Origin of the sequence: Rhizobium sp. Root708, from assembly GCF_001429725.1 — a bacterium.
Lineage (GTDB): Bacteria > Pseudomonadota > Alphaproteobacteria > Rhizobiales > Rhizobiaceae > Rhizobium.
Map to the genome: position 1 here is coordinate 112,934 of NZ_LMHV01000004.1, position 56,140 is coordinate 169,073.

The 56,140-nt window shown below is 61.2% G+C and carries 52 protein-coding genes, 1 other RNA gene and 1 pseudogene (2 of these 54 cut by a window edge); 29 read left to right on the forward strand and 25 right to left on the reverse strand.

Translation table 11 applies throughout. The features are described from left to right. The 4 genes from pncA to ASE04_RS04630 form a co-directional block, all read right to left on the reverse strand. On the reverse strand, positions 1-325 hold the 5' portion of the coding sequence (gene pncA / locus ASE04_RS04615) for a bifunctional nicotinamidase/pyrazinamidase (RefSeq protein ID WP_056812725.1). It extends 302 nt beyond the left edge of the window; the window shows 325 of its 627 coding nt (coding positions 1-325); it begins with the start codon at positions 323-325; its stop codon lies beyond the left edge, outside the window. Positions 326-425: 100 nt separating this feature from the next. Then, positions 426-1,700, reverse strand: coding sequence for a sugar MFS transporter (locus ASE04_RS04620; protein ID WP_056813145.1), 1,275 nt, complete (start codon positions 1,698-1,700; stop codon positions 426-428). Positions 1,701-2,049: 349 nt separating this feature from the next. Then, complete coding sequence (locus tag ASE04_RS04625) at positions 2,050-2,544, reverse strand: hypothetical protein (protein WP_056813148.1); 495 nt, start codon at positions 2,542-2,544, stop codon at positions 2,050-2,052. A 352-nt stretch (positions 2,545-2,896) separates the two neighbouring features. Then, entirely contained in the window at positions 2,897-3,733 is an 837-nt protein-coding gene (locus ASE04_RS04630) for a siderophore-interacting protein (RefSeq protein ID WP_056812729.1), read from the reverse strand. 313 nt (positions 3,734-4,046) lie between these two features. On the opposite strand from ASE04_RS04630, the gene ASE04_RS04635 reads away from it, so the two are divergent. Beyond that, positions 4,047-4,451, forward strand: a complete 405-nt coding sequence (locus ASE04_RS04635) for a DUF488 domain-containing protein (protein ID WP_244490334.1) — start codon at positions 4,047-4,049, stop codon at positions 4,449-4,451. 88 nt (positions 4,452-4,539) lie between these two features. Beyond that, positions 4,540-4,887 carry a hypothetical protein gene (locus ASE04_RS04640; RefSeq protein ID WP_056813154.1) on the forward strand — a complete coding sequence of 116 codons (348 nt, stop codon included), beginning with the start codon at positions 4,540-4,542 and terminating at the stop codon, positions 4,885-4,887. Positions 4,888-5,166: 279 nt separating this feature from the next. Here ASE04_RS04640 and ASE04_RS04645 read toward each other — a convergent pair whose 3' ends face one another. Continuing rightward, complete coding sequence (locus ASE04_RS04645) at positions 5,167-7,662, reverse strand: ATP-dependent helicase (protein WP_056812732.1); 2,496 nt, start codon at positions 7,660-7,662, stop codon at positions 5,167-5,169. Between the two features lie 332 nt (positions 7,663-7,994). On the opposite strand from ASE04_RS04645, the gene ASE04_RS04650 reads away from it, so the two are divergent. From ASE04_RS04650 to ASE04_RS04665, 4 genes are all read left to right on the forward strand, one after another. Further along, on the forward strand, positions 7,995-9,161 hold the full coding sequence (locus ASE04_RS04650; RefSeq protein ID WP_056812734.1) for an efflux RND transporter periplasmic adaptor subunit: 1,167 nt from the start codon (positions 7,995-7,997) through the stop codon (positions 9,159-9,161). Beyond that, on the forward strand, positions 9,158-12,313 hold the full coding sequence (locus ASE04_RS04655; RefSeq protein ID WP_056812737.1) for an efflux RND transporter permease subunit: 3,156 nt from the start codon (positions 9,158-9,160) through the stop codon (positions 12,311-12,313). The genes ASE04_RS04650 and ASE04_RS04655 overlap by 4 nt, the downstream gene beginning before the upstream one ends. Before the next feature lie 240 nt (positions 12,314-12,553). Continuing rightward, positions 12,554-13,549 (forward strand): flagellin N-terminal helical domain-containing protein, encoded by a 996-nt coding sequence (locus tag ASE04_RS04660; protein ID WP_056812740.1) that lies wholly within the window; start codon positions 12,554-12,556, stop codon positions 13,547-13,549. A 187-nt stretch (positions 13,550-13,736) separates the two neighbouring features. Continuing rightward, positions 13,737-14,402 (forward strand): OmpA family protein, encoded by a 666-nt coding sequence (locus ASE04_RS04665; protein WP_056813157.1) that lies wholly within the window; start codon positions 13,737-13,739, stop codon positions 14,400-14,402. Between the two features lie 46 nt (positions 14,403-14,448). On the opposite strand, the gene ASE04_RS04670 is transcribed toward ASE04_RS04665, so the two are convergent. After that, entirely contained in the window at positions 14,449-14,856 is a 408-nt protein-coding gene (locus ASE04_RS04670) for a DUF2000 family protein (RefSeq protein WP_056812743.1), read from the reverse strand. A gap of 29 nt (positions 14,857-14,885) precedes the next feature. On the opposite strand from ASE04_RS04670, the gene ASE04_RS04675 reads away from it, so the two are divergent. Next, complete coding sequence (locus tag ASE04_RS04675) at positions 14,886-15,773, forward strand: AraC family transcriptional regulator (protein WP_056812746.1); 888 nt, start codon at positions 14,886-14,888, stop codon at positions 15,771-15,773. On the opposite strand, the gene ASE04_RS04680 is transcribed toward ASE04_RS04675, so the two are convergent. Continuing rightward, entirely contained in the window at positions 15,733-16,827 is a 1,095-nt protein-coding gene (locus ASE04_RS04680; RefSeq protein ID WP_056812749.1) for an AbrB family transcriptional regulator, read from the reverse strand. The two genes, ASE04_RS04675 and ASE04_RS04680, sit on opposite strands and share 41 nt — an antisense overlap. A 294-nt stretch (positions 16,828-17,121) precedes the next feature. Here ASE04_RS04680 and ASE04_RS04685 point away from each other — a divergent pair, with 294 nt between their 5' ends. Together ASE04_RS04685 and ASE04_RS04690 are read left to right on the forward strand one after the other, a co-directional pair. Beyond that, positions 17,122-18,534: an FAD-binding oxidoreductase gene (locus ASE04_RS04685; protein WP_056812752.1), complete on the forward strand. Its 1,413-nt coding sequence runs from the start codon at positions 17,122-17,124 to the stop codon at positions 18,532-18,534. 201 nt (positions 18,535-18,735) lie between these two features. Beyond that, a complete protein-coding gene (locus tag ASE04_RS04690; RefSeq protein ID WP_056812755.1) occupies positions 18,736-22,485 on the forward strand; it encodes an AsmA family protein in 3,750 nt (1,249 codons plus the stop codon). Between the two features lie 97 nt (positions 22,486-22,582). Here the strand turns inward: ASE04_RS04690 and ASE04_RS04695 are convergent, their stop codons facing one another. The 4 genes from ASE04_RS04695 to ssrA all read right to left on the reverse strand — a co-directional run bounded on the left by ASE04_RS04695 (position 22,583) and on the right by ssrA (position 24,164). Beyond that, positions 22,583-22,828 carry a ribbon-helix-helix domain-containing protein gene (locus ASE04_RS04695; protein WP_056812757.1) on the reverse strand — a complete coding sequence of 82 codons (246 nt, stop codon included), beginning with the start codon at positions 22,826-22,828 and terminating at the stop codon, positions 22,583-22,585. Positions 22,829-22,919: 91 nt separating this feature from the next. Next, on the reverse strand, positions 22,920-23,114 hold the full coding sequence (locus tag ASE04_RS04700; protein WP_056812760.1) for a DUF4169 family protein: 195 nt from the start codon (positions 23,112-23,114) through the stop codon (positions 22,920-22,922). A 46-nt stretch (positions 23,115-23,160) separates the two neighbouring features. Continuing rightward, positions 23,161-23,670 carry an SspB family protein gene (locus tag ASE04_RS04705; protein WP_056812763.1) on the reverse strand — a complete coding sequence of 170 codons (510 nt, stop codon included), beginning with the start codon at positions 23,668-23,670 and terminating at the stop codon, positions 23,161-23,163. 120 nt (positions 23,671-23,790) lie between these two features. Then, positions 23,791-24,164: a transfer-messenger RNA gene (gene ssrA / locus ASE04_RS29840) on the reverse strand. Positions 24,165-24,307: 143 nt separating this feature from the next. Here ssrA and ASE04_RS04710 point away from each other — a divergent pair. The 5 genes from ASE04_RS04710 to ASE04_RS04730 all read left to right on the forward strand — a co-directional run bounded on the left by ASE04_RS04710 (position 24,308) and on the right by ASE04_RS04730 (position 29,598). Then, entirely contained in the window at positions 24,308-25,102 is a 795-nt protein-coding gene (locus ASE04_RS04710; protein ID WP_056812766.1) for a thymidylate synthase, read from the forward strand. 12 nt (positions 25,103-25,114) lie between these two features. Further along, the gene (locus ASE04_RS04715) at positions 25,115-25,627 is read left to right on the forward strand and encodes a dihydrofolate reductase (protein WP_056812768.1); all 513 of its coding nucleotides are present in this window, start codon (positions 25,115-25,117) and stop codon (positions 25,625-25,627) included. A gap of 153 nt (positions 25,628-25,780) precedes the next feature. Next, positions 25,781-26,866, forward strand: coding sequence for an FtsH protease activity modulator HflK (hflK, locus tag ASE04_RS04720; RefSeq protein ID WP_056812771.1), 1,086 nt, complete (start codon positions 25,781-25,783; stop codon positions 26,864-26,866). A gap of 3 nt (positions 26,867-26,869) precedes the next feature. Next, positions 26,870-27,796 (forward strand): protease modulator HflC, encoded by a 927-nt coding sequence (gene hflC / locus ASE04_RS04725; RefSeq protein WP_056812775.1) that lies wholly within the window; start codon positions 26,870-26,872, stop codon positions 27,794-27,796. A gap of 209 nt (positions 27,797-28,005) precedes the next feature. Further along, on the forward strand, positions 28,006-29,598 hold the full coding sequence (locus ASE04_RS04730) for a Do family serine endopeptidase (RefSeq protein WP_056812779.1): 1,593 nt from the start codon (positions 28,006-28,008) through the stop codon (positions 29,596-29,598). A gap of 30 nt (positions 29,599-29,628) precedes the next feature. Here ASE04_RS04730 and serB read toward each other — a convergent pair whose 3' ends face one another. Next, entirely contained in the window at positions 29,629-30,519 is an 891-nt protein-coding gene (gene serB / locus ASE04_RS04735) for a phosphoserine phosphatase SerB (RefSeq protein ID WP_056812782.1), read from the reverse strand. On the opposite strand from serB, the gene miaA reads away from it, so the two are divergent. After that, positions 30,518-31,411 (forward strand): tRNA (adenosine(37)-N6)-dimethylallyltransferase MiaA, encoded by an 894-nt coding sequence (gene miaA / locus ASE04_RS04740; RefSeq protein ID WP_200960684.1) that lies wholly within the window; start codon positions 30,518-30,520, stop codon positions 31,409-31,411. The two genes, serB and miaA, sit on opposite strands and share 2 nt — an antisense overlap. A gap of 7 nt (positions 31,412-31,418) precedes the next feature. On the opposite strand, the gene ASE04_RS04745 is transcribed toward miaA, so the two are convergent. After that, positions 31,419-33,488, reverse strand: a complete 2,070-nt coding sequence (locus ASE04_RS04745) for an ATP-binding protein (protein WP_156408708.1) — start codon at positions 33,486-33,488, stop codon at positions 31,419-31,421. Positions 33,489-33,837: 349 nt separating this feature from the next. Here ASE04_RS04745 and ASE04_RS04750 point away from each other — a divergent pair, with 349 nt between their 5' ends. Then, positions 33,838-35,631, forward strand: a complete 1,794-nt coding sequence (locus tag ASE04_RS04750) for an acetolactate synthase 3 large subunit (RefSeq protein ID WP_056812791.1) — start codon at positions 33,838-33,840, stop codon at positions 35,629-35,631. 24 nt (positions 35,632-35,655) lie between these two features. Beyond that, complete coding sequence (gene ilvN, locus ASE04_RS04755) at positions 35,656-36,228, forward strand: acetolactate synthase small subunit (RefSeq protein ID WP_056812794.1); 573 nt, start codon at positions 35,656-35,658, stop codon at positions 36,226-36,228. 89 nt (positions 36,229-36,317) lie between these two features. Here the strand turns inward: ilvN and ASE04_RS04760 are convergent, their stop codons facing one another. Then, positions 36,318-36,653 carry a winged helix-turn-helix transcriptional regulator gene (locus ASE04_RS04760; protein WP_056812798.1) on the reverse strand — a complete coding sequence of 112 codons (336 nt, stop codon included), beginning with the start codon at positions 36,651-36,653 and terminating at the stop codon, positions 36,318-36,320. Positions 36,654-36,782: 129 nt separating this feature from the next. Here ASE04_RS04760 and gstA point away from each other — a divergent pair, with 129 nt between their 5' ends. Then, entirely contained in the window at positions 36,783-37,418 is a 636-nt protein-coding gene (gene gstA / locus ASE04_RS04765) for a glutathione transferase GstA (protein ID WP_056812802.1), read from the forward strand. Positions 37,419-37,440: 22 nt separating this feature from the next. On the opposite strand, the gene ASE04_RS04770 is transcribed toward gstA, so the two are convergent. Further along, positions 37,441-38,289: an aldo/keto reductase gene (locus ASE04_RS04770; protein ID WP_056813160.1), complete on the reverse strand. Its 849-nt coding sequence runs from the start codon at positions 38,287-38,289 to the stop codon at positions 37,441-37,443. 136 nt (positions 38,290-38,425) lie between these two features. Between ASE04_RS04770 and ASE04_RS04775 the strand changes: the two are divergent. The 4 genes and pseudogenes from ASE04_RS04775 (at position 38,426) to ASE04_RS04790 (ending at position 40,778) form a co-directional block, all read left to right on the forward strand. Then, a pseudogene (locus ASE04_RS04775) lies at positions 38,426-39,019 on the forward strand (LysE family translocator). An 85-nt stretch (positions 39,020-39,104) separates the two neighbouring features. Next, the gene (gene nthA, locus ASE04_RS04780; protein WP_200960678.1) at positions 39,105-39,764 is read left to right on the forward strand and encodes a nitrile hydratase subunit alpha; all 660 of its coding nucleotides are present in this window, start codon (positions 39,105-39,107) and stop codon (positions 39,762-39,764) included. Then, complete coding sequence (gene nthB, locus ASE04_RS04785; protein WP_056812807.1) at positions 39,761-40,420, forward strand: nitrile hydratase subunit beta; 660 nt, start codon at positions 39,761-39,763, stop codon at positions 40,418-40,420. The genes nthA and nthB overlap by 4 nt, the downstream gene beginning before the upstream one ends. Next, positions 40,407-40,778 carry a nitrile hydratase accessory protein gene (locus ASE04_RS04790; RefSeq protein WP_056812810.1) on the forward strand — a complete coding sequence of 124 codons (372 nt, stop codon included), beginning with the start codon at positions 40,407-40,409 and terminating at the stop codon, positions 40,776-40,778. Before nthB ends, ASE04_RS04790 begins: the two co-directional genes overlap by 14 nt. A 3-nt stretch (positions 40,779-40,781) precedes the next feature. Here ASE04_RS04790 and ASE04_RS04795 read toward each other — a convergent pair whose 3' ends face one another. Genes ASE04_RS04795 through ASE04_RS04805 form a run of 3 tightly spaced genes read right to left on the reverse strand, consistent with a single transcriptional unit; the run spans position 40,782 to position 42,463 of the window. After that, positions 40,782-41,564, reverse strand: coding sequence for an anti-sigma factor family protein (locus tag ASE04_RS04795; RefSeq protein ID WP_056812815.1), 783 nt, complete (start codon positions 41,562-41,564; stop codon positions 40,782-40,784). After that, on the reverse strand, positions 41,561-42,076 hold the full coding sequence (locus ASE04_RS04800) for an RNA polymerase sigma factor (protein WP_056812819.1): 516 nt from the start codon (positions 42,074-42,076) through the stop codon (positions 41,561-41,563). Before ASE04_RS04800 ends, ASE04_RS04795 begins: the two co-directional genes overlap by 4 nt. 9 nt (positions 42,077-42,085) lie before the next feature. Further along, positions 42,086-42,463, reverse strand: coding sequence for a COG4315 family predicted lipoprotein (locus ASE04_RS04805; protein ID WP_056812822.1), 378 nt, complete (start codon positions 42,461-42,463; stop codon positions 42,086-42,088). 137 nt (positions 42,464-42,600) lie between these two features. Between ASE04_RS04805 and ASE04_RS04810 the strand changes: the two genes are divergently transcribed. After that, positions 42,601-43,728 carry an ATP-dependent DNA helicase gene (locus tag ASE04_RS04810; RefSeq protein ID WP_056812825.1) on the forward strand — a complete coding sequence of 376 codons (1,128 nt, stop codon included), beginning with the start codon at positions 42,601-42,603 and terminating at the stop codon, positions 43,726-43,728. A gap of 26 nt (positions 43,729-43,754) precedes the next feature. Here ASE04_RS04810 and ASE04_RS04815 read toward each other — a convergent pair whose 3' ends face one another. After that, positions 43,755-44,444 carry a MerR family transcriptional regulator gene (locus ASE04_RS04815; protein ID WP_056812828.1) on the reverse strand — a complete coding sequence of 230 codons (690 nt, stop codon included), beginning with the start codon at positions 44,442-44,444 and terminating at the stop codon, positions 43,755-43,757. 432 nt (positions 44,445-44,876) lie between these two features. Between ASE04_RS04815 and ASE04_RS04820 the strand changes: the two genes are divergently transcribed. After that, positions 44,877-45,629: a pyridoxine 5'-phosphate synthase gene (locus ASE04_RS04820; RefSeq protein ID WP_056812830.1), complete on the forward strand. Its 753-nt coding sequence runs from the start codon at positions 44,877-44,879 to the stop codon at positions 45,627-45,629. A gap of 46 nt (positions 45,630-45,675) precedes the next feature. Here the strand turns inward: ASE04_RS04820 and ASE04_RS04825 are convergent, their stop codons facing one another. Continuing rightward, complete coding sequence (locus tag ASE04_RS04825; RefSeq protein ID WP_056812833.1) at positions 45,676-46,563, reverse strand: SDR family oxidoreductase; 888 nt, start codon at positions 46,561-46,563, stop codon at positions 45,676-45,678. A 118-nt stretch (positions 46,564-46,681) separates the two neighbouring features. Here ASE04_RS04825 and ASE04_RS04830 point away from each other — a divergent pair, with 118 nt between their 5' ends. Continuing rightward, entirely contained in the window at positions 46,682-47,101 is a 420-nt protein-coding gene (locus ASE04_RS04830) for a winged helix-turn-helix transcriptional regulator (protein WP_056812837.1), read from the forward strand. Here ASE04_RS04830 and ASE04_RS04835 read toward each other — a convergent pair. The 4 genes from ASE04_RS04835 to ASE04_RS04850 all read right to left on the reverse strand — a co-directional run bounded on the left by ASE04_RS04835 (position 47,098) and on the right by ASE04_RS04850 (position 50,733). Beyond that, a complete protein-coding gene (locus ASE04_RS04835) occupies positions 47,098-48,312 on the reverse strand; it encodes an MFS transporter (protein WP_056813163.1) in 1,215 nt (404 codons plus the stop codon). The two genes, ASE04_RS04830 and ASE04_RS04835, sit on opposite strands and share 4 nt — an antisense overlap. 64 nt (positions 48,313-48,376) lie before the next feature. Next, positions 48,377-48,994, reverse strand: a complete 618-nt coding sequence (locus ASE04_RS04840; RefSeq protein ID WP_056812840.1) for a TetR/AcrR family transcriptional regulator — start codon at positions 48,992-48,994, stop codon at positions 48,377-48,379. A 61-nt stretch (positions 48,995-49,055) separates the two neighbouring features. Continuing rightward, complete coding sequence (locus ASE04_RS04845) at positions 49,056-49,970, reverse strand: bifunctional helix-turn-helix transcriptional regulator/GNAT family N-acetyltransferase (RefSeq protein WP_056812843.1); 915 nt, start codon at positions 49,968-49,970, stop codon at positions 49,056-49,058. A gap of 70 nt (positions 49,971-50,040) precedes the next feature. Next, positions 50,041-50,733, reverse strand: a complete 693-nt coding sequence (locus tag ASE04_RS04850) for an aspartate/glutamate racemase family protein (protein ID WP_056812846.1) — start codon at positions 50,731-50,733, stop codon at positions 50,041-50,043. A 236-nt stretch (positions 50,734-50,969) separates the two neighbouring features. Here ASE04_RS04850 and ASE04_RS04855 point away from each other — a divergent pair, with 236 nt between their 5' ends. Further along, complete coding sequence (locus ASE04_RS04855) at positions 50,970-52,235, forward strand: NAD(P)/FAD-dependent oxidoreductase (protein ID WP_056813166.1); 1,266 nt, start codon at positions 50,970-50,972, stop codon at positions 52,233-52,235. A 41-nt stretch (positions 52,236-52,276) separates the two neighbouring features. Here ASE04_RS04855 and ASE04_RS04860 read toward each other — a convergent pair whose 3' ends face one another. After that, positions 52,277-53,323, reverse strand: a complete 1,047-nt coding sequence (locus tag ASE04_RS04860; protein ID WP_056812849.1) for an NAD(P)-dependent alcohol dehydrogenase — start codon at positions 53,321-53,323, stop codon at positions 52,277-52,279. A 190-nt stretch (positions 53,324-53,513) separates the two neighbouring features. On the opposite strand from ASE04_RS04860, the gene ASE04_RS04865 reads away from it, so the two are divergent. The 3 genes from ASE04_RS04865 to ilvC all read left to right on the forward strand — a co-directional run. Continuing rightward, positions 53,514-54,416, forward strand: coding sequence for an AraC family transcriptional regulator (locus tag ASE04_RS04865; RefSeq protein WP_056812852.1), 903 nt, complete (start codon positions 53,514-53,516; stop codon positions 54,414-54,416). A gap of 146 nt (positions 54,417-54,562) precedes the next feature. After that, the gene (locus ASE04_RS04870; RefSeq protein ID WP_056812855.1) at positions 54,563-55,213 is read left to right on the forward strand and encodes a TetR/AcrR family transcriptional regulator; all 651 of its coding nucleotides are present in this window, start codon (positions 54,563-54,565) and stop codon (positions 55,211-55,213) included. A 47-nt stretch (positions 55,214-55,260) separates the two neighbouring features. Beyond that, positions 55,261-56,140, forward strand: partial view of a ketol-acid reductoisomerase gene (gene ilvC / locus ASE04_RS04875; RefSeq protein ID WP_056812860.1) — the 5' portion only. The gene runs 140 nt beyond the window's last position; 880 of the gene's 1,020 nt are visible here — the first part of the coding sequence; it begins with the start codon at positions 55,261-55,263; the stop codon falls past the right edge of the window.

Sequence of the window (56,140 nt, forward strand, 5' to 3'; positions counted from 1 at the left end):
CCTTCTGGATGATAAGGTCGATCGCATCGATGTTGAGGTGGGGATGCAGTTCGGCATCCTCGGTGCCCTGGACGCAATGGTCCGGCCACATCATCTGCGGCTTGCCGGAGAGCGTGCCCAGCTCGAACGGTTCCTTATCGGGGTGGGACGACGCGAAGCTGCCGTGGTCCTCGGGGTGCCAGTCCTGCGAGGCGACGATGAAGTCGTATTTGCCGCTTTCGATCAGGCGGTTTGCGACCGGCACGACCTCGTGGCCCTCAAGGACCGGAAGGTTACCGCCGGGGCAAAAACCGTTCTGAATATCGACAAGCAGCAATGCCTTCATCGAAACATCTCCCTTTGTTGCAGCGCAAGATGCCAAGGCTGAGGGAAACACGCAAGAGGCGAGAGGGCCTCGCGAATTGACGCGAGGCCCAATCAGGCGATCACGCCGGGCGATGGCCCTTCAGGCCGTAGTAGGCGATATAGGCGTAGCAGATGATGGGCATCAGGAACGCCAGATGGATGCCAATCGTATCGGCCAGCCCGCCCTGGACGAGCGGCAGGATGGCGCCGCCGACGATTGCAAGGCAGAGGATGCCGGAGCCCTGGCTGGTGTACTTGCCGAGACCATAGAGCGCGAGGCTGAAGATCGTCGGAAACATGATCGAGTTGAAGAGACCGATTGCCAGTACCGACCACATGGCAACATGGCCGCCGGAGAATACGGTCAACAGCAGCAGGGCAATGACGGCCACAGCGTTGAATGCGAGGGCCTTGCCGTCGTTGATGTACCGCATGGCGACCGCTCCGACGAACCGGCCGATCATCGCGCCGCCCCAGAAATAGGAAACGTGATGGGCGGCTTCGGCTTCGGAGAAGCCGGCGATATCAGGCTGGCTCATGAAGTTCACGAGGAAGCTGCCGATGCTGACTTCGGCACCGACATAGAGAAAGATACCAACGGCACCGAGGACGAGATGGCGATACTGCCAGGCCGATCCGCCACCGCTTATCGGCTCGATCTCATCGCTGCCCTCGACCTGCGGCAACTTCAGTGCCGCGAAGAGTGCTCCGAGCAGCAGGAAGGCGACCGCCAGCAGCATGTACGGGAACTTCACCGCGCTTGCTTCGGCGATCTTGATGGCATCAAGCTGTTCGGGCGTTGCGCCTGCTACGGCTGCCGTCGTCGCCGACAGGATCAGCAGGGCGCCGAACATCGGTGCTAGTGTCGTCCCGAGGGAGTTGAAGGCCTGCGTCAGCGTCAGGCGGCTTGCTGCCGTGTCGGGCGGGCCGAGCACGGTAACGTAAGGGTTGGCCGCGACCTGAAGCAGCGTGATGCCGGTCGCAAGAACGAAGAGAGCGCCGAGGAAGAGCGGGTAGGCGCGATAGCTGGCCGCCGGAATGAAAAGCGCGCAGCCGATGGCCGCGATCACCAAACCGATGACGATGCCCTGCTTGTAGCCGATGCGCTTGACGAGTGCGCCTGCGGGCAGCGAGGCGATGAAGTAGGCGCCGAAGAAGCAGAACTGGATCAGCATAGACTGCGTGTAATTCAGCTGAAAGACATTCTTCAGATGGGGGACGAGAATGTCGTTAAGGCAGGTGATGAAACCCCACATGAAAAAGAGCGACGTCAGCGCGGTGAGGGCAAAGCGATAGTTTGGCGACGTTGAAGAGTCTGATGAAGTCGGGCTCGTCGTCGCGGCTTGATTGGTGATGATACCAGCCACTTTAGGATACCTCTTTTTATTGTTGGCGCCGGGTATTTCCCTTTGGAAGCCGTCTTTCGAACGGGCCGGCGGCGGCTCGGCGGGCGCCCTGGGAGAAGGCGTGCAGCAAGCCACTCCCGCCATATAAGGCGGTTAAGAGGGTTTCGATAGTATTCAAACGATTTTTATTGTGCCTTGCGGCAACATTTTTCGCAGATGCGAATTCAATGACGGTCTGCGACCATTTCTATGCCGCTGGGTGATCAGGCGTAGTGTGGGAGCCTGCGGCGAAAACGCACCGCCTCTCTCCATTGCTCCGATCATTTTCGGCTCCCCCGGCGGAGCCGTCAAAGATCGGTCAGGCCGTCTGAACGTCGCTGCTGCCGGTATCGGCTGCCGCGGAGGTGCCGTAGGTGTTTTGATAGGCGCGCAGTGCCGTCTGCATGTCGTCAAGCACTTCGGAGAGGATCGGATCGTCGGAACCGGAGGCGCTGGATGCGATGCTTGACGTATCGGCCGAGAGGATCTCGTCGGTCGTCAGCTTGCCGTCGCCGTTGGCGTCCAGAGAGGCAAGAATGCCTTTGGAATCGTCATCCGAGGAGCTGCTGTCATCGTCGCTGGCGCTCGACTGCTGCATCTGCAGCATGATCGAAAGGATATCGCCAGCGATCTTCTGCGTAACACTTGCACCGTCATCGGTGCTCGTGGATGTCGAAGCTTTGGTCGATGAGGTGGATGTCGAATTGGCGGCGGCAAGCTCGTCTGCGGAAATGATGCCGTCGCCGTTTTTATCGAGGCTGGAAAGAGAGCTGTATTGGGAAACGCCGCTCCCGATAGAAGAAACACTGGTCACTTGAACCTCCTTTGCAAGGTCATCGTGAAACCCGCCTTTCATGGGCGGACACAAAGGGGGCTAGGGCGATTTTCGCTCTCCGTCAAAGCGGGAATGTCATGATGAATTTTCGCCGATTGACGCGTCGGGGCGAAGCAGGTTAACCTCTCGTCAAGGCTTTCCATCCTCTTGATTTATTTTATCTTATTCGCCGGTGATTTGCGCCTGGCGAGGAGGAATGGCCTTCGCGCGGATGGCGATCGTGCTGCTGTTTCCTGTTTTTGCGCGGTGTGACGGTGGTGGTTCGCCTGCGGCATTTTGTCGATCCCGCAAGGCGAGGTGATACCACCGCCGCGCGGGATCGACTGTCGACTCAGTCGCCGTGGGTTTCGTGGAAGTCCGCCTGGCCTTTTTTCCAATAGCCGGCGGCTTTGATCCAGGCCTTCGGATGGTTGCGTTCCTCGACCATGATCGCACGAAGCCGTTTGGCGACGAGCGTTTCGCAGGCGATGAAGACATAACCGTCGCCGGCGGGCAGTGCGAGCTCGCGCAGCGCCTCGTCGAGCCGGGTCGTGGTGCCCGCAGGCTCGCTGCCGCGATGCAGCCAGATCGTCGTCAGTTCAGCCTTGCCTGTCAGGGCCTGCTCTTCCTCGGGGCCGGAGACTTCGACCACCACCAGCGCCTTGGCGGTTGCCGGCAGTTCTTCCAGCCTGCGACCGATTGCCGGCAGCGCCGTCTCGTCGCCGGCAAGCAGGTACCAATCGAAATCGGTGGCGACGACGAAGGAGCCGCGAGGGCCGCCGATGCCGAGCTTGTCGCCGGGCTTGGCGTTGAGCGCCCATTCCGTCGCGGGACCCGCATCGTGGAGGGCGAAATCGAGGTCGAGTTCCTGGCTGGCGGCATCATAACGCCGGGGCGTGTAGTCGCGCATCGACGGGCGTTTGGCGGGATCGATCAGCAGTTTTCCATCCGGGCCGACTTCCGGGAATGCCGGCTCCTCGCCGGGTGCCGGCACGAGAATCTTGATGTGGTCGTCATAGCCGAGGCTGACGAAGCCTTCGAGATCGGCGCCGGAGAGAGTTACGCGCAGCATTTGCGGGGTGACGTTCCGGACGCGGCTGACTGTCAGCAGGCGGCGCTTGAGTTCATGACGAACGCGCTCGATGCGGTGGCGCTTTTCGGTGGTGTCGGGGGCGGTGTTTTCTGTCATCCTTCGTTCCTTGTATCGGAACCGAGGTGCGTGAGACGCAGGCATACCGCGCCGCTCGCATCCCGGTAGGGGGTTCGATCAGCGCGTTGATTGACGTTAACGCTTACGTGCGGAGCCTGGAAGGGTCGCAGATGATGGGATCGTGTTTAGCCGCAGATCGCCGGAGTGGCAAGCTTGAAAACATGATTTTTAAATGAAGGTTTTGTAATGCGATCACCGCTCGAAGCTCTGCCTCGAGGCGAACGGGACTTCGGTAGCAACTGGCGGAGCGGTTGCGATCGCGGTAGAAATTATTGCAACTTGATGGAGGCGGATGGTGGCGATCAGTGTCGTTCGATTGGGTTCGGAGCGAGCCGAGGGCGAGGGCGTTCGGATCGGCACCGTCCGGCGACCGCCACGGGGCGTGCCGAAGGAAGAGTTTTCAAGCCGCAACTATTACGACGTCTGGCTGCCGATCCTTTCGCCAAGCCAGACGCTCGTGACCGAAGCGAAGGCCGCGACGACGGATGCCGAGTGGGCGGTCTTCGTGCGCAGCTTCACGAAGGAAATGAAAGCGCCGGACGCGAGCCACGTGCTCGATCTGCTCGCGACGCTCTCGCATACGAGCCATTTCTCGATCGGCTGTTATTGCGAGAACGAGACGCACTGCCATCGAAGCGTGCTGCGGCACCTGCTTGAAGATCGCGGCGCGGCTTTCGTCGCGGAAAGCTGCGTTTGATGGCCGTCGCTCCGTGGCGAGCGGCGGCCTTGCCGATCTCTCGAATTTCTGCCTTTCTTTTGCGCAGGGATCATCCGGAGCCAAAGCCATGACCGAGCCCGGTCCAGAGGAAAAGATCGACGCGACGTTCCGCAACGGTTCGCTGACTGCGGCCGGGATCATTCTCGGCTTTTCCCTGAGCTTCATCAGCCACTGGGTCTCCAATCCCAACGACTGGAGCCGGATCGACATACTGCCGATGCTGCTGCTGACCCTCGGGATCGCGCTGCAGGTCAAGGTCTTTGCCGACCTGCTCGCCCGGGACTCGCTGATCGCGGCCAAATACGATCGGGCGCGACGGTGGTTTCTGATCGGCATCGCATTCGTTGCCGCCGGGATCGGACTGGCATTGCTCAACGACATACTGGGGCTGGGTTCGATGCCGATCCTCGGGTGAGCGGGCGCCACGCCCGCTCCTTGAGCTTCGGACTTGCTCAGGCGCCGGATGCGCCTAGCCTCGGTATCAGCTGCCGATGATCTTGTTGCAGGCAAGCGCGATCGTCGGACTGGTGAGGATGGCAACCATGAGCGAGGCTGCGATCAGAGGTAGCGAATAACGTTTCATCTGCGTCCTCCTTCTCTCCCGCGATCAGTGCGCGCGGGAGGCCAGTATGCGGGAGAGATCGCGGCAAGCGAAGTCACGAATGGGTGAGGGTGCCCCCAGCGCGCGGTCGTCTTACGAAACCGGCTCCACGAAGCCGTCCAGCACGCGTTTCTCGCCGGCGCGATCGAACTCGATCGTCAGCTTGTTGCCCTCGATCATCTTGATGTTGCCGTTGCCGAACTTCATGTGGAAGACGCGGTCGCCGGTCTTGAATTTCGACGGTTCGGTTGTGGTGGATTTTGCCACCAGTTCGCCGTCGATAGTGCGGCCCTTGGGACCGGCTTCGCCGTAGCCGATGCGCTCGACCGAATGGCCGGAGCGGGAGCCCCAGTTGTCGCGGGTGGCGTCGTTGCGGTTTTGCTGGGCGCGCTTCCAGCCGGGGGTGGAGTGGCTATTGGCGAAGGGCTCGGCCTTGTCGAAGCGCGACTGGCCGTAGCCGCCGCGGCTGTAACCACCGTAGCTCTGCTCGACCGCCGCCACGTCTACGTGCGTCTCGGGCAGCTCCTCGAGGAAGCGCGAGGGGATGGTCGATTGCCAGAGGCCATGGATGCGGCGGTTGTTGACGAACCAGAGGTGGCAGCGGCGCTTGGCGCGGGTCAGCCCGACATAGGCAAGGCGGCGCTCTTCCTCAAGGCCGGCGCGGCCGGTCTCGTCGAGCGAGCGCTGGTGTGGGAAGAGGCCTTCCTCCCAGCCGGGCAGGAAGACGGTCTCGAATTCGAGGCCCTTGGCCGAGTGCAGCGTCATGATCGAGACGGCGTCGAGGTTTTCGTTCTGCTCGGCGTCCATGACCAGCGAGACGTGCTCGAGGAAGCCGCGCATCGACTCGAAGCTCTCCATCGAGCGGATGAGTTCCTTCAGGTTGTCGAGACGCGCGGGGGCGTCGGCGGTCTTGTCGCCCTTCCACATGTCGGTGTAGCCGGACTCTTCGAGGATCTGCTCGGCAAGCTCGGTATGTGATGTGTTTTCAAGCCTTTCCTGCCATCTGCGGAAAGATTGAATCACGTCGAACAGCGCCTTGCGGGCCTTCGGCTTCAGTTCGTCGGTTTCGATGATATCGGCGGCTGCCGCCAGCATCGGGATGTCGCGGGCGCGGGCATAATCGTGCAGAGCACGCACGGTGGTATCGCCGAGGCCGCGCTTGGGGGTGTTGATGATGCGCTCGAAGGCGAGGTCGTCAGCGGGCTGGGCGACGAGGCGGAAATAGGCCATGGCATCGCGGATTTCGAGGCGCTCGTAGAAGCGCGGGCCGCCGATGACGCGGTAGTTGAGGCCGAGCGTGACGAAGCGGTCTTCGAACTCGCGCATCTGGAAGGAGGCGCGCACGAGGATGGCCATATCGTTCAGCTTGTGCTGGTTACGCTGCAGCTGCTCGATCTCGTCGCCGATGGCGCGGGCTTCCTCTTCGGAGTCCCAAGAGTTGTGCAACTGCACCTTGATATCTTCAGGGTCGCGACGGTCGGTGAACAGCGTCTTGCCGAGGCGGCCTTCATTGTGGGTGATCAGGTGCGCGGCGGCGCCGAGTATATGGGCGGTCGAGCGGTAGTTGCGCTCGAGCTTGATCACCTTGGCGCCGGGGAAATCCTTCTCGAAGCGCAGGATGTTATCCACTTCGGCGCCGCGCCAGCCGTAGATCGACTGGTCGTCATCGCCGACGCAGCAGACGTTCTGCAGTTCACCCTTGGGGCGCTGCGCCAGCAACCGCAGCCACATGTACTGGGCGGTGTTGGTGTCCTGGTATTCGTCGACCAAAATATAGCGGAAGCGCTGGTGATATTCCTTGAGCAGATCAGGCGTCTTCCGGAAGATCGCGATCGGATGCATCAGGAGATCGCCAAAATCGCAGGCGTTCAGCGTCGAGAGCCGCTGCTGGTAGGCGAAGTAGAGTTCGCGGCCCTTGCCATTGGCGAAGGCGCGGGCGTCGCCCTCGGGGATATCGGCGGGGCCGAGGCCCTTGTTCTTCCAGGTGTCGATCATGCCGGCGAACTGCTTGGCCGGCCAGCGCTTGTCGTCGAGGCCCTCGGCCTGGATGAGCTGCTTGACGAGGCGAACGACGTCGTCGGTATCGAGAATGGTGAAATCGGAGCGCAGGTTGACCAGCTCCGCGTGGCGGCGCAGCAGCTTGACGCCGATCGAGTGGAAGGTGCCGAGCCAGGGCATGCCCTCGACCGCGCCGCCGACGAGATGGGCGATGCGCTCCTTCATCTCGCGGGCGGCCTTATTGGTGAAGGTCACCGCCAGGATCTGCGAAGGGAAGGCGCGGTTGGTGTTGAGAATATGGGCGATGCGGGTGGTCAGCACGCGCGTCTTGCCGGTGCCGGCGCCGGCGAGCACAAGGACCGGGCCCTCCAGCGTCTCGACGGCTTCGGTCTGCTCGGGATTGAGGCCGTCAAGATAATCCGGCCGTTGCTGAGCGCCGCCACGGGCGGCCATGGCGCGGGCGGCGAGACCTCCTGATACCGGGGCCGAAACGGGCGCGCCTCGTGCGGGAGCGGCCGGGGCTTGCTGCTTGCGCGGCGCTTCGCCCGGCTCCTCGTCGAAGAAGGGCATATCGTCGAAACTATTGCTCATGGCGCGTAATGTAGTGATTCGGGATCGAAAGACCAGAAAAGATGTTCTGCTTTCATTCACGCGCGGGCGCTATCCTCAGCCTGTTGCCGGCAAGGTCAGCGCAGGTTTGCAATTACAGACTGCATTCGATTGGCGTGGCGGCGAACCTTTCGTGGCTTCGCGCGGGGGCTGCCGGTCACTTACTCTTGATATTACAATTTTGTAATATCAGGGCAATTCGCTTGCCGCTGACCAGCAAAGAGACAATATTGTCGCAGATGCGCGGCACTTTGTCCTGCGGACGCCTCTTTCGATTGACCCTGGACCAGCCTCGAGTCCCTCTGGAGACGTGAATGCCGTTTTGGAAGCAGTTTCTGATCTGTCTTGTCGTCATTGCAGCCGGTTTTGCCGGATGGATGCTCTTTGTCCCGGGAGCAGGCGAGACGCTTCGCAAGGCGGGCTTCTCGGAAGCCTCCAAACCGGCCTCGGAAGAGGCCGCGCCGGAGAAGGCCGGCGGCCAGGACGGGCAGGCGAGACGCCGTGGGGGCGGAGCCAATGGACCCGTTCTCGTGGTCACTCAGGCCGTCGTTCGCGGCGTCGTCAATGATCGCCTCAGTGCCATCGGCACGGGAGACGCCATTCGCTCCGTCGTGGTCATGCCGCAGGCGAGCGGCACCATCCGCGAGATCATGATCAAGTCGGGCGACAGGATCACCAAGGGGCAGGTGCTAGCGAAGCTCGACAGCGAAGAGCAGGTGATCGCCCGAGGCCAGGCCGATGTCGTCCTGAAAAGCGCCGTCGAGAAATCCAGCCTCTACCACAACATCAAATCCAGCGTGTCGCGCATGGATGTCTTCGACGCCGAGATCGCGGAGCAGGGCGCGCGCCTGCAACTGCAGGCAGCCGAGCTCAATCTCGAGCGCCGCAGCATCATCGCGCCGATCGACGGCATCGTCGGCATCATTCCCGTGAACGTCGGCGACAATGTTTCGACGACGACGCCGGTCGCGACGCTCGACGACCGGACGGAAATTCTGGTCGATTACTGGGTGCCGGAGCGCTTTGCTAACACGATCACGGTCGGCCAGCCGGTCGAAGCGACCTCGGTTGCGCGGCCCGGTCGCGGTTTCTCGGGTGTGGTCGAGGCGATCGACAACCGTATCGATGCCGCCAGCCGAACCATGCGCGTGCGGGCCCGGATCGATAACGCCTCCGATGAGCTGCGCGCAGGCATGTCGTTCAATGTCGGCATGAAGTTTGGCGGTGATCAGTATCCGGCGGTCGATCCGCTCTCGGTGCAGTGGGATTCGCAGGGCGCTTTTGTCTGGCACGTCATCGATGGCAAGTCCGGCAAGGTGCGCGTCAGCATCGTGCAGCGCAACCCCGACTACATTCTCGTCAAGGCCGACCTGAAGGATGGCGACGCGATCGTCACCGAAGGCCTGCAGCGTGTCCGCGAAGGTGGCGCGGTGCGGGTGGCCAACGAAGTCGCGTCGAACTCGGAGCCTGCCACGCAATGAACGTGATCGAGATGCAGGACAAGCCGGCTTCCGGCAAACAGACTTTTACCGCGCTGTTCGTTCGGCGTCCGATCCTGGCGTTGGTCTTCAACACGTTGATGATCGTCGCGGGCCTTGCGGCCTATGCCGGGATCGAAGTGCGCGAACTGCCCGACGTCGACCGGCCGGTCGTGACGGTCCGCACGACCTTCGACGGCGCCTCGCCACAGACGATCGACCAGGAACTGACGAAGGTGATCGAAGGGGCTGCTGCTCGCGTCAGCGGTCTCAAGTCCATTTCATCGAGCTCGCAGTTCGGCCAGAGCCGGGTGACGCTCGAATTCTCGGATGCGGTCGATCTCGCTGTGGCGGCGAACGACGTGCGTGATGCGATCGGCCGTATCGCCGATCGTCTGCCCGAGGAGGCCGATGCACCGCAGATCGTCAAGGCCGACTCAGATTCTCAGCCGATCATGCGCCTTGCCGTCACCTCGTCCAAACTCAACATGGACGACCTGACGCTTCTCGTCGAAAACCAGGTCATCGACCGTCTTGCTTCGGTCGATGGCGTTGCCGATGTCGAAACCTATGGCGATCAGGAAAAGGTCTTCCGTGTTGACGTCAACCAGAGCGAACTCGCCAGCCGTGGGCTGACGGTCGGCGACCTGACGAAGGCGCTTTCCAGTGCTGCCCTCGATGTGCCGGCCGGATCGCTGAAGAGCCCGACGCAAACGATCGTCGTGCGTGCCATGGCAAGCCTGCAGACGCCGGAGGATTTCTCCAATGTGATCCTGCAGAATCGCGTGCGCCTCGGCGACGTGGCGAATGTCACACTCGGCCCCCGCGACGGGCAGACGGCACTCCGCTCCAACGGCGTCCCCGGCATCGGTCTCGGCATCATCCGCCAGGCGCAGTCGAACACGCTGAACATATCGAATGGCGTCAAGGACGCGGTAGCCGAGCTTTCGAAGACGCTTCCTGAGGGCACGCGGATCGCCATCACCAGCGACGACGCGGTCTTCATCCAGGGGGCGATCCACGAAGTTGTGCTGGCGCTGATCCTCGCTGCCGTCATCGTCACCGGCGTCATCTACCTCTTCCTACGCGACTGGCGCGCCACGATCATTCCTGCTGTCAGCATGCCGGTTGCCCTCATCGGTACACTCGCAGCCGTCTATCTCGTCGGATTCTCGATCAACATCCTGACGCTGCTCGCGATCGTGCTGGCCACGGGCCTTGTCGTCGACGATGCGATCGTCGTTCTCGAAAACATCGTGCGCCGGCGCTCGGAGGGCATGGGGCCGCGTGCCGCCGCCGTGCTTGGCACGCGCGAAGTGTTCTTTGCCGTCATCGCGACGACCGCGACGCTTGCGGCTGTGTTCATTCCGCTATCCTTCCTGCCGGGTCAGGTGGGCGGGCTTTTCCGCGAGTTCGGGTTCGTGCTGGCGTTCTCGGTCGGTCTCTCTTCGATCGTCGCCCTGACTCTGTGCCCGATGCTGGCGTCGCGAATCTTGACGAAGGAAATGCTCGAGGATCATGGCGTTCTCGGCCGTTTCGGAACGCGGTTTGCCGACGCGTACCGTTGGTCACTGCATGCCTGTTTGAATGCGCCGCTTGTGGTCATTATCGTTTCCGCCCTTTTTGCCGGAGCGGCCATTCTCGCGTTCCAGACCGTTCGCAGCGAGCTGACGCCGAACGAAGACCGCGCGCTGGTGATGATGCGCCTGACGACGCCGCAGGGCTCCAGCCTCGAATACACCCGCGACAAGATGCAACGGGTCGAGGAGTATCTCCAGCCGCTGGTCGATAGCGGCGATATCAGCAACGTCTTTTCGATTTCGGGGCAGGGCGGACAGGTCAATAGCGGCTTCATGGTGCTGACGCTGGCGCCATGGGGCGAGCGCCAGCGCACGCAGGCGGAGATCGTTTCCGATATCAACCAGGCGGCTGCAAAGGTTCCGGCTTTGCGCGGCAACGCAATCCAGTCGAACAGTCTGCGCATCCGCGGTGCCGGCAACGGTTTGCAGATGGCTCTTATCGGCAACGACCATGAGGTGCTGACGGCAGCTGCCACGCAGCTGGTTCATGCTCTCGACGCGACAGGCCATTACGACACGCCGCGGTTGACCAACGAGCCGACGCAGGCGCAGGTTTCGGTCACGATCGATCGCGAGCGGGCCTCCGATCTCGGCATCGATATCACCGGCCTTTCGACCGCCATGCAGTCGCTGCTCGAAGGACGCTCGGTCGTCGACGTCTTCGTCAAGGGCGAAGCCTATCCGGTGCTGCTTACCTCGAACACCCGGCCGCTCGACGATCCGACTGATCTCGAAAACGTCTTCCTGAAGACGGGCGACGGCAAGATCGTTCCGATGTCGGTGATTGCCTCGCTGATCGAAAGCTCGGTCGCGCCGCAGTTGAACCGCGAGCAGCAGCTTGCGTCGGTGGCGATCACGGCCGGCCTGAAGAATGGCCTCTCGCTCGGAGATGCGGTGAAGGAAGCAACCGAGATCTCGAAGTCGGTCCTGCCGGCGGGCGCTCGTCTGGTGCCGCTCGCCGAGGCGGCGACGCTGGAGGAAAATTCGAGCGGCATGGCGCTGACCTTCGGTTTCGCCATCGTCATCATTTTCCTGGTTCTCGCCGCGCAGTTCGAAAGCGTCCTCTCGTCCATCATCATCATGTCGACGGTGCCGCTCGGGCTCGCATGCGCTGTCTTTGCGCTTGTCATCACCGGGTCGAGCCTGAACATCTACAGCCAGATCGGCTTGGTTCTGCTCGTCGGCGTGATGGCGAAGAACGGCATCCTGATCGTCGAGTTCGCCAATCAGCTGCGCGATCGCGGCGAGGAGGTTCGCACGGCGATCGAAAAGGCGTGCGCTCTGCGTCTTCGCCCAGTGATGATGACGATGATCGCGACCATCCTCGGCGGCGTTCCGCTGGTCTTTGCGCATGGGGCCGGCGCGGAGGCGCGTATCGCGCTCGGCTGGGTCATCGTCGGCGGCCTCGGTTTCGCGACGCTGGTGACGCTCTACATCACCCCGGTCGCCTACTTGCTCATTGCCCGCTTCGCCAAGCCGCACGCGCACGAAGAAGCCAAGCTGCATCAGGAGATGCAGCACGCATCGCGTCCGCGCTCGGTGCGCGAGGATGGCCAGCTTGAGGCAGCGGAATAGGCCGCTGTCGGGCGCCAATGTCCTTATGGTATACGATTGGTCATCAGGATCGCTAAACGATCTCTGAACCTTAGGTATTTTTTAAGCATACACAGTAATCATAGCGGGTAGAAACCAACAGGTGCTCCAGCGTTCCGGAGTGCCGCTCAGCGCCTTGTATTGGCGCTCCCGGATATGAGCGTCCGCGGTACAGGTTCATTTGTATTAGTTGCGTATTGTTGTGTTCGGAGTTCAGTACCCGTGAGTATTTATCGGCGCGCCTCGGTGGATGCCGCACTTTATGTATTGCGCGATATAAGTCGCGACATGACGAAGACCCAGAGGCAGGTCACGACCGGGCTCCGGGTAGAAAAAGCGTCGGACAATGGTGCCTATTGGGCCATCAGTTCGACACTCAAAACGGACCAGAAGGCGCATTCGGCCATTCGAGATGCGCTGGGCCTTGCGGCTGCGACGATGGGCACTGCCTATAATGCCGTCGACAGCGCCATCGATATTGTCAGCCAGATCAAGGCCAAGCTCGTCTCGGCCACGGAGTCGGGCGTCGACAAGGACAAGATCAATACCGATATAACGCAGCTCAAGGATCAGTTGCGGTCGGTCTCGCAGTCGGCGAGCTTCAACGGCGATAACTGGGTTGCGCTCAGCGACGGTGACGACCCGACCAAGCCGCGCGAAATCCCGTCGGCGTTCATCCGATATTCGGATGGGCGCGTGGAGGTCAGCACGCTCAGCTACGAGGTCGATCTTGCGCCTGTCGGCTCTACGACATCGGCCGATGCCCGCTACCTCATCGACGACCGAAGCGGTGGTTCCGGCGACTACGGGGTTCTGACATCCGAGCATTTCGCGACTGAGGTCGGGGCCTCGCAAAACTACGTCATGCTGTCGAGCGCGGGTGCGTCGGGCGGGCAAGTCGAGATCGGCGTTTCCAACACGACCACCGACGACCAGGTGAAGGAAATGGTCACCGTCGTCGACAAGATGCTGAACCAGATGACGACCGTCGGCACGGCTTTTGGCGCTTTGGAAAAACGGATCAGCATTCAAAACGATTTCGCGCAGAGCATCGAGGATTCATACTCGCGCGGTATCAGCCGCATGGTCGATGCCGACATGGAAGAGCAGGCGAGCCGCCTCAAGGCGCTTCAGACTCAGCAGCAGCTTGGTCTGCAATCTCTGAACATCGCCAACGCGACCTACGATACGGTGCGTCAGCTGTTCCAGAATCTCTGACGCGACGCCCTCGCGTAGCAGGAAGCCCGCCAGCGTGCGGGCTTCAATTCTTGGAGCGTTTCAGACATTTACGGATCATGGCCTGTGCAATTCATCGAAATTTAAGTATCGAGTGCAGGCGCTTCATCTTGTTGCCGCATTCCTTAATACTGCTCGCATCACCATCGAACTGGAGATACGCCTGCTCATGATCAAGAAATTCATACTTCTGTCTGTTGCCGCAACTTACCTTAGCGCATGCACCACAACCGATCCGTATACGGGTGAGCAGAAGATGTCGAACACGGCCGGCGGTGCCATGCTTGGCGCCGGTGTTGGCGCGCTTGCCGGCCTTGCAGTCGGCGGCTCAGCGCATGGACGCCGCAATGCCGCTCTGATCGGCGCCGGCGTCGGCGCTCTGGCGGGTGGTGCGATCGGCAATTACATGGATCAGCAGGAAGCCGAGCTTCGTGCCCAGCTCGAAGGCACCGGCATCTCCGTGACGCGTCGCGGCGACAGCATCATCCTGAACATGCCGTCGAACATCACCTTCGACGTCGACCAGGATGCCGTAAAGCCGGGCTTCTATCCTACCCTGAATTCCGTTGCCATCGTCCTGCGGAAGTTCAACCGCACGCTGATCGACATCAACGGCCATACCGATTCGACCGGCAGCCTGCAGCACAACCAGGATCTGTCGCAGCGTCGCGCGGAATCGGTTGCTGGCTATCTCGGCGGACAGGGCATCGACGCCCGCCGCGTTTCGTCTGTCGGCTTCGGCCCATCGCAGCCGGTTGCTTCGAATGCGACGGAAGCAGGACGCGCCCAGAACCGCCGCGTCGAGATCCAGATCGCGCCTGTGACGCAGGGTTGATCCAGCGCTTTCCATCGAAACGGCCGGGCTCGCGCCCGGCCGTTTTCTATTGGTGCATCGTTGCGCCTTTGGTGATCTTGTCGACGATCTTCTTGTCCGCCCTCATGGCGATCCCGACCACCTTGGCGTCCTCGGGCCCGTAGTTGGCGAAGACGGCGCGATTGGCGACATCGTGGCCGGTCGCAAACATCTCTTCGATGAAAAGCGAAGAAGTCACGTCCCGTTCAAGGGCCCGACGGTGTATCGTCGAGATAGTCGCCTCGTCCGCGGACAGGACAATGATCGGTTGGATCGAGAGCGCGTTATAGCTGTTGCCGGCGCGGTCCTTGTAGGCTTCACCGATGATCTCAGGCGCCTGTCCCGCGACCCCGCTCATCAGAAAAGCGGTGACGTTGAGCTTTTGCCAAGATGCAAGATTGTTTCGCAGTACAATCGCAATTTTGGTATCGAACATGCCAGTTTCTTTCGTGCGAGGTTTTCTCGTTGAGCCAGGATGTAAACAACCACGCCTTCCAGGGTCTTGAACGTTTGTGCATCGATGGCGGCGCGGACGAGATCGCGACTGCGCCGGTCTTTCCCGGGATCGAGCGGATCGAGGCGCGGTTTCACGGCAATGCCTTCGAGCCGCATCGCCACGATACCTATGCGCTCGGCGTGACAATCAAGGGCATCCAGACCTTCTCCTATCGAGGCGAACGTCGGTTCAGCCTTCCAGGACAGGTCATCGTCCTGCATCCCGACGAGGAACACGATGGCGGGGCAGGCACGGATGACGGTCTACATTACCGCATGCTTTATCTGGAGCCGGCCCTGCTGATCGAATGCATGGATGCGGCAAAGGCCGCGTTGCCGTTCGTCGTCGATCCCGTCGTCAACGATGAGGCGCTGGCCGGCACCTTGCTGGCCGCTCTGTCCGAGCTCGATCGCGAGCTCGACGAGCTATTCGTCGATGACTTCCTCACCCGCGTTGCGACGATGCTTGCCGGGCACGGTCGCTTGCCGATGCGCTCACTCGGCTTGATCGCGTGGCAGAGGGCGCGTAGGGCGCGCGATTATCTGGAAGACAATCTCGACAGGGCGGTCAGTTCCGTCGAGCTCGAGAAGGCCACGGGGCTCGATCGTTTCACGCTTTCCCGCCATTTCAGAGCGGCATTTGCGACCAGCCCTCATCGCTACCTGCTGATGCGGCGGCTTCAGAAGGCGCGTCTGCTGATAGGCGCCGGTGAGGGGTTGGCGGATGTCGCCGCAGCGACCGGCTTTGCGGACCAAAGCCACTTTAATCGCCATTTCAAGAAGACCTACGGGATGACGCCCGGGCAATGGGTCGGTCTCAGACGGGATTTTCCGCAAGGCCCGACCGCCTTGCGATGAAGCGGGCCAGCATCGGTCCGGTGAAGAGGATGATGAGAAAGCGGCCGGTCTGCATCGCCATCACGAATGGCACGTCGACGTCGCTGGAGGCTGCGATGATCGCGACGGAGTCCGCTCCACCGGGGCTCGTCGCGAGGTAGGCCGTGAGCGGATCGACGCCGGCGAACTTGTGCAGGGCGAAAGCCATGCAGCCGCAGAGCGACATCAGCAGCAATATGGACGCGGCGACACGCGGGAGCGCCCTGGCGGCATGCATGATGATGCCACGGGTGAAGCGCAGTCCGATGTTCCAACCAATCAAGGCGTAGCTGATCGCCAGCAGCCACATCGGCAACTCGATCTTCAGAAGACCGAAGCCTTGCAGCAGAGAACCTGCGATCAGCGGGAGAATGATCGTGCCGCCCTGGATGCGCAGGCGCACCGCGACAAAGGCACAGAGGCAGGTCAGTACTACCGTCGCTACAAAGGCGGGCCAATTGATCGGCGGAAACAGGATCAGTGGCGGCGGCTCGCCGCCGTCGGCAGCGACCCAAAGCCGCGAAACGACGGAGGCGGCGACAGCGACGAAAACGACCCGCAGATATTGCATGAAGGCGACGAGGCGCGCATCGGCGCCGTATTCTTCCGACATGATGACCATTGCCGAGGCAGCCCCCGGCGACGAGCCCCAGACCGCCGTGGTGCCCGGCAGGACCTGCCAGCGGGTAAGCAACCAGCCGAGCAGGCTGGCAACCACGATCACGGAGAAGATCATCGACAGAAACAGCGGCGCGTCGGCCGCCATTGTCCCGATGATGTCGACCGTGATGGCGCGCGCCATCAGGAAGCCGACCAAAGCCTGACCAAAGAGAAGCGGCCAGCGCGGCACGCGAAGCGAGCCCTGGCCGATCGTGAGCGCCAATATGATCGCCGCGACCATCGGCCCGATCAGCAGCGATGCGGGAAGCCCAAGCAGTTCCAGCGCCAGGACCAGAGCCGAGGAGATCGCAAGCAACAGTGCCCATCGCGGCAGGCTCGCTTTGCGCAGCAGGCGGCTGGCGTCTTTCAAAGGCAACGTCCCGTGCTTTTGGGTGGCGTATATCCGCAGACAAGAGAGACGCGGACTGGCTCTGCTGAACAAGAAAACCGGTCGAGGGACCGGGCGGCTTTCGGTCGGTATATGCTTCACGGGATAGCAGGGTCAATTACGAAATCCTACGGGGACGTCCCTCGACAGGCGCGCGTTGGATGATGGATTTGCCGTGGCCGCGGAATGCGCCCTTCACTGCGACACTTTCACTAGACAGTCGCGATTCGATGTCCCATACCAAGCTGCCCTCCGGGCATTAGCGGTAAGGAGATCAATGAGATGGCGCTCAAGGATGCGAAGGCTGGAAAACGCAACGAGGAGGGGATTTCCGCCGTTCTCGGTATTCTGAAGCAGAGCTTCGGCGAGCGTTTTCAAACAGGCGAGAGCTTCCGTGCGCAGCATGCGCATACGACGACCTACATTCCCGCGCAACTTCCCGATGGCGTTCTGTTCGCGGAGAGCGCCGATGATGTCAAAGCAGTCGTCAAGGTCTGCGCCGAGCACAAGGTTCCGGTGATCGGCTTTGGCACCGGCTCGTCGCTGGAAGGGCAGGTGAATGCGCCGAACGGCGGCATCTCCATCGACTTCAGCCGGATGAACCGTATTCTCCAAGTGAACCCCGAGGATCTCGATTGCACGGTTGAGCCGGGTGTTACCCGCGAGCAGCTGAACACATATCTCCGCGATACCGGCCTTTTCTTTCCGATCGATCCCGGTGCGAATGCTTCCATCGGCGGCATGGCTTCGACCCGGGCTTCCGGAACGAACGCGGTTCGCTATGGAACGATGAAGGACAACGTGCTTGCCGTCACCGCGGTGACCGCGAACGGCGAGGAAATCCGGACCGCGCGGCGCGCACGCAAATCCTCGGCAGGCTATGATTTGACCCGGCTCTTCGTCGGCGCCGAAGGGACGCTCGGCATCCTGACGTCGGTGACGCTGCGGCTCCAGGGGATTCCGCAGAAGATCGGTGGTGGTGTTTGCGCGTTTCCTGATGTGACCGCTGCCTGCGATGCCGTGATCATGACGATCCAGATGGGTATTCCCGTCGCCCGCATCGAAATCCTGGATGCCTTGCAGATCCGGGCCTGCAACGCCTATTCGAAGCTTGACTACGAGGAGACGCCGACGCTGTTCCTCGAGTTCCATGGAACGGACGAGACGGTCGCGCTGCAATCGGCGCAGTTTGCGGAGATTGCCGCAGAATGCGGTGGCGGCGAATTCAAATGGACGGTCAACGCCGAGGAGCGAAACAAGCTCTGGAAGGCTCGCCACGATGCCTATTGGGCATCGCGCGCGCTGGCACCGGAAATGGCTGCTCTCTCGACCGATGTCTGCGTGCCGATATCGCGGCTTGCGGAGTGCATCGGGCAGACCCAGGCCGATATCGAGGAGCATGCTTTGCTGGCGATGATCGTCGGGCATGCGGGAGACGGCAACTTTCACGTCCTGCTGTTGTTCGATGACAAGACGGCCGAAGGGATCGCTGTGGCCGAGGCATTCGTCGCGCGGTTGAACGCGCGGGCATTGGCCATGGACGGAACCTGCACGGGGGAACATGGAATAGGGCAGGGGAAGATGGCTTTCCTCGAGGAGGAGCTTGGCGGCGCCGTCGATCTGATGCGTCACGTCAAGCAGGCTCTCGATCCGGATAACATCTTCAATCCCGGAAAGATTTTCCATTCTGCCTGAAAAACAACATTGTGTTGATCATGGCTTGCTTGTGGTGCGGATACCACTAGACACAGGTGATCGCGTAGAGAATCGAGCCGCCGGCCAGAGCGTGTCTCCAAAGCAGGGAAATAGAGCAGGATGTTGCCCGAAAGCCGCTTCACACTTTTTGGTTTCATGCTCTAGTGTTCGCGTTGGTATCCCGAATGGAGAGTAGGTAATTTGCTAGGCCGGTTCCTCGTCGTGCTGGGCGGACTGATCGTGGTGGTGCTGTTCGTGGCGCTGCTGGCTCCGCTTTTTATCGATTGGACCGACTTCAGGAAGAACTTCGAGGATCAGGCAAGCCGCATTATCGGCAAGAAGGTCGTGGTGCATGGCGCCGTCGATGCCCGGCTGCTGCCTTTCCCCTCGGTCACCATGCACGACGTTCGCGTTGGCCAAGAGCCGGACGGTTCGCCGATCGTGCAGATCGAGCAGTTCTCCATGGATGCCGAGCTTGCGCCATTTCTTTCAGGCGAAGCGCTGATCTTCGACATGCGGGTGGTGAACCCGAAGGTGAAGCTGCGTCTCCTCAAGGACGGGACGCTCGATTGGACCCACGGCAGCCAGCCTGAGATTCCGGCCAAGACCGTTGTCCTCGAGAACGTTCATGTCGGCGGCGGTGATGTTCAGTTCATCGACGACCAATCGGGCCGGTCGCGACATGTGACTGGCCTCAATGCCGAGATGTCAGCGAAATCGCTGGCGGGTCCCTGGAGGATCGAGGGTGACGCGGCGCTGGATGGCGAGCATGGCAAATTCTTGATCTCGAGCAACCAGCCCGACGAGAGCGGCGTGCTCAGGATGCGCACGCACCTGGAACCGGATAAACATCCCGTGTCTGTCGATCTCGATGGCGAACTCAAGCTGATCGACCAGAAGCCGAACTATCAGGGCACCGTGTCGGCGGCCATCGAGTCGAACGACAAGAAAGTCGACAAGAATTACGTCCCGCCGCGGATGAAGGGGAAGTTCGAGCTTACCAACGAGAGCATTCGCATTCCGGAATACCGGTTGGAGATCGGCTCGCAGCAGGACCCTTATGTCATTACCGGCGAGGCGACGCTTGATACTGGCGGCAAGCCGCAATTCCTGCTGACGGCCGACGGCCAGCAGATCGACGTGAACCGCATCGGCAATCAGGGCGCCGGCGGAAAGACCGCTCGCGATCCCGCCTTGTCGGCGCGTCAGCGGCTCAATTCGCTGGTGCGGATCGTTTCGCAGGTTCCGATCCCGCAGGTCCCCGGCAAGGCAAGCGTCAGGCTGCCGGCGATCGTTGCCGGCGATACGACGATCCGCGATGTGCAACTCGACCTTGAACCGGCGAGCAACGGCTGGACGATCGACAACGCGGTGGGAACGCTCCCGGGGCGCACGCTGATCGAAGGAAAAGGCAAACTCAATCTGCAGGGCGAGGCGTCCTTTGCCGGGCAGGTGACCGTCGCCTCGAAGCAGCCGACGGGGCTCGCGTCCTGGCTTGCTGGCTCGGTTGATCCTGCTATCCGTCAGCTGCGCCAGGCTGGCTTCTCTGCCGATGTCAGCCTGACCCATGACCGGCAGACATTCGACAATCTCGAAATCGCGGTCGGCCCCGCGACCCTGAAGGGCAAGCTGGAGAGGCAGGCGGTCGCCAACCAGACGCCGACGCTGGACGTTTCGCTGGCAGGCGACGCGCTCGATCTCGATGCCCTCAGGGCGTTGACGGGGCTTTTCACCGGCGAGGATGCCGGCGACAACGTGCTGGATCACAAGATCACGGCGCAGCTGAAGGCGGACAAGTTCACGGCATTCGGCGTAGAAGCGGGTGACGTTGAGACGAATTTCACCATTGCCGACGGCGCGCTCTCTCTCGAGAAGCTTGCCGTCAAGAATTTGGCCGGCGCTGAGTTCACGGCTACCGGCCGGGCCGAAGGTTCGCTGCTGGACTACAAGGGGTCCGGAGAGATCACCTTCAAGTCCGCTGATCCCGGTCCGTTCTTTACGATGCTGAAGCAGAAGCTGCCGCAGCATCCCGTCATGGATCGCCTGGTGCGCAATGCAGCATGGTACACCAATACAGCGCTGCGCGGGGCGGTGACGCTCGGCGGAGAGCAGGGCGATGGGCTGACGGTCACGCTTGCCGGGGTTGCCAATGGCAGCCGCGTCAATCTCGACTACCGAATGTCGGATCTGCTTGCCTTGACCGGCAAGGGAACTACCAGCCTCGAGGCAACGCTTGAGAACACGGTGACGTCGATCCTCTTCGGGCAGGCGGGGCTTGATCCGTTGCCTGTCGACGCCGATGCCAATGGCCGTATGACGCTCAAGGTCCAGGCGGAGGACAACGACCCTGCCGACGCGGCCCTGACCTTTGCCACCGACCGCACCTCGTTTACCGCGAGCGGCAAGGTCGATGTTCATCCGCAGGCCTTCATGAATGGCCAGCTCAAGGTCTCGCTCGAAAGCGCGGATCTGGATCCCTACCTCGTGATGAACGGGCTCGGCGTGCCGCAGATGGGCACCGGGCTGCCGTTCAAGCTCACGACGACCGCGACCGTCGACAGCGACACGATCGTCCTTAGCGATATCGCCGGCCATGCCGCGGACAACGAGTTCGGCGGCGCGCTGACGCTGGATCGCAAGGCGGAAAAGTCGACCGCCACCGGCGAGCTGGCGCTGAGCAAGGCGGATGCGACCTGGCTCGGTGAGGCGATCTATGGACCGATGACGGACGCCGCGACCGGTAACCTTTCCGGCGCGGCGCTCGGCCTGCCGGCGCTGAAGGATGTGGACGTCAATCTGAAACTTTCCGCAAAGCAATTCTGGCCGGGATGGTCGAGCCCGCTGACCGACTTCACCTCGGATGTCGTCTACAAGGGCGACGAGCTGCAGCTCAAGGACATCAAAGCCGGCTGGGACGGCGGCACCATCAATGGCAACCTGCTGTTCACCAATGCTGACGGTACCGGCTTCTTCCAGACGAAGATGACTCTTGCCGATACGGATCTCGGCGGCGTCGTATGGTCCCGTGACGGGTCACCGCTGGCGGATGGAAAATTCGGGCTTTCGATGTCACTCGAAGCGTCCGGCAAGTCCGTCAACGACATTGCGGCCGCGCTCAACGGATCGGGAACGCTGAGCCTCGGCAATACCACTGTGCGCGGGCTCAACCTCGGAATGCTCGCACCTCTCCAGGCCGCGACGGATCCGATGCAGGACCAGCTCAACGCCGGCAAGGTGCACCCGATCATCGAGACCCTGCTGAACAACGGCGAGGCCAAGCTGCCGCCTGCGAATATTCCGTTCAACATCACCGACGGCGTGCTGCGCGTCCAGAACGTCAGTGTCGGCACGGATCAGGCGAAGCTGCTCGGCAACGCTCAGATCGATCTTCCGCAGGAGCGCATCAGCGCGTCGTTGAATATCGCGCTCAACGCCGCCGGTGACGCGTTGCCGGGCGCTGAGCCTGCCGTGCGACTGGATTTTTCCGGTCAGCTCGGGTCGCCCGGCCGGGTGATGGATGTCACTGATATCACTGGTTACCTGTCTCTGCGCGCCTTCGAGCGCGAGCGCCGTCGCGTCGAGCGGCTGCAGTCGAACGTGCTCGAGAAGCAGCGGCTGAGACGCGAGGCGGCGCTCTACAAGTTCAACGATGCCGAGCGTGAGAAGGCCGCTGCCATCGAAGCGCAGCGCAGTGCCGAGGAACAGCGTCTGAGGGCCCTTGCCGCGCAGGCGGAGCGCGAAAAGGCGGAAGCCGAGGCGAAAGCGAAAGCCGAGGCTGAAGCGAAGGCAAAGGCTGACGCAGATGCGCGCGCCAAAGCAAAGGCCGAGGAAGACGCAAAGGCTGCCGCTGAGGCGGCGCGCCGAGCGCAGCAGCAGCTCGAGACGCCGCCACAGAACTCCCTCAATTTCAAGACGATACCCGGTCTGCCTGGTGTTCAGATGCCACAATGATCGGATGTCCGTTGAGGGCTAGCCGACGTTAGTGGCAAAGACGTTGTTCATGACGGCAATGCTGTGTGATGATCTTCGGCGTAGGACGGCCTTGTTGTCAGGCGTCGTCCGAGTTCGGCTGCAACGTTACGCTTTTCCCGGACTTCAGCCACGCGAGAACCTGAACGCGGAGCGCCGACGACAGGTTGCTGTCAGGGTTTCTCTGATCGTCGATCTCTGAAATCAGGGCGGCAAGCGAGATCGCGCGGGCTTCGGCAATCGCGTTCAGTTCCGCCCAGAACTCGTCTTCAAGCGAAATGCTCGTGCGATGTCCGTGCAGTGTGGCCGAGTGCTTGCGTATCATTGACGTGGCAGGGCTGCGCCAGACAGGGAAGCGGAACGGCGGGGTACGGGGAAATGTGCGGCGCCGTGCTCGTTCCAGCCGCGAACGCGCTTCATTCCTTGTCGCCGCTCTTCTCGATATGGCCCTCGCGGTGTGCGCGATCGGCCTTCTCGTTCAGCGCCGTGGTCAGCTGCTTCTCGGTTTTCGTGCGCCCGAAGGAGATGCGATTTTGCTCGGCCTGCTTGTCTTTCTCGGAGCGGGCCTGCTTTTTTCGGAACTGGCGGAGATTGACGATTTCGGCGCTCACGCTTGCCTCCGACGAAAAAGGGAAGCCGATGCTTCCCTTGAAATTTTTACTGCTTCTTGCGGAATGCGTCGAGCGAGACGACCGACCCCGGCTTCTTTTCCTCGCCCTCGGCGGGTTTGGCGGAAGCATCCTCGGTCTTTTCAGCGGCAACCGGATAAGCGGTAATCTCTCCAGAGGGGAGTTCTTCGCCATCCACCAGCGGCACGTCGAACTCGAGCTCGAAGTTGACCGAGGGGTCATAGAAGCCGCGAATCGCGTTGTACGGAATGACCAGCTTTTCGGGAACGTCGGAGAAGGACAGGCCGATCTCGAATCCCGAATCAGTAACCTTCAATTCCCAGAACTGGTGCTGGACGACGATCGTCATCTGTTCCGGATACTTGGACTTCAGCATCTGGGATATGCGCACGCCAGGAGCACCGGTCAGGAAGGTGATGAAGAAATGATGCTCACCCGGCAGGCGGCCCGTTGCAGCGACTTCAGACAATACCTTACGGATGACGCCGCGCAGCGCGTCCTGTGCCAGAATGTCGTAACGGATGTGATCCTGCCCCATGCTTTCCTGTCTTTCGTTGTTCCGGCACCCCAGGCTATATGCCACGCCGGGGCGGCTTGGAAAAGCCCGAAGCCGAGTCGTAGTTTCGCAAATCATACATGATTTAAACGGGAGCGAGAAGGTGAAGGCTTCTGTTGCCAGGTGCCTTCGGACCCCGCCTTAAGGGGCTAACCCTAAGGACTTAGAGCGGAATTCCCGCACCGCCATTAGGCAGCGAGAGCGTATTCCTTAGCGTTGTTGTCGTTTGCAACTACACTTTTGACCCGATAACGGCGGTATCATGCCGAGCAAAAAGTCGATCTTTACACCCTTGTCGATCCTATTTCGCCCCCATCAAAAGCCGGCCGCGACCATAGTCTTCCGCCGGTTTTTGGTGGAGGCGCCGGGTACCGCCCCCGGGTCCAATAGGCTTATTCCATCGCTCATTTATCGCCATAGCCGATCCGAGAACCGGCAAGGCTGATATAGTGTTTTCCGCGTTGGATGGGAAGAGGGTACGTCACAAAAGCGTCTTTTCGGAACGCAAGCGCGTCGAACTCCGCCGAGCGGGACGATTTGCCGGGATAATGCATGTGCCGCGATTGGTTTCGACCCCGGGAAGGCTTAAATAGGTCGCAATGGAAACGGGCGGCCGACGATGAAGCAGTACCTCGATCTTTTGACCCATGTGATGGAAAAGGGCAGCGACCGCGGCGATCGCACCGGGACGGGCACCCGTTCCGTGTTCGGCTATCAGATGCGCTTCGATCTCGAGGAAGGCTTTCCGGTTCTGACGACCAAGAAGCTTCATCTTCGTTCGATCATCCATGAACTCCTGTGGTTCCTCAAGGGTGAGACCAACATCGGCTACCTGAAGGAAAACGGCGTATCGATCTGGGACGAATGGGCCGACGAGAACGGCGACCTCGGCCCTGTCTATGGCGCGCAGTGGCGTTCGTGGCCGGCTCCCGACGGCGGACATATCGATCAGATCGCCAATCTGGTGCAGGGCATCATCAAGAACCCGAACTCCCGCCGACATATCGTGTCGGCGTGGAACCCGGCGGAGGTGGACAGCATGGCGCTGCCGCCCTGCCATTGCCTCTTCCAGTTCTACGTGGCCGACGGAAAGCTGTCCTGCCAACTTTATCAGCGTTCGGCCGACATCTTCCTCGGCGTGCCATTCAATGCGGCGTCGTACGCACTGCTGACGATGATGGTTGCGCAGGTGGCGGGGCTGAAACTGGGTGATTTCGTACACACGCTCGGGGATGCGCATCTCTACCAGAACCATTTCGAGCAAGCGAAGCTGCAGCTGACGCGTAGCCCTAAGCCTTTGCCTTTCATGCGGCTCAATCCCGATGTGAAAGACATCTTCGGCTTCAAGTTCGAGGATTTCGAGCTGATCGGCTATGAGGCCGATGCGAGCATCAAGGCACCGATCGCCGTCTGAACAGGGAAATCCATGTCCTCCATCCGCAAGACGATCGTGGTTGCCGTTGCCGATAACGGCGTGATTGGCCGGGATGGCGACATGCCCTGGCGGCTGTCGACCGATCTCAAAAGGTTCAAGGCAATCACGCTCGGAAAGCCCGTGATCATGGGGCGCAAGACCTATGACTCGATCGGAAAGCCGTTGCCCGGTCGTCCGAACGTTGTGGTCACGCGCGGCGCTGCAATCGACCATCCCGACGTAACGACGGTCGATTCCCTGGCGGAGGCGATTTCGTCGGCGGAGGCGCTGGCACGGGAGAACGGTCAGGACGAGGTCTGCATCATCGGCGGAGGCCAGATCTATGCGCAGGCTCTCGCTCTCAGCGACCGGCTCTGCGTGACGCATGTCGAAACCGTCGTCGAAGGCGATGCGGTCTTTCCACCGATCGATCCCGGTATCTGGCGTGCAGGCGAAGCAATCGGGGTGCCGGCCGGCGAGAAGGACAGCTATCCCACGCGTTTCGTCGTCTATGACCGGCGCTAAAGCCTTAAAACAGAATATTTTCCAATAAATATCGCCAAGTTCCTCATGTCGCGTTGAAAGCGGATGCAGCGATACCTATAACGGTCACGATCGCTGTATCCGTCGCCCCCGTGGGTTCCGCGATCCAATAGTTAAACGAACAACGAGGTTTTGATGCCCTGGAGCAATCAGAATGGCGGCGGCGGCCCTTGGGGCGGCGGCGGCGGTAACAATCAGGGACCATGGGGGCAGGGACCGAACCGTCCTCGTGGCGGCGGTGGTGGAAAAGGTGGTCCACCGGATCTTGAAGACATCATCAGGCGCGGCCAGGACCAGTTGCGCGGCATCGTGCCGGGCGGGTTCAACGGCGGCGTCGCACTGATCATCATCGCGATCGTCGCGATCTTCTGGCTTTTCCAGTGCATCTATATCGTTCAGCCCGACGAGCGCGGGGTCGAACTCCGCTTCGGCAAGCCGAAGCAGGAAGTCTCCATGCCGGGGCTGCATTTCCATCTCTGGCCGATGGAAACCGTCGAGACCGTCAAGGTCACGGTTCAGCAGCAGAATATCGGCGCGACGTCGGCTACGTCGTCCAGCGGCCTGATGCTTTCGGGCGACCGCAGCGTCATCAACGTGCAGTTCGCGGTATTCTTCACGGTCAGCGATCCGAAGGCCTATCTCTTCAACGTCGAGAACCCGGCGGAAACGCTGCAGCAGGTCGCCGACAGTGCGATGCGTGAAATCGTCGGTCGCCGTCCGGCCCAGGATGCGTTCCGCAGCAACCGTCAGCCGATCGAGACGGATGTTCTCAACATCCTCCAGGGCACGATGGATCGCTATCATGCTGGTATCACCGTAACCGGTGTCACCATCCAGAACGTTGCGCCTCCGCGCGAGGTTGCCGATGCCTTCGAAGAAGTGCAGCGCGCCGGTCGTGACCGCGACAGCACGATCGAAGAAGCCAACCGCTATACCAACCAGCGTCTCGGTCAGGCACGCGGTGAAGCGGCCCAGATTCGCGAAGACGCCGCGGCCTACAAGGACCGCGTGGTCAAGGAAGCGGATGGTGAAGCCCAGCGCTTCTCAGCCATCAACGACGAATATTCCAAGGCTCCCGACGTGACGCGCAAGCGCCTTTTCCTCGAAACGATGGAGCAGGTGCTGAAGAACTCGAAGAAGATCGTGATCGACGAGAAGCAGGGGGTCGTTCCCTACCTGCCGCTCAACGAGATCAGCAAGCCGTCGCAGCAGGGAGGTTGAACCATGACATCGAATAAGCTTCCCGCCTTCCTGATCGCCTTGGCGGTCGTTCTCTTCTTCGTCTACTCCTCGATCTTCGTGGTGAATGCCCGCGAGCAGGCAATTGTTGTCCGCTTCGGTCAGATCCAGTCGGTCAAGACCGAACCAGGTCTCTACTTCAAACTGCCGTTCGCGTTCATGGACGCCGATCGGGTGCAGTATGTCGAGAAGCAGGCGCTGCGCCTCGACCTCGACAACATTCGCGTACAGGTGCAGGACGGTCAGACCTTCGATGTCGACGCGTTCGTCATCTACAACATCTCCGATGTCCGTCGCTTCCGCGAAACGGTGTCGGGTGATCGTGAGGCGGCCGAAGCACGTCTTCGTGCCCAGCTCGACTCGTCCCTGCGCCGGGTCTACGGTCTGCGCGACTACAACGCCGCGCTCTCGGAAGAGCGTGTCGCCATGATGCTCGAGATCCGTGACGATCTTCGGATCGATGCTGAAAATCTCGGACTGAACATCGACGACGTCCGAATCCGCAGAACCGATCTGTCTCCCGAGGTCGCACCGAATACCTACAACGCCATGCGTTCCGAACGACTGGCCGAGGCAGAGCGTATTCGTGCATCGGGTAACGAAGAAGGGCAGCGCCGCCGCGCTATCGCGGATCGCCAGGTCGTGGAGATCACGGCGGAAGCCCAGCGCGACTCCGAAATTCTTCGCGGTCAGGGCGATGCGGAGCGCAACCGGGTGTTCGCAGAGGCGTTCGGAAAGGATCCGTCCTTCTTCGAATTCTACCGCTCGATGTCGGCCTATTCCTCGGCACTTTCGTCGCAGGATACGACATTCGTCCTGTCGCCGACGTCGGAGTTCTTCCGTTATTTCGAGAACGCCAACGGAAAGGCGCCAACGCCTCCGGCGGTCGCTCCTGCCGCACCGGCGAATTGACCTTCGCCGAGGCTATAAGGAAATGAAAAAAGAGGGGTCGGCTCACTGCTGGCCCCTTTGTTTTAATGGGATATTTGGGGTCTTTGTATCCACCCGATCTACCTGCGGCAGAGATTGCGCGGGATTTCGCGAAAAGGTGATTTCACGCTCCATCATTCCGCCGTATGCTCATGATCAGTGTGCTTTTTTATGTGACATGAGGATGCTTGATGGCCCCCACGATACGCCCGACCTTCAGACGATCGCTCGCTCTCTTGGCCGGCGCAGCATTTCTGGCGAATGTGAGTTTTGCCGGGGTGGTTCATGCACAAGCGACGCCGCCGACGAACGGTCCGGCGTCTGTCGCTGATCTCGCACAGGGGCTGCTTGACGCGGTCGTCAATATCTCGACATCACAGAACGTAAAGGACGACGAGGGCGCCGGGCCCGCGCCGCGCGCGCCTGACGGCTCGCCCTTCCAGGAGTTCTTCAACGACTTCTTCAACAAGCAGAAGGGCAAGCAGGGCGGCAACCACAACGTCAACTCGCTCGGCTCCGGCTTTGTCATCGATCCGCAAGGCTACATCGTCACGAACAACCACGTGATCGAAGGCGCGGACGACATCGAGGTGAACTTCGCCGATGGCAGCAAGCTGAAGGCGAAGCTGATCGGCACCGACACCAAGACCGATCTTTCGGTCCTCAAGGTCGAGCCGAAGACCCCGTTGAAATTCGTGAAATTCGGCGACTCCAGCACCATGCGGATTGGCGACTGGGTCATGGCGATCGGCAACCCGTTCGGTTTCGGCGGATCGGTGACGGTCGGCATCATTTCCGGGCGCGGTCGCAACATCAATGCCGGTCCCTACGACAACTTCATTCAGACCGATGCCGCCATCAACAAGGGCAATTCGGGCGGTCCGCTCTTCAACATGAAGGGTGAAGTCATCGGCATCAACACGGCGATCATTTCGCCGAGCGGCGGCTCGATCGGCATCGGCTTCTCCGTGCCGTCGGAACTCGCTGCCGGTGTCGTGCAGCAGTTGCGCGAGTTCGGCGAGACGCGGCGCGGCTGGCTCGGCGTGCGTATTCAGCCTGTCACGGACGATATTGCCGACAGCCTTGGCCTTTCGAGCGCCAAGGGCGCGCTGGTTGCCGGTGTTATCAAGGGCGGGCCTGTCGATGACGGTTCGATCAAGGCAGGCGACGTCATCCTGAAATTCGACGGCAAGGCCGTCAATGAGATGCGCGACCTTCCGCGCGTCGTCGCTGAGAGCCCGGTCGGCAAGGACGTCGATGTCGTCGTGCTTCGCGATGGCAAGGAACAGACCGTCAAGGTCAAACTCGGTCGACTGGAAGACAGCGACCAGGCCGCTGCCAACGACGCCGACAACAAGGACGGCGTGATCAATCCGGATCCGAGCGAAAACCAGGACATGGACGAGCCGGATGACGACCAGACGCAGCCCGTGCCTGATGGCAAGGGGAAGCCCGCCGAGAAAACGCCTGACGTCAAGGCCGATACCAAGAACGTTCTTGGCCTGTCGCTGTCGCTGTTGAGCGCGGAAACCCGCAAGACTTTCGGCATCGCCGAAAGCGTCGACGGTGTCCTCGTCTCCGAGGTCGCGCCGGGTTCGCTTGCCGCCGAGAAGGGCCTGAAGGCCGGCGATGTAATCGTCGAGGTGGCGCAGGAATTCATGCGTTCGCCAGACGCTGTCGAGGCGAAGGTGCAGTCGTTGAAGCAGGAAGGGCGCCGCAACGCCCAGATGATGATCGCGTCCGCGAACGGCGATCTGCGTTTCGTCGCAGTGCCCATGGAATAGTGGTGCGGCGGGGCGAAAGCCCCGCTCACGTCATGCGGCGACGAAGTCAGTCTTCCGGTAGCCCTGGATGTAGAGCAGGGCGGTTAGGTCGCCGTGATTGATCTCGATCTTGGCCTCCGCTGCGACAGCGGGCTTGGCATGCAACGCAACGCCGGAGCCGGCGAGATGCAGCATGCCGAGGTCATTGGCGCCATCGCCGACGGCGATTGCGTCGTCAGGCGAGATTCCAAGCTTTTCGGCAATGTCGTTCAGCGCGTCGACCTTGGCCTGCTTGCCGAGGATCGGTTCGGCAACGAATCCCGTCAGGATGCCGTTTTCCTCCAGCAGCGTATTGGCGCGGTTCTCGTCGAAGCCCAAGGTGGCGCCGATACGGCTGGTGAAGACCGTGAAGCCGCCGGAAACGAGCGCCGTGTAGCAGCCCTTCGATTTCATCGTGGCGATCAGCTCCGGGCCGCCCGGGGTCAGGGTGATGCGCTTGGCGATCACTTCGTCGACAACGGAGATGGGCAAGCCCTTCAACAGAGACACACGCTCGCGCAGCGCCGGCTCGAAGGCAATCTCGCCATTCATGGCGCGGGCGGTGATGACCGCGACCCTATCTTTCAGGCCGACTTCGGCTGCGAGTTCGTCGATGCATTCCTGGCCGATCATCGTCGAATCCATATCCGCAATCAGCAGCTTCTTGCGGCGCGTCTCGGCATCCTGGATGACGAGATCAACAGGCAACGAGCCGATGATATCGGCAATCTGCTTTCGCGCGACGTCCGGATCGCTGCCGTCCCGAAGGGCGATATCGCAGGCAATCCCATCGGCGAGCCAGTAGAGGCCGGATGCGTTGACCGCCTCTGCCGCCCGTTCCGCGACGGCAGGCGTTAGAACGGGATTTGACGGATTGGCAATAAGCGTGGCAACGAGAGCCATTATGGAAAACCTTCTTAACCCAACGAACGCGATCCTGATAACCGGCCCGACGGCAAGCGGCAAGTCCGCCTTGGCGGTGGAGCTGGCCAAACAGCACGACGGCGTGGTGATCAATGCCGACAGCATGCAGGTCTATGATACGTTGCGTATCCTGACGGCGCGGCCCTCGGAAGCCGACATGCAGGGCGTCGCCCACTATCTCTATGGCCACGTGCCGGCTGCCAACGCCTATTCGACGGGGGCCTGGCTCCGTGACGTCGGTGCGTTGCTTCCGCGCCTGCGTGCCGAGGGCAAGATGCCGGTCTTCGTCGGAGGAACCGGCCTCTATTTCAAGGCGCTGACCGGCGGGCTTTCGGATATGCCTGCCATTCCGGAAGATATCCGCAGCGACCTGCGTGCTCGCCTGCTGGCCGAAGGGCCGCTTGCGCTTCACAGCGAGCTCACCGCACGCGATCCGGCGGTGGCAGCTAGCTTGAACCCTCAGGACGGCCAGCGAATCGTTCGCGCACTCGAGGTGGTCGTCGCCACCGGCCAATCGATTTCTGGCTTTCAACAGCAGGCAGGAGCCACACTGATAAATCCGGACGAGGCCAGGAAGATCGTGGTTCTGCCTGAGCGTGCCATCCTTCATGGCCGTATCAACGGACGCTTCGAAAGGATGTTGGAGGAGGGTGCCGAGGACGAAGTGAGGGCGCTTCTGGCGTTGTCGCCGCCTGGTGATATGCCGATCATGAAAGCCATTGGCGTCTCGCAGATCGCGGCGATGCTACGCGGGGAGATGTCGCGTGACGAGGTCATCGACAAGGGAGCGGCCGCAACCCGTCAATATGCCAAGCGACAGATGACATGGTCTCGCAACCAGATGGACGGCAGCTGGGAACGGCTAAACTAACGCAGCCCTAATCCTTGTCGTAGAGACTGCTCAGGGGCCTTTTCAGAATACTCTCGCGCAACGAGACGCCCGGTTCCCTGCGGATATTGACAGGCGTCGCCGGCTGGGCGCTGCCTCGCTCGGGCGGTCGCTCCATTCGCGTTTCGCGGCGAAGGCTTTCCAGGCGGCTGTCGATCGAGGTGTCCGCGCCCGTCCCAAATGCCTGGCGTTGCGGCGTTACGGGAGCGTGGGCCTGATGCAGCGGCTCGCGCGGGGCATAGGAGCCCGGAAGCATATCCTGGCGGTAGGGCTCGACCGGGGCGATCGGCGGTGAATTCGTGATCGACGGTATCGGCATCTGCGCCGGCGGCAGATCTTCGTCGATTTCCTCTTCCTCATCCATCATCGGCAAACTGCTCGCGGCGGAGCTGTAGCTGTGCTGGAACGCGGAGATGTCCGGTCCGCTGACGGCTCGCATTCGCGTGACGATCTTGCGCAGGTCGACGTTATCCGGATCCTCTTCCGAGGTTTTCACGATGGCGCTGTTGGCCTTGGGAAGCAGCTCCTCGGGAACGCGGGAGAAGCGCATGCGCATCGGCACGCTGATCGCTTCGCCGAAGGCGATTGCTTCGCCGTTTCCGATCGAAGAGATGAAGCTTGTCGTCGAGATCGACGAGTTCGGAATGGCCGAGCGAATGATTTCCTGGTCCCGGTCGTTCGCTAGCCGCATGGCAAACAGCGTCGAGCACTGCGACAGGATTGTCTGGTCAAGCTCGCCAGGGCGCTGCGTAATGATGCCAAGCGAAACGCCGTATTTACGGCCTTCCTTGGCGATACGCGCGATCGCCTGGCGGGTGGGAAAGAAGCCGAGCGTCGGGTCGGATGGAATGTAGCGGTGCGCTTCCTCGCACACCACAAGCATGTGGATCGCGCCTTCGCTCCACAACGCGATTTCGAAGGCCATCCGGCAAAGGACTGAAGCAACGGAGTTCACGACTTCGGACGGAATCCCGGAGAGCTGGAACGTGCAGATCGGCCGATTGTCGCCCGGCACGCGGAAAATCTCCGCGACTGTCTCCATGATCGTGTCGGAGATCGTGTTGTTGGAGAACATGAAGTGATAGCGCGGATCGTTGATCGCGGCGATGATCCGCATCTTGAGCGAACGGAGGAAAGGTTTCTCGCTTCGTCCTTCAAGGCGACCGATGCGCTCGTCGATCAGCGCGAGCAGGTCGGCGATACGATATGGAACCGGCGTATCGGCTGTGATCGAGCTTTTCTCGGTGGTTCGCCGCACAAGGGAATTATCGCTGCCGCGGAAGGCGCGCTTGGCCTCCGGCAGAATGTCGCGGAGCATGTCCAGTTCTTCCGGTACCGGCATTCTGCCACGGAAGACCACCTCGGCGAACTCTTCGAGCCGCATCAGCCAGAACGGCAGGTCGAGCGTGTCGGTATCGACGACAACGGAATGCTTGGGGAAGGCCGCCGCGAATTCGTTGTGCGGGTCCAGGATCAGTACGCGGAGCTTGGGATCGGCTTCGATTGCCTTATGCAACAGCAGCGACACCGCCGTCGACTTGCCGACACCGGTGGAGCCGACGATTGCGAAATGCTTCGACAGCATCGACGGGACGTGGATCGACGCATCGATGGTCTCATCCTGGGTCAGCTTGCCGATGACAGCCGTCGTTCCGCTGCCCGCATCATAAATGCGCATAAGATCCCTGGCGCGAATGCGGTGCGCGATGGCGCCCAGATAGGGATACTGCGAGATGCCGGTCGAGAATTCTTCCCTGCCGTCCTCATGAACGCGGACTTCTCCGAGCAGCTCGGTTTCGATCTTGAAGTAATTGTCCTCGGCTTCCGACCAGGCATGGCTGCCGGTGTTCATGGAGTAGACGAGCGCGACGACGCGGTTGCGACCAACGCTGATCGAGATCAGTCGTCCAACCGACCAAAGTTCCGTGAGATCCGTTCCGCCGGCTTGGGCCGTAGCCCCAATCGTTGCACGGGAGCCGCTGCATGCGACGACGCGACCGAGGAGCCTGTTTCCCGGTGCATAGGTGTCGCGGCGGTCATGCTCGCCTGACGTTTCCATGTGCGTATCGTGCAAAGGGCTACTCCCTGCGGTAGCGCACAAGGATAAGGCCCAACGTTTAATAAAGTCTTCTGAACCGGTTCAGGCCTGCAGGGCGACGGCGACCGGGCGCGATTTTTTATTGCTGACTGCGTTGACGATGCGAAATTTTCTGTCTATCACTTCCGACCATGAAGATAGCAGTAGCTCTTATTGTGGTGGGACAGCGCATGGGCAGGATGGTGTAACCATCCGGCGGTAGCCACCCATGCGCTAGATGACAGGCTCCGAAGGGGCCTTTTTTTATGCCTGAAATTCAGGCTTCCTCGCCACAGAATTCAAATCCCAGCAGTCAAAACGGAAAAGAAACATGACGGGCACGGACAAGCAGACGGATGATAACAGGATGACGGGCGCGGAGATCGTGCTCCGCGCGCTGAAGGACAATGGTGTCGAACACCTGTTCGGCTATCCCGGCGGTGCCGTGCTTCCGATCTATGACGAGATTTTCCAGCAGGACGATATCAAGCACATCCTCGTTCGTCATGAGCAGGGTGCCGGCCACGCTGCCGAGGGCTATGCCCGTTCCACCGGCAAGGTCGGCGTCATGCTCGTCACGTCGGGTCCTGGCGCCACCAATGCCGTGACACCGCTGCAGGACGCCCTGATGGATTCCGTTCCGCTCGTCTGCCTGAGCGGCCAGGTTCCGACCTCGCTGATCGGCTCGGACGCCTTCCAGGAAGCTGATACGGTTGGTATCACGCGCCCCTGCACCAAGCACAACTGGCTGGTCAAGGACGTCAACGATCTGGCGGCGATCATCCATGAAGCCTTCCGTATCGCGCAGTCCGGCCGTCCGGGTCCGGTTCTCGTCGATATTCCGAAGGACGTCCAGTTCGCCACCGGCACTTATACGCCGCCGGCAGCCCACGCGATTCAGAAGAGCTACCAGCCGAAAATTCAGGGCGATCTCAACCAGATCCAGGCTGCAATCGAACTGATGTCGAAGGCGCGTCGGCCGATCATCTATTCCGGTGGCGGCGTCATCAACTCCGGCCCGGAAGCCACCAAGCTGCTGCGCGAGCTGGTCGAGCTCACCGATTTCCCGATTACCTCAACGCTGATGGGGCTCGGCGCCTATCCTGCCTCCGGCAAGAACTGGCTGAAGATGCTCGGCATGCACGGTTCCTACGAGGCGAACATGGCGATGCATGATTGCGACGTCATGGTCTGCATCGGCGCGCGCTTCGACGACCGCATCACGGGCCGTCTCAACGCGTTCTCGCCGAACTCGAAGAAGATTCACATCGACATCGATCCGTCGTCGATCAACAAGAACGTTCGCGTCGACGTTCCTGTTCGTGGTGACGTCGGCAGCGTTCTGGAAGACATGGTTCGCCTGTGGCGGGCTCTGCCGAAGAAGCCGGAGAAGAGCCAGATCGCCGAATGGTGGTCCGATATCGCCCGCTGGCGTGCGCGCAACTCGTTCGCCTACACGCCAAACAATGACGTGATCATGCCGCAGTATGCGCTGGAGCGTCTCTACGCACTGACCAAGGATCGTGACACCTACATCACGACCGAAGTTGGCCAGCACCAGATGTGGGCGGCACAGTTCTATGGTTTCGAGAAGCCGAACCGCTGGATGACCTCGGGTGGATTGGGCACCATGGGCTACGGCCTGCCGGCAGCACTCGGTGTCCAGATCGCGCATCCAGAAAGTCTCGTCATCGATATCGCCGGCGACGCCTCCATCCAGATGTGCATCCAGGAAATGTCGGCTGCGATCCAGTATGAAGCGCCGATCAAGATCTTCATCATGAACAACCAGTACATGGGCATGGTCCGCCAGTGGCAGCAGCTGCTGCACGGCAACCGTCTGTCGAACTCCTACACCGAGGCGATGCCTGATTTCGTCAAGCTGGCGGAAGCCTATGGCGCTGTCGGCCTGCGTTGCGAAAAGCCCGCTGATCTCGATGCGACCATCCAGGAGATGATCGACGTCAAGAAGCCGGTGATCTTCGACTGCCGCGTTGCCAATCTCGCCAACTGCTTCCCGATGATTCCATCGGGCAAGGCACACAACGAGATGCTGCTGCCGGACGAGGCCACGGACGAAGCGGTCGCCAACGCGATCGACGCCAAGGGCCGCGCGCTCGTTTGATTTAAGGTAGAGGAACCCAAGACCATGAATGCACACCTACAGCCGACGGGCTCTGCCTATTTCATTTCGCCGGAGACGGCGGCGGTCGAGAGCCACACGCTTTCGGTCCTCGTCGACAACGAGCCGGGCGTCCTTGCCCGTGTCATCGGCCTGTTTTCCGGTCGTGGCTACAACATCGAGAGCCTGACCGTCTCCGAGACCGAGCATCAGGCGCATCTGTCGCGCATTACCGTCGTGACGCGCGGCACCCCCCACGTTCTCGAGCAGATCAAGGCGCAGCTGGAGCGCATCGTTCCGGTTCATCGGGTGGTCGACCTGACGGTTCGCGCCCGCGAACTCGGCCAGGAGCGCCCGATCGAGCGCGAAGTGGCGCTCGTCAAGATCGTCGGTACGGGGGAGACCCGCGCCGAGACGCTGCGGCTCGCCGATGCTTTCCACGCAAAGGTCGTCGACGCGACGGTGGATCACTTCATTCTCGAGATCACCGGCAAGTCTTCCAAGATCGACCAGTTCGTCTCCATCATGAAGCCGCTCGGCCTGATCGAGGTCTGCCGCACCGGTATCGCCGCGATGAACCGCGGCCAGCAGGGCATGTAAGCAACACTTCGAACGATAACTCCGGCAGGTCGTATTCGGCTTGCCGGAGTTTTCTTTATGTTCTCGGCCGCTGTTCTGGCGAGCCTGTTTCAGGCTGACTGTGCCGGCGGTTCTCGCTCCTGCAGCCATTTCCCAAACTCCTGCATCACCTTGACCACGGGGACCATCCGGTTTCCGTCATCCGTCAATTGATATTCGACGGTGACCGGCACGGTCGGATAGGCGGTACGGCTGATCAATCCGGCATCCTCCAAGGCGCGAAGATCGAGCGTCAGCATGCGCTGCGAGATACCCGGCAGGCTGCGTCTCAGTGCGTTGAAGCGTCTGGGTCCGTCGAGGAGAAAGTACACGATCAGGAGCCGCCATCTGCCGCCGAGCAGCCGCATGGCTTCCTCCACGGTGCAATTCGTGACGCTCTCCTTCATGCGGATCTCCTCGGTATAAAATATGTACTTACACTACATTATAGTGCCTTCTTCCAAAAATATCCCGACCTTTTAGATTGCCGCCGAGCCGACGCGTTGCGTGTCGGTGGAGATCGAAAAGGAAGAAAGATGAAGCTCTACTACATCCCGGCCGCTTGCTCGCTTGCACCGCATATCGTGCTCAACGAGCTCGGCTTAGATATCGAGCTGATGCTGGTTGACAGCAAGAAGCACAGCTTCGGGATCGACGGGAATTTCCAGGAGATCAATCCGCTCGGCTATGTGCCTGCGCTGGAACTCGACGACGGCACGATCCTGACGGAAGGGCCGGCAATCGTTCAGTATCTCGCCGATCTGAAGCCGGAGCTCGGATTGGCGCCCGCCAACGGCACGATTGCGCGCTACAAGCTTCAGCAATGGCTGAGCTTCCTGACCTCGGAAATCCACAAGGGGTTCATTCCGCTGCTCTACGCGCGACTGGCCGGCAAGTATGTCGAGACCGCCAAGCCAAAGCTCGAAGACCGCTATGCCTTCATAGACAGGGAGTTGGCGGATCGCCCCTATCTGGCGGGCGACACCTTTACCGTTGCGGACGCCTACCTTTTCGCGCTCACCGGTTGGGGACAAGCGTCATGGCTGACCAGCTACATCAGGGCAGACATCCATTTCGACGGCCTGCGCAACCTGCAGGCCTGGTACGAGCGCGTACGATCTCGCCCATCGGTTCAGAAGGCGCTGCAAGCCGAGGGCCTGGCGGCGACCTGAACCGGCAAAAAGCCGCTGCGGATCACAGCATCTCCAGCGGCTTCTTCTTTGTCGGCGGCGGGAAGGCGGCGTCGAGCGCGGCCCAATCCTCGTCGGTGATATCGAGTGAGACGGCATCGCGGTTCTCCGCGGCGCGGGCGGCATTCGCCGTTTTCGGAATGACGATCACCCCGTCGCGTTCCAGCAGGAAGGCGAGCGCCACCTGTGCTGGTGTCGCCTGGTTGGCCTTGGCGATGCGGATCAGTTCGGGATTGTGCAGGATGCGGCCCTGCTCGATCGGCGAATAAGCCATGACGGGGATGCTGCGCTGCTGGCACCAGGGCAGAAGGTCGAACTCGATGCCGCGGCGCGCAAGATTATAAAGCACCTGGTTGGCCGCCACATTTGCTCCGGAGGGAACGGCAAGCAGTTCTTCCATGTCGTCGGTATCGAAATTGGAGACGCCCCAGGCCCCGATCTTGCCTGAGGCCTTCAGCTCTTCGAAGGCCTCGACCGTTTCGGCGAGCGGATGATCGCCGCGCCAGTGCAGGAGGTAGAGATCGATGCGGTCTGTTCCCATGCGCGACAGGCTGTTGTCACAGGCCTCCATCGTGCCTTTGCTGCTGGCGTTCCAGGGATAGACCTTGCTGACGAGGAACACGTCGTCGCGGCGGCCGCGGATCGCTTCGCCGACGATCTTCTCGGCTCTGCCTTCGGCATACATTTCCGCCGTATCGATCAGCGTCATGCCGAGATCGAGGCCGGCGCGCAGGCTTTCGATTTCCTGCCGTGCTTCACCGGGGTTTTCGCCCATGTTCCAGGTCCCCTGGCCAAGGGCCGGAACTTCGGTGCCGTCAGGAAGGCGGATGGTCGGGATGGCGTCGTCTCGCATGATGTTCATTCCGGTTTCAATCTTTCAACCAATCCTGTCACCATGACAATGATTGAATGGAACGGCAAATTCACGTCAATTATCTTGACCCAAATTGATCGGGGTCGCCAGCAATCGCGGGCCTCGGGGAGGTCCCATGCCGTTGGATACATTTCTGGCACTCGTCCTGTTTGCCTTCACGACATCGATAACACCCGGTCCCAACAACATGATGCTCTTCGCGTCGGGCGTGAACTTCGGTTTCCGCCGGACCGTTCCGCACATGCTGGGTATCGGAGCCGGGTTCTTTTCGCTGTTGATCGGTGTCGGCTTCGGGCTGGGGGCGCTGCTTCATACGGTGCCGGCGCTCTATACGACGCTGAAGTTTGCCGGCGGCGCCTACCTTGCCTGGATCGCCTGGAAGATCGCGACATCGCGCACCCTCGGCGAAGGCAAGAGCGGCGTCAAGCCGATGTCGTTCCTCTCGGCAGCAGCCTTCCAGTAGGTCAATCCGAAGGCCTGGGTCATGGCCGTGACCGCGATGGCGACCTACACGATCCCCGACATCTATCTGGCGAGCGTCCTGATCGTCGGCGTCGCCTTTGCTCTGGTCAATGTGCCGAGCGTTTCGACCTGGGCTGGGTTCGGCTCGGCGCTGCGTGACTGGCTTTCGGATCCGACGCGGCTCAAATGGTTCAATATCACCATGGCGGTCTTGCTGGTGCTCAGCCTCTGGCCGATGCTGAAATAAGGGTTGTGACGGTTCTATCGACTGGGCTTGGCGGCGCAGACGCAAGCGCTTAAAGATAGGCCACGCATTGGCGGAGGACCATCTCGTGCACGACGACGATCATCATCAAGATCACGATCACGATCACGGCCATGACCATCATCATGACCACGATAACCGCTATACCGACATGCAGGCACGGGTGAGGGCGCTCGAAACGGTCCTGACGGAGAAGGGACTGATCGATCCGGCCGCCATCGACGCGATCGTCGAGACCTACGAAACCAAGATTGGGCCGCGCAACGGCGCTCGGGTCGTTGCGAAAGCCTGGAGCGATCCTGATTTTGCGGAATGGCTGCGGCGCGACGCAACGGCGGCGATCGCGAGCCTCGGCTATACGGGACGCCAGGGCGAGCACATGCGCGCCGTGTTCAACACCGGCGAGACGCATAATCTCGTCGTCTGCACGCTTTGCTCCTGCTACCCCTGGTCCGTGCTCGGCCTGCCGCCGGTCTGGTACAAGGCGCCTGCCTATCGCTCGCGGGCGGTGATCGATCCGCGTGGCGTGCTGGCCGAGTTCGGCGTGACATTGGCTGACGACAAGAAAATCCGCGTATGGGATTCGACGGCGGAGCTGCGCTATCTGGTCATTCCCGAGCGGCCAGATGGTTCCGAAGGATGGAGCGAGGAGCAGCTTGCCGACCTCGTCAGTCGCGACTCGATGATCGGGACGGGTGTCGCCGCAACACCGGGAGGTTCGCTATGAATGGTCCGCACGACCTTGGCGGCCAGATGGGTTTCGGTGCCGTCGCGCCCGAGACGAACGAGCCGTATTTTCACGCGGAGTGGGAGAAGCGGGCGCTCGGGCTGACGCTATCTGGCGGTGCGCTCGGCGCCTGGAACATCGATGAGAGCCGGCACACACGCGAGAGCATCCCTCCGGCCGAGTACCTTGGCGCCAGTTATTACGAGATCTGGACGCGGGCGCTGGAGGTGCTGCTGCAGCGGCACGGCTTCGTGACGTCAGGCGAAATCGATGCCGGTCACAAGCAGGCAGATGGCGCGACGCCTAAGCGCACGCTCTCGGCCGACATGGTGGCTGGCGCGCTCGCCAAAGGCGGCCCTTGCGACAGGCCTGTGGCGACGCCACCGCGTTTTTCAGCCGGGGACAAGGTTCGAACGCGGAATTTCAACCCGACGACACATACTCGGCTGCCGCGTTATGCGCGTGCCAAGTCCGGGGTCGTAGAGGCGGTCCAGGGTTCCTTCGTCTTTCCTGACGATAATGCCCATGGCAGGGGAGAGAACCCCCAATGGGTCTACACCGTCGTCTTCGATGGCGGTGAGATCTGGGGCGACGGTGCCGATCCAACGCTCAGCGTCTCGATCGACGCATGGGAGAGCTATCTTGAGCCAGTGTGAAACGCGTTCGCCGCTCGCCCAATCACCGCAGCTGCCGAAATCGGCTGATGGCGAGCCGGTGTTTCCCGAGCCGTGGGCCGCGGAAGCCTTTGCCATGACCGTGCATCTGCACGAACGCGGCCTGTTCACATGGAGCGAATGGGCGGAAACTCTCTCCGGAGAGCTGCACCAACCCGGCCGCGCCGAGGACGGGAGCGACTATTTCGATTGCTGGGTCGCCGCACTTTCCGCGATTCTGGTTGAACGCGGCGTTGGCGACGCAGACATGATCCTTGATCTACAGAAGAGCTGGCAGCGGGCTGCGGAGGCGACACCGCACGGCAAGCCGATCGAGCTTGTCAACGATCCGCTGCGGTGATCATCAGGACGGAAACTGCCGGTAGCATTCCTCCGCTACCTTTTTCAGCACCTCGCGCGAAACCTCGCCGGTCACGGCGTAACCGAGTTCGCCGTCGATCCAATAGAAGGTTTCGACATTGCCCGACGAGGCGAAGCGGAAGCTGGTCGATCTGTTGTCGGCGTTGCGACCGACGAGGACCGTCAGGCGTTCGCCGGCCTGATCCTCGTACATGAACATCGCCCCCGGCTTGCCGTCGACAGGCAACAGGCGGCCGCCGACCAGCTTGAAACCGAGCTCCTGCAGGTTCGGAACCCGCAGGTTCTGGATCGCGAGCCGCTTACCGAGCCAGGTGGCCAGATGAGCTTCCTCATCGGCAAAGACCTCCACCGGGTGCCGGACTTCGGTGGCGTAGACCAGGAAGGCGTTGCGGGCTTCATTTGGAAAGGTTTCGAGTTCCGTCAGTTGCAGTTCCGGCTTTTCAAACAGGGCGGGGCCGTAATGGCCGCTCAGCGCGCCAAGGCCGAAGACCGCAGCAATCACGGCTGCCGCTGCCAGGCGTTTTGGCCAGTTCATCCGCTGTCTTCGGCCGGTGACAAGCGCCTCGTCCGTGTCAGAGGATCTTTCGTAAGGTGCGAAGAGCGATCGAATTTCGGCATTTCGCGCCGTCCACTCCGCCACGCGGGCCGCGTCGTCAGGATTATCCTCCAGCCATGCCTCGATACGGGTGCGTACCTGTTCGGAAAGCTGTCCGTCGGCATAGGCATGAAGATCCGCTTCGGTCACGGTCGGGTTGATCTCGCTCATTTCGGTCTCCGAAGCGTAATCACATTGTCAGCCTTCATGCGTTCTCCGATCCTTTGCCGCGCGCGCGACAGGCGCGACATTACCGTGCCGATCGGGATGTCGAGGGCGGTCGCAACCTCCTGATAGGTATAGCCTTCGATGACGACCAACATCAGCACCGCGCGGTTTTCCTCCGAAAGGCTGTTCAGCGCCTCCTCCAGCTTCGATCGTTCGAGCGGATCGGGGGCTGCTTCGGCGGAGACGACGTTTTCGACGGTTTCAAGCTCAACCGTCGGCGCCCGCTGGCGCTGGCGATGGCCGTTTCGCGACAGGTTGGTCATGATCGTCAGTACCCATCCGCGCAGATTCAGGCCGCGCCACTGCGATCGACGGGACAGGACCTTCTCTATGCAATCCTGCAGAAGATCCTCACCATCGGCATCCGAGCGGGTCAGGCTGCGCGAATAGCGCCTGAGGGAGGGAATGAGGGCCAGGATCTGGCCCTCGAAGCTTTCAGGCTTCGGTGTTTTCACGTCCGCCTCTCACGGCTTGGCGACATCCCAGTTGCCTCCGACGCCATCGCCGGTCACGTCGCCCATCTTCTTGTCCTTGACCCAGTAATAGAGCGGCATGCCGTCTTTTGCCCACTGCTTGCTGCCGTCTTTCCGGTCGACGAGCGAATATGCACCTTCCGCCTTCGCGCCGCTAGCGGCCATCAGCGGCGGCCAGTTCTTGGCGCAATCGTCGTAGCAGTTGGAAACGCCCTTCGAATCCTTCTTGAAGGTATAAAGCGTCATGCCATTGTCGCCGGTCAGGACCTTGCCCTTGGCGGAATCCATCACTTTCACCGGCTCTGCGGCAAAGGCGGATGTCGCGACGGCGGCAACGGCGGATGCAATAAGAAGCTTCAGGGAATTCATGTTTTTCTCCTCACAGGGTTGGGCAGGCTTTTTTCCTTGCCTGCGATGAGACACCGGTCCCCCAAGGTTTATTCCCGGTAGAGGAAGAGTTTTTCTCGCTTGCCTATCCCCGGCGAATCCTGCCAAGTCGAACGACCATGCAATTTGCCCCGCAACAAGATGAAGCCCTCAAGGCCGTTTCCAAATGGCTGAAGGAGGGAAGGTCTCCGATTTTCCGCCTGTTCGGTTATGCCGGTACGGGTAAGACGACGCTTGCGCGCCATTTCGCGGAGCATGTCGATGGCGACGTGCTGTTCGCGGCCTTCACCGGCAAGGCGGCGCAGGTATTGCGCTCGCGTGGCGCCAGCAATGCCAAGACCATCCATTCGCTGATCTATCGTCCGCGCGGCGAAGAGGCTGTGGAAGACGAGGAAACCGGCAAGACCTCGATCGCGCCGATGTTTTCGATCAACCGTCAGAGCCCTGTCGCCAAGGCCGCGCTTATTATCGTCGACGAATGCTCGATGGTCGACGAGGCGCTCGGCAAGGACCTGATGAGCTTCGGCACGCCGATCCTGGTTCTCGGCGATCCCGGCCAGCTTCCGCCCGTGTCCGGCGGCGGCTTCTTCACCAATCAGGATCCGGATTACCTTTTGACGGATATTCACCGCCAGGCGCGCGACAATCCGATCATCAAGCTTGCCATGCAGGTGCGCGAAGGCAACGAGATCATGCACGGCGACTATGGTGCGGCGAAGGTGATCTCGAAAAACGAGGTCAATCAGGCGCTGGTTCTTGAGGCCGATCAGGTCCTCGTCGGTACCAACAGGACGCGCAAACGCTACAATCAGCGCCTTCGCGAGTTGAAAGGGTTCTCGACCGAATATCCGCAGACGGGGGACAAGCTCGTCTGCCTGCGCAATGATCCGGCGAAGGGCCTTTTGAACGGTTCGCTTTGGCAGGTGATGACGTCGTCCAAGGAAACCACGAAGCCGGGGATCAATTTGCTGATCCGGCCTGAAGACGACGACATGGATCGCGGGGCGGCGAAGATCAAGCTGCTGAAGCAGGCGTTCGAGGATGTCGAGGGCGAGATTCCCTGGAATACCCGCAAGCGCTACGACGAATTCGACTACGGCTACGCCCTGACGGTGCACAAGGCGCAGGGTTCGCAGTGGAACAATGTCGTGCTCTTCGATGAAAGCTGGGCGTTCCGCGACACCCGCGAGCGCTGGCTTTATACCGCCATCACCCGCGCGGCGGAAACGCTGACGATCGTGCGCTGATCGCGCCGGGCCCGGCGCTTGGAGCGTCAGGCTCTCACGACCCCAAGCATCACCGCCTTTGCGATCGCCTGAAAGCGATTGTTGGCCTGGAACTTGCCGATAATGGCAGCTTCCACGGCACGTGCTTCGCCGTCATCCATCGCGAGCGCGCGGGCCAGGCGGTGGGTCGAAAGGCCTTCAGCCATCAGCGACAGGCAGCGAAGTTCCTTTTCCGTCAGCTCCCGCTCGTGCTGGTTGTCGTTCAGCAACCCGTCCGGCATTTCGGCGCTTTGTTCCAGCAACTCGCTGACATGCTGCAGTTGGCGGTGGAGGGTCGACATATCGGCGCAGAGTTCGCGCTTGCGTGTCTCGAGTGCGGCGCGGAACATCGCATCGGCTGCCTCCTGCGAGGCGGCCCTGCTGAGGTCATGCATCAGTTCCTGGATGACCGCCACGGCCATGCCGGCTTCGCGGCAGACGTTGATAACGGCCATGCGCATGATGTCGCCGGGATCATAGACGCGCATCAGCCCCATGCGGCCAGAAGAGATCAGGCCTTTCTCCTCATAGAAGTGCAGCGTTCTATGAGTGACGCCAAAGGCGTTGGCCATGTCGGCAATAGGAACCTGTCTGCCCGGCAGGTCCGGCGGCAGCGCCGCCGTGGGCAGGAATCGGCACTCGTGCCGTAGCTCAGATGCGTTTTGCGGAGTGAGTGTCCGCTTATAGTTTCCTGCCATCAACCCTCCTGTTGTGCACGATCGTGCAGCTTGCGCATTGCAAAGAAGCGGGGCGCGGTCGAGTGGGGTTTCCTCTATGCGTTATGTACTAGTCTCGAAGCAACGAGGGGCGGATTCCTCGGTTGCATTAGCCTAATGTTATGAAGGAAACGAAACTATTTGTTAGTCTTAAAAATAATCATTTTTAAATCACAGGGCAATGTATCGGAGAGATTGTCCCGTTAGGCGATTTAATCTCGCTTTCTATCATTTTTGGCGTAACTTAAACGTTTCATCATACCGTTTTCGAGTTTGTAATACTTATTGCGGCATCTCGCGCGGTGGTTGCTCCGGTGTCAGCTTTTGAAATGCTTCCATAAAGGAATGTCGTTGGCTTCATCGTCACTTATCACGTAAAAGCGGGGCACCGTTTTCGATCTATGGATAGTCGCCATGCCAACAACGCTTTCCGTCAACCTCAACGCCGTCGCGATGCTGCGGAACCGGCGCGACCTTCCGTGGCCGAGCGTCGAGGGACTGGGGCGCATCGCGCTCAAGGCGGGGGCGAGCGGACTGACGGTGCATCCGAGACCCGACCAGCGTCATATCCGCTTTTCCGACCTGCCTCCCATCCGCAACCTCATCGACGACGAGTTTCCGCAGGCGGAATTCAATATCGAGGGCTATCCGACGGCAGAGTTTCTGGAGCTCTGCGCAAGCGTCGCTCCCGAGCAGGTAACACTGGTGCCCGACGATCCGTCGCAGGCGACCTCCGACCATGGCTGGGATTTTCGCAAGCACCGGGCATTTCTGACCGATGTCATCCAGTCGCTGAAGAAGATGGGAACGCGCGTCTCGCTGTTTGCGGACGGCGATGGCGATGAGGAAGCGGTTGCGATCGCCAAGGAGGTCGGGGCAGATCGCATCGAGCTTTATACCGGGCCTTACGGAGGCTGCTATGACGCTCCGGAGCGGGTAGGCCCCATCCTCGAAAACCTTGGCCGGACGGCGGATGCTGCCTTGGCGCTCGGGATTGGTGTAAATGCCGGCCACGACCTGACTGTTGCCAATCTTCCGGCCCTCGTGAAGCGCATTCCGAAGCTTGCTGAAGTTTCGATCGGCCATGGCCTCACGGCCGATGCGCTCGAATACGGCATGGCCGAAACCGTTCGGCGTTTCTGCCGCGCCTGCGGGCAAAAGGTCTGAAATTCTGCCGACACGCCCCAAAACGGGGCGTGTCGGTGCTTGAGCGTCAAGCCGTCAGGGCGGCTTTGTGCGCGATCGCGAAGTCCTTCAGCGTCTGCGGCTGCTTGCCTGTCAGCTCCGTGAAATCACTCGTCACGATATCGAAATTGCCGGCGCGAATGTTCGCATCCGCCGAAACAAGCATATCGACAACGAAACCAGGCAATACGGCGCCGCGAATGCCCTGGCCGAGCTGCTCGTCATTCACCTGTACGGCCTTCAAGGGTTTGCCGACGGCATTCGCGATGACGGCAGCGATTTCATCGGCGTTCAGCGATTCACTGCCGGTCACCGTGTAGGTGGCGCTTTCGGCGGTGCCGGAGGCGAGGGCGGCTGCGATCGCGATGGCGCAGTCTTCGCGCGAAACGTTGGAGACCTTTCCATCGCCGCTCGAGGTGTACCAGCTGCCGCCCTGGAGGTTGTGGGGCATGCCGTGCAGGTAGTTGTCCATGTACCAGGCGTTTCGGATGATGGTGTAGGGCAGGCCGCTTGCCTTCACGGCGTTTTCGGTGCCGAGATGATCCGGGGCGAAGGTAACGAGCGACTTGTCGGGCGACGGCATCGACGTGTAGGCGATGTGCTTGACGCCGGCTTTGGCTGCCGCATCCACCGCCGCCTTGTGCTGCTTGAGCCGCTGGCCAGGAACTGCCAGCGCATCGGTGCTGATGATCAGCAGACGGTCGGCGCCCTTGAAGGCGGCCTCGAGCGTCGCCGGGTCGTCGAAGTCGGCGGCGCGGGTTGCGATGCCCTTTGCAGAGAGGGACGCAAGCTTGGAGGGATCGCGGCTTGCGGCGATCAAGCTCGCTGCGGGAACCCTGTAGGTTTCGAGCAGGTGGTGGATGACGCGCTGGCCGAGCTGTCCCGCTGCGCCGGTGATGAGAATCGTTTCGCTCATGGTCGTCCTCTAGGTTCAATAGGTCTCAAAAAGAGACTAGCACTACAATAGGAATTGACGCGCGGCTGTAAAGCAGGCAGTTTTCCGGCTCTACGTTACCAAAAGGGAACCACCACCGATGAGCGGCTCCGTCGTGAACCTGAAAAGCAAGGCTGCGCCGGCGATCCGCCGCGAGATCGACCTTTCCAAGCTCGACTTCAGCAATTGCCCGGTGCGGGACATGATGCAGCAGATCGGCGGCAAATGGGCGACGCTGATGCTGGAGGCGCTATCGCAACGCCCCTACAGGTTCGGTGAACTTCGCAGGATGATTCCCGATATTTCCCAGCGGATGCTGACGCAGACGCTGCGCGACCTGCAGCGCGAGGGCTATATCGAGCGCGAGGTCTTTCCAACGAAGCCGCCGAGCGTCGAATACAGGATGACCGATCTCGGTCGATCCCTGTATGCGACGCTGGCATTGCTGTTGAACTGGGCGGAGGCGAACCACGATGCGGTTCGCGAGGCCCGTAGCCGGTTCGATGCCGAGGCGATCTAGCCGGCGCTAGCTTTCCGCTCGGTCAGGAAGAGCAGGAAGGCGAAGGCTGGAAAGCAAAGCCCGATCCAGGCCGTCAGCGACCATCCACCCGTTGCGAAAGCCCAGCCGCCAACGGCGGAACCGAGCGCGCCGCCGGCAAAGAAGGTTGCCATGAACAGGCCGTTGAGACGGCTGCGATGCTCGGCGCTGATTGCATAGATGGTGCGCTGGCCGACGACGAGATTGGTGGTGACGCCGAAATCCAGCAGGATGGCGGCCAGCGTCAGCAGGACGAGGGCGGTGACCGAGCCGTCCGCCGCGAAGTGTCCGATCAGGAAGGATGCCATTCCGAGCACCATCGCCAAGGTGGACGCGATCCGCGTCAGGCCGCGATCGGCGAGGCGACCGGCGATCGGTGATGCAATCGCGCCTGCAGCGCCCGCCAATGCAAAGAGGGCGATGCCGTTCTGCGTCATGCCGAACTCCGGACCGGCGAGTAGCAAAGGCGTCGTCGTCCAGAACAGGCTGAAGGCGCCGAACATGCCGGCCTGATAGAGCGCGCGCCGTTGCAGGACGCGCGAGTGCAGGGCGAGGTGGCCCATCGACGCCAGCAGTTGGCCGTAGCTGAGCTTCGTGTGCGGCGTGCGAACGGGAAGATTAGCGCGCAAGATCAGCACCAGCGCGACCATGATCGCTGCCGTCACGTAGTAGACAGTGTGCCAGGAGGTCGCCTCGGCGAGGAAGCTTGCGAAGGGGCGGGCCAGCATAATGCCGCAGAGCAAGCCGCTCATGACATTGCCGACGACCCGGCCGCGGATGGCGTCCGGCGCCATGTGGGCGGCGAACGGCACCAGGACCTGCACGGCGACGGACGAAAGGCCGATACAGAGCGAGGCGGTCAGGAACATCGTCGGGGTCGACGAAAGTGCCGCCGCAATCAGGGCGACGGCCGATACGGCGGTCAGCGTCAATACGAGCTTACGGTTTTCGAGGAGGTCGCCCAAAGGGACGATCAGCAGCAGGCCGAGGCCGTAGCCGATCTGCGTCAACGTCACGATGAGGCCTGTCGCTGCCGGGCTGAGGCCGAGCGACGCGCTGATTGGACCGGCGAGCGGCTGCCCGTAATAGAGGTTGGCCGCGATGAGCCCGCAGGCTGCCGCGAACATGAAGGTCATAAGCGGCGAGATCGTCTCGGTTGTTGCGTCTTGGCGCGTCGAAGCAGAAACGCTCATGCGGGCTCCGGAATGTCGGATGGTCATTGTCTTGAGGCGCACGGGGAGGCCCATGCGGTGAAAATCAGTCGAGTATCTTCGTGGCGATCTCAGCGACGGCGGCCATGTCGTCGTAGGTGCGTCCGGTCTTGCCGACCACGCGCATTCCTTTCGTCAGGCACAACAGGGCACGCGCGGCGACGGCGCTGTCGATAGCTGCCGCAATCGAACCGTCGGCCTGTCCGGCCCGGATGAGATCGAGCAGCAGGCCTTCGTTTGCGGCGAAAACGGCGGCAACGCGATCGGCCGCGTCCTTGTCGAATGTCGCCAGTTCGTTGGCACTGCCGACGACGAGGCAGCCGCGGCGCCCGGCGTCGCCATGGGAATAGAACGCATAGAAGTTCAGCAGCGCCTCGACCTTCTCGCGACCGGTTCCGACTTTGGCAAGTTCTGCCTCGAGGAGACTTCGGCGAACGGTGCGGTAGCGGTCGAAGGCGGCGAGAAAAATACCGCGCTTGTCTCCGAATGCCTTGTAGACGCTGCCTGCCGCGAGATCCATCGCATCCGTCAATTCGCTGATCGACGCCGCGTGGTAGCCGCGCTCGGAGAAGACGCCGAGCGCCTTGTCCAATGCGGCATCCATATCGAATTCACGCGGGCGGCCCCGTGATTTCGTCGTGCTTTCAAGCGTCGCTGATGTCATGATCAAACCAATTAGGAAATGATCGTTTCCAAATCAAGCGAAAAATTCTGCGATGGGCTGCCTAGAGGTCGAGGACCCAGGTCTGGCCGTTTTCGTCGCGCCCGAACATCCGGTGTCTCTCTTCGGAGGCAAGGCGGAAGCCCGCCTTGATGTAGATCCCGCGGGCGGCATGCAGGACGTCGTTCGTCCAGAGGGAAAGCTGCCGGTAGCCCTTGGATTTGGCGAAGCGAATGCATTCTTCGACCAGCGTCCTGCCTAGTCCAAGGCCGCGTGCCGACTTGTCGACATAAAGAAGCCTGAGCTTGGCGATGCCGTTGCCGCCGTTCGCAATCAGAATCGAGCCCACATTGTTTCCATCGCGTTCGGCGATCCAGCAGTACTCCAGGGCAGGATCGAAGTTGGCGAGGAATTTGCTGGCGACGTCGGCCACGAGCGCCTCGAAGCGCGCATCCCAGCCGTATTCTTCGGTGTAGGCGCTGGCCTGGCTCTGGACGATCCAGCCGATATCGCCGGGCCTGTGGGCGCGGATGATTGCAGGTGATGATGGTGCTGTAGGATCGAGGTGTGTACGGATCGTCTGCATCGCGCCGACCACCGCCTGTTTTTCACTGGTCGCGAGTTCGTCGAAGTGCTCGGCAATCTGGGCGCTGGATCGGGCGCCAAGATCCCGAAATTGCGCCAGTCCCTCTTGCGTGGCGAGTATCACCTGGCTGCGCTGATCATCCGGGTCGCGCTTCGTTTCGATCAGGCCTTCTGCCCGGAAGCGCTTGAGAATCCGGCTGAGATAGGCCGCATCCAGTTGCAAATCACGTGTCAGCGTCGAGGCGCTTACACCGTCGTGAGATCCGATCTCGAAGAGAACGCGGGCGTCGGTCAGCGTGAATGGGGTGTCGAGGTAGGCCTTGTTCAGTAGGCCGAGAAACCTGGTGTAAAAGCGGTTGAAATCTCTCACCGCTTCAATGATCGCGTCGGGCATCGGGACAGCATCTCCTTTTGAGAGACACCGTCCAATTATTATTGGACTGAGTCAATTAAATTGCTGCAGGCTAGCCGCCGAGTGCGAAGTCCACCGCGGCGCGGGCGTGAATCTTGGTCGTATCGAAGCCTTGCAACGGCAGGTGATCGGGATCGAGAATGAGGCAGATCTCAGTGCAGCCGAGGATGATGCTGTCAGCGCCGTTGTCGCGCGCCTTCTCGATGATCGCGTGAAGCGTCCGGCGGGAGCTGTCGAGGATCTTGCCTGCGCAGAGTTCGTTGAAAATGATGTCGTGCACGACAATTCGGTCCGCCGCATCGGGAACAAGCATCTCCATGCCCCGGCGTTTCATGCGCTCGGTATAGAAGCCGTGCTCCATCGTATATCGCGTCGCGAGAAGCAGCGGGCGCCTGCGATGCGCGGCATCCAGTGCCTTTGCCGTTTCGTCGATGATGTGCAACAGCGGTATGTCCACGCGCGACGATACATCGTCCGCCACGAGGTGCATCGTGTTGCTGCCGATCAGCACGCAATCCGCACCGGCATTTTGCAGGCGGAGCGCTACGTCACCGAGGCGGACGCCGGCACTCGGCCAATCGCCGGCTTTCTGGAGGGCAACGATGTCTTCGAAGTTCACCGAGTGCATCAGGAGTTCAGCCGAACTCAGACCGCCGCAGCGTTCCCGGACCATCTCGTTGATCAGGCGATAGTAGACCGCCGAACTTTCGAAGCTCATGCCGCCGATCAATCCGATTGTTCGCATGTTTTCCGCTACTCCCATTCCTGCCCCTCGTTGCGCCGAGAGGCTTTGCGATGTTTGTGGTTTTTTTCGCGAACGCGCCACCGATTTCTGCCCTTGCTGAAACCTATGCGAGGGAAACCGGGTGCCGACAATCGGTACGCGCCCGATCAACGCAGGCGTGCTATGTCCAAACAGCGATTGAACGGCGCCTGTTGTCTGTCACATTTGGCTTCGAGCAAGCAATGGAAGGACAGGCCATGGATGATCATCGTGTCGTCGTCGTAGGCGGCGGTTTCGGCGGGCTGCAGTTCGTCAACGACCTCAAGGGCGCCGGTACGCGCATCACGCTGGTCGATCGGCGAAACCACCATCTATTCCAGCCGCTGCTCTATCAGGTTGCGACCACTATCCTGTCCACCTCCGAGATCGCCTGGCCGATTCGGCACCTCTACAGCGACCGCGGTGACGTCACGACGCTGCTGGCCGAAGTCACCGGCGTGGATGCTGCGCGCAAACAGGTGCAGCTTCGGGATGGCACAACGCTCGACTACGACACGCTGGTTCTCGCGACCGGCGCGACGCACGCCTATTTCGGTCGAGACGAGTGGGAGCCTGTCGCGCCTGGATTGAAGACGCTCGAGGACGCGACGACCATACGCCGGCGCGTGCTACTTGCGTTCGAGCGGGCGGAGTTGGCGACGGATCCGGCGGTCCGCGACGCGCTCTTGACCTTTACGATCATCGGCGCTGGGCCGACAGGCGTCGAGCTTGCCGGCATCATCGCCGAGCTGGCGCACAAGACGATGCCGAAGGAATTCCGCAATATCGACACCCGGACCACCAAGGTCGTGCTCGTGGAGGCCGGCCCGCGTGTCCTCCCGAGCTTTGCGGAGGAGCTTTCCGCCTACGCCCAGAAGGCGCTGGAAGATCTTGGCGTTGAAGTGCGCTTGGGAAAGCCGGTGACGGAATGCTCAGTTGATGGCGTGAAGATCGGCGAGACCTTTCTGGCAAGCCGGACGATCGTCTGGGCTGCCGGCGTGCAGGCATCGCCGGCTGCGAAGTGGCTCGACATACCTGCCGACCGTGCTGGCAGGTCCGTTGTCGGGCCGGATTTAACGGCGCCCGGTCTGCCCGACGTCTTCGTCATCGGTGACACTGCATCGGTCAAGCGAAGCGATGGTTCACCGGTTCCCGGCATCGCGCCGGCGGCGAAGCAGCAGGGGGGCTATGTGGCGAAGGTCGTTCGGGCGCGGCTCGCAGGCAAGACGGCACCGCAGGCTTTCCGCTATCGCCATCAGGGTAGCCTTGCGACGATCGGCCAAAGTGCCGCGATCGTGGACTTCGGAAAGGTCAAGCTGAAGGGATGGATTGCCTGGTGGATATGGGGGCTTGCCCATATCTACTTCCTGATCGGCACCCGCTCACGCTTTGCCGTGGCCTGGAGCTGGTTGTGGATCTATCTCAGCGGTCAGCATAGCGCCCGGCTGATCACGCAAAAAGAGACGATGCGCGACGAAGGGTAGGCGGCTCCGAAGAGCCGCCCTCGTTCTTAGAGTTTGAAGCTTCACGCCGCCAGCGAAGCGATGTCGATGACGAAGCGGTAGCGAACGTCGCTCTTCAGAACGCGCTCGTAGGCTTCGTTGACCTGCTGGATGTTGATCTTCTCGATCTCGGAGACGATGTTGTGCTCGCCGCAGAAGTCGAGCATTTCCTGGGTTTCTTTGATTGAGCCGATCATCGAACCGGAGATGCTCTTGCGGCCGGGGATCAACGAGAAGGCGTGGACCGGGATTGGGTTTTCCGGTGCACCGACCACGACGAAGGCGCCGTCGACCTTGATCAGGCCAAGATAGGCGTTCCAGTCGATTTCGGCGCTTACGGTGCAGATCACCAGGTCGAAAGTGCCGGCGAGCTTCTTGAAGGTCTCTTCGTCCGATGTCGCGTAGTATTCCTTGGCGCCGAGCTTCAGGCCGTCTTCCTTCTTGGAAAGGCTCTGGGAGAGAACGGTGATATCCGCACCCATGGCCGCGCCGAGCTTGACGCCCATATGGCCGAGGCCGCCCATGCCGACGATCGCGACCTTCTTGCCGGGGCCGGCATTCCAGTGGCGAAGTGGCGAATAGAGCGTGATGCCGGCGCAGAGCAGCGGAGCGGAGGCGTCTAGCGGAAGGTTGTCCGGAATGGACATGACGTAGCCTTCCTTGACGACGATCGAGTCGGAATAGCCGCCCTGGGTCGCCGTCTTGCCGTCGGCTTCCACGCTGTTGTAGGTGCCGACGAGACCCGGCATGTACTGCTCGAGGTCAACGTCGCGCGATGCGCAGCCGACGCAGCTATCGACGAAGCAGCCGACGCCGACGCGGTCGCCGACCTTGAATTTGGTGACGGCGGAACCGACGGCCGAGACGATGCCGGCAATCTCGTGGCCCGGCACGATCGGGTAGACGGCGTTCTTCCATTCGTTACGGACGGTGTGGATGTCCGAATGGCAGATGCCGGCGAACTTGATGTCGATCACGACGTCGTCGGGATTGGGGTCGCGGCGCTCGAAGGTGAAGGGCGTGAGCGGCTTCGACGCGTCGGTGGCTGCATAGCCTTTTGCAATAGGCATCTGAGACTTCCTTTCGGGGTTCCTGGGTGGATGGCCGGAAAATGCACCGGATCGTCATTAGGGCGGTAGAGCAATCCTCCGAGCTTCTTGCACGATCCTGCAAAATTGAGGGGATTGCCTATTTTCGGCCGCGCCAAGCTGGCCTAAATAGGGACCATCAGCCGGCACGCAGACGAAGGGCTTTTCTTGCATGACCTTGCCATTCAATCCCTATCAGGAAATCGCTTCGATTGCCGCGCGCTTCGCGGTGGACGAGGGAGAATTCCGCACCGCCATCGAGAGCCTGGGTGTCAGTCGCCGGCACACGCCGAGCGCGCCTTGTCACGGCAGCTACCGTCCGTGCATCGCCATTGTCATCCAGGGCGCGAAAAGCCTTCGTCTCGGATCCGATGTGATCAACTATGGTGCGGGCGATTATCTTCTGACCTCGCTGGACCTGCCTGTGATCTGGCGCGTGGTGGAGGCCAGCGAGGAGGTTCCGCATATCTGTCTGACGCTGGCGATCAACAGCGAGAAGGTACTCGAACTGCTCAGCCGTACGGATATTCCGCGACCGGGAGCGCCGGGGCAGGGTCGCGGCATTGCCGTCAACATGGCCACGCCGGAGTTTCTGGATGCAACTGTAAGGTTGCTGCGCTTGCTGGATCGTCCAGGGGATATAGCGGCGATGGCGCCGCTGATCGAACAGGAAATTCTCTATCGGGTCCTCACCGGTCCCGACGGCGGACGGCTGATCAACATTGCGGTCGCGGACAGTCACGGCAACCGGATCGCACGGGCGATCGGATGGCTCAGGCAGAATTTCGCACGGCCGCTGCGTATCGAGGATCTGGCCGAGCACGTCAGCATGAGCGTGTCGTCCTTCCATCACCATTTCAAATCGATCACCGCCATGACGCCGGTGCAGTATCAGAAGCAGCTACGACTGCACGAGGCCCGACGGCTGATGCTGATGGAACGTCTGGATGCCGGAACGGCCGGGCACCGCGTCGGATATCAAAGCCCGTCGCAGTTCAGTCGCGAATATAGTCGCGTCTACGGCCTGTCTCCGCTCAGGGACATCGAGGCGGCGCGCGAACCTGACGGGGTTTAAGGGTATTCGCCCGTCCGAGTGGCTGGAGACGAATATGCCGGCGCGGATGCGCTGAAATTTTGCTATGACGCCGCTTGACGTGCCGAGAGCTTTGCAGCATAAAGCCCGCGAACCGTACCGTACGGTACATATCGGGAGTGAGCAACGTGTCCGTCGAGAGTTTGGAGCCCAGCGAGTTTTCGCCGCGCCAGAACGCCGTTCTGGAACACGCGTTGCGTCTGCTCGTCGATGGCGGCGAAAAGGCGCTGACGACATCGGGCGTTGCCCGCGCTGCAAACTGCTCCAAGGAAAGCCTCTACAAGTGGTTTGGCGACCGTGACGGACTGCTGTCCGCGATGATCGCCTACCAGGCGAGCAAGGTGCGCACATTCGAGCGCAACGGCGAGCGGCTGACCTCGACGAGTCTTCACGACCACCTCGTCATCTTCTCCAGAGATCTGCTCGAGGTTCTCGCCGGCGACGTTTCCCTGGCGCTCAACCGTCTCGCCATCGGCCAGTCGCATCGCGACGGCTCCAAGCTTGGCAAGCTGCTTCTGGAGCGGGGTCGCCGTCAGATCGACCGCCGCGCCATGGGGCTGATCGACTCAGGAAAGCGCGCCGGTCTGCTGCGCTTTCATGATGCCGACGAGGCATATCATACGTTTTATGGCCTGATCGTCTCCGATCTGCATGTCCGCATGCTGCTCGGCGAGCCCGGCCTCAAGGATACCGCGCGTCAAGCGGAGAAGGCGGTTTCCGCCTTTCTGCGCCTGTATGGCACGGAGAAAGTATTGGCGGAGATGCCGCTCGTCGGCTGATCCCCACTTACAACAGTCACAGGACAAGCAAAGGGAAGGACATTCAAATGCGCGTCTATTACGATCGTGATGCAGATCTCAACCTCATCAAGTCGAAGAACGTCGTCATCGTCGGCTACGGTTCCCAGGGTCGCGCACACGCGCTGAACCTGAAGGACAGCGGCCATGCCAACGTCGTCATCGCGCTCAAGGCCGGTTCGCCGACCGTCAAGAAGGCTGAAGCCGACGGCTTCAAGGTCATGACCGTTGCCGATGCCGCCAAGTGGGGCGACCTCCTCATGATGGCAACGCCTGACGAACTTCAGGCCGACATCTACAAGGCTGACATCGCCGGCAACATCCGCGACGGCGCTGCAATTGCTTTCGCACACGGCCTCAACGTTCACTTCGGACTCATCGAGCCGAAGGCTTCGCTCGACGTCGTGATGATCGCGCCGAAGGGCCCGGGCCACACGGTTCGCGGCGAATACCAGAAGGGCGGCGGCGTTCCTTGCCTCGTTGCCGTTCACCAGAACGCTTCGGGCAACGCTCTTGAACTCGCTCTCTCCTACGCTTGCGGCGTCGGCGGCGGCCGTTCGGGCATCATCGAAACCAACTTCCGCGAAGAGTGCGAAACCGACCTCTTCGGCGAACAGGTCGTTCTCTGCGGCGGTCTCGTAGAGCTCATCCGCGCCGGCTTTGAAACGCTGACGGAAGCTGGCTACGCGCCTGAAATGGCCTACTTCGAGTGCCTGCACGAAGTGAAGCTCATCGTCGACCTGATCTATGAAGGCGGTATCGCCAACATGAACTACTCGATCTCGAACACGGCTGAGTGGGGCGAATACGTCACCGGCCCGCGTATCATCACGGCTGAAACCAAGGCTGAAATGAAGCGCGTCCTGCACGACATCCAGACCGGCAAGTTCACCTCGGATTGGATGCAGG

What these genes read in the sequence shown, in the direction of transcription:
- ASE04_RS04630 (WP_056812729.1), bottom strand. Translation starts at nt 3,733, where the DNA reads ATGACAGAAAACACCGCCCCCGACACCACCGAAAAGCGCCACCGCATC.
- ASE04_RS04635 (WP_244490334.1), top strand. Translation starts at nt 4,047, where the DNA reads ATGGTGGCGATCAGTGTCGTTCGATTGGGTTCGGAGCGAGCCGAGGGC.
- ASE04_RS04640 (WP_056813154.1), top strand. Translation starts at nt 4,540, where the DNA reads ATGACCGAGCCCGGTCCAGAGGAAAAGATCGACGCGACGTTCCGCAAC.
- ASE04_RS04645 (WP_056812732.1), bottom strand. Translation starts at nt 7,662, where the DNA reads ATGAGCAATAGTTTCGACGATATGCCCTTCTTCGACGAGGAGCCGGGC.
- ASE04_RS04650 (WP_056812734.1), top strand. Translation starts at nt 7,995, where the DNA reads ATGCCGTTTTGGAAGCAGTTTCTGATCTGTCTTGTCGTCATTGCAGCC.
- ASE04_RS04655 (WP_056812737.1), top strand. Translation starts at nt 9,158, where the DNA reads ATGAACGTGATCGAGATGCAGGACAAGCCGGCTTCCGGCAAACAGACT.
- ASE04_RS04665 (WP_056813157.1), top strand. Translation starts at nt 13,737, where the DNA reads ATGATCAAGAAATTCATACTTCTGTCTGTTGCCGCAACTTACCTTAGC.
- ASE04_RS04670 (WP_056812743.1), bottom strand. Translation starts at nt 14,856, where the DNA reads ATGTTCGATACCAAAATTGCGATTGTACTGCGAAACAATCTTGCATCT.
- ASE04_RS04685 (WP_056812752.1), top strand. Translation starts at nt 17,122, where the DNA reads ATGGCGCTCAAGGATGCGAAGGCTGGAAAACGCAACGAGGAGGGGATT.
- ASE04_RS04695 (WP_056812757.1), bottom strand. Translation starts at nt 22,828, where the DNA reads ATGATACGCAAGCACTCGGCCACACTGCACGGACATCGCACGAGCATT.
- ASE04_RS04705 (WP_056812763.1), bottom strand. Translation starts at nt 23,670, where the DNA reads ATGGGGCAGGATCACATCCGTTACGACATTCTGGCACAGGACGCGCTG.
- ASE04_RS04710 (WP_056812766.1), top strand. Translation starts at nt 24,308, where the DNA reads ATGAAGCAGTACCTCGATCTTTTGACCCATGTGATGGAAAAGGGCAGC.
- ASE04_RS04715 (WP_056812768.1), top strand. Translation starts at nt 25,115, where the DNA reads ATGTCCTCCATCCGCAAGACGATCGTGGTTGCCGTTGCCGATAACGGC.
- hflK (WP_056812771.1), top strand. Translation starts at nt 25,781, where the DNA reads ATGCCCTGGAGCAATCAGAATGGCGGCGGCGGCCCTTGGGGCGGCGGC.
- hflC (WP_056812775.1), top strand. Translation starts at nt 26,870, where the DNA reads ATGACATCGAATAAGCTTCCCGCCTTCCTGATCGCCTTGGCGGTCGTT.
- ASE04_RS04730 (WP_056812779.1), top strand. Translation starts at nt 28,006, where the DNA reads ATGGCCCCCACGATACGCCCGACCTTCAGACGATCGCTCGCTCTCTTG.
- serB (WP_056812782.1), bottom strand. Translation starts at nt 30,519, where the DNA reads ATGGCTCTCGTTGCCACGCTTATTGCCAATCCGTCAAATCCCGTTCTA.
- ASE04_RS04745 (WP_156408708.1), bottom strand. Translation starts at nt 33,488, where the DNA reads ATGGAAACGTCAGGCGAGCATGACCGCCGCGACACCTATGCACCGGGA.
- ASE04_RS04750 (WP_056812791.1), top strand. Translation starts at nt 33,838, where the DNA reads ATGACGGGCACGGACAAGCAGACGGATGATAACAGGATGACGGGCGCG.
- ilvN (WP_056812794.1), top strand. Translation starts at nt 35,656, where the DNA reads ATGAATGCACACCTACAGCCGACGGGCTCTGCCTATTTCATTTCGCCG.
- ASE04_RS04760 (WP_056812798.1), bottom strand. Translation starts at nt 36,653, where the DNA reads ATGAAGGAGAGCGTCACGAATTGCACCGTGGAGGAAGCCATGCGGCTG.
- gstA (WP_056812802.1), top strand. Translation starts at nt 36,783, where the DNA reads ATGAAGCTCTACTACATCCCGGCCGCTTGCTCGCTTGCACCGCATATC.
- ASE04_RS04770 (WP_056813160.1), bottom strand. Translation starts at nt 38,289, where the DNA reads ATGCGAGACGACGCCATCCCGACCATCCGCCTTCCTGACGGCACCGAA.
- nthB (WP_056812807.1), top strand. Translation starts at nt 39,761, where the DNA reads ATGAATGGTCCGCACGACCTTGGCGGCCAGATGGGTTTCGGTGCCGTC.
- ASE04_RS04795 (WP_056812815.1), bottom strand. Translation starts at nt 41,564, where the DNA reads ATGAGCGAGATCAACCCGACCGTGACCGAAGCGGATCTTCATGCCTAT.
- ASE04_RS04805 (WP_056812822.1), bottom strand. Translation starts at nt 42,463, where the DNA reads ATGAATTCCCTGAAGCTTCTTATTGCATCCGCCGTTGCCGCCGTCGCG.
- ASE04_RS04810 (WP_056812825.1), top strand. Translation starts at nt 42,601, where the DNA reads ATGCAATTTGCCCCGCAACAAGATGAAGCCCTCAAGGCCGTTTCCAAA.
- ASE04_RS04815 (WP_056812828.1), bottom strand. Translation starts at nt 44,444, where the DNA reads ATGGCAGGAAACTATAAGCGGACACTCACTCCGCAAAACGCATCTGAG.
- ASE04_RS04820 (WP_056812830.1), top strand. Translation starts at nt 44,877, where the DNA reads ATGCCAACAACGCTTTCCGTCAACCTCAACGCCGTCGCGATGCTGCGG.
- ASE04_RS04825 (WP_056812833.1), bottom strand. Translation starts at nt 46,563, where the DNA reads ATGAGCGAAACGATTCTCATCACCGGCGCAGCGGGACAGCTCGGCCAG.
- ASE04_RS04830 (WP_056812837.1), top strand. Translation starts at nt 46,682, where the DNA reads ATGAGCGGCTCCGTCGTGAACCTGAAAAGCAAGGCTGCGCCGGCGATC.
- ASE04_RS04835 (WP_056813163.1), bottom strand. Translation starts at nt 48,312, where the DNA reads ATGAGCGTTTCTGCTTCGACGCGCCAAGACGCAACAACCGAGACGATC.
- ASE04_RS04840 (WP_056812840.1), bottom strand. Translation starts at nt 48,994, where the DNA reads ATGACATCAGCGACGCTTGAAAGCACGACGAAATCACGGGGCCGCCCG.
- ASE04_RS04845 (WP_056812843.1), bottom strand. Translation starts at nt 49,970, where the DNA reads ATGCCCGACGCGATCATTGAAGCGGTGAGAGATTTCAACCGCTTTTAC.
- ASE04_RS04850 (WP_056812846.1), bottom strand. Translation starts at nt 50,733, where the DNA reads ATGCGAACAATCGGATTGATCGGCGGCATGAGCTTCGAAAGTTCGGCG.
- ASE04_RS04855 (WP_056813166.1), top strand. Translation starts at nt 50,970, where the DNA reads ATGGATGATCATCGTGTCGTCGTCGTAGGCGGCGGTTTCGGCGGGCTG.
- ASE04_RS04860 (WP_056812849.1), bottom strand. Translation starts at nt 53,323, where the DNA reads ATGCCTATTGCAAAAGGCTATGCAGCCACCGACGCGTCGAAGCCGCTC.
- ASE04_RS04865 (WP_056812852.1), top strand. Translation starts at nt 53,514, where the DNA reads ATGACCTTGCCATTCAATCCCTATCAGGAAATCGCTTCGATTGCCGCG.